The organism is Bacillus sp. J14TS2 (genome assembly GCF_018333015.1).
Lineage (GTDB): Bacteria > Bacillota > Bacilli > Bacillales > Bacillaceae_C > Lederbergia.
On record NZ_BORE01000011.1, the window covers coordinates 115344 to 165382 of the forward strand.

Annotated in this window: 49 protein-coding genes, 21 tRNA genes, 2 rRNA genes, 1 pseudogene and 1 riboswitch (1 of these 74 only partly in view); of the genes and pseudogenes, 19 read left to right on the top strand and 54 right to left on the bottom strand. The window is 40.5% G+C overall.

The features are described 5' to 3' along the window. Window positions 1-939 carry the 5' portion of an MDR family MFS transporter gene (locus tag KI375_RS17450; protein ID WP_212974739.1) on the bottom strand. Its footprint begins 243 nt before the window's first position, so only the first 939 of its 1182 coding nucleotides appear in the window; the start codon lies at window positions 937-939; its stop codon lies beyond the left edge, outside the window. 304 nt (window positions 940-1243) lie between these two features. Between KI375_RS17450 and KI375_RS17455 the strand changes: the two genes are divergently transcribed. Next, window positions 1244-2275, top strand: a complete 1032-nt coding sequence (locus tag KI375_RS17455) for a Gfo/Idh/MocA family protein (RefSeq protein ID WP_212974740.1) — start codon at window positions 1244-1246, stop codon at window positions 2273-2275. Window positions 2276-2747: 472 nt separating this feature from the next. Here KI375_RS17455 and KI375_RS17460 read toward each other — a convergent pair whose 3' ends face one another. From KI375_RS17460 to KI375_RS17475, 4 genes and pseudogenes are all read right to left on the bottom strand, one after another. Then, on the bottom strand, window positions 2748-3716 hold the full coding sequence (locus KI375_RS17460) for a ribose-phosphate diphosphokinase (protein ID WP_212974741.1): 969 nt from the start codon (window positions 3714-3716) through the stop codon (window positions 2748-2750). 559 nt (window positions 3717-4275) lie between these two features. Next, window positions 4276-4554, bottom strand: a pseudogene (locus KI375_RS28005) (type II toxin-antitoxin system RelE/ParE family toxin); the annotation flags it as partial. A 13-nt stretch (window positions 4555-4567) separates the two neighbouring features. Beyond that, the gene (locus tag KI375_RS17470) at window positions 4568-4774 is read right to left on the bottom strand and encodes a hypothetical protein (protein ID WP_244852796.1); all 207 of its coding nucleotides are present in this window, start codon (window positions 4772-4774) and stop codon (window positions 4568-4570) included. Window positions 4775-4871: 97 nt separating this feature from the next. Continuing rightward, window positions 4872-5162, bottom strand: a complete 291-nt coding sequence (locus tag KI375_RS17475) for a YtzC family protein (RefSeq protein WP_212974742.1) — start codon at window positions 5160-5162, stop codon at window positions 4872-4874. 125 nt (window positions 5163-5287) lie between these two features. Here KI375_RS17475 and mnmM point away from each other — a divergent pair, with 125 nt between their 5' ends. Beyond that, window positions 5288-5890 carry a tRNA 5-(aminomethyl)-2-thiouridylate-methyltransferase MnmM gene (gene mnmM, locus KI375_RS17480; RefSeq protein WP_212974743.1) on the top strand — a complete coding sequence of 201 codons (603 nt, stop codon included), beginning with the start codon at window positions 5288-5290 and terminating at the stop codon, window positions 5888-5890. A gap of 33 nt (window positions 5891-5923) precedes the next feature. Here mnmM and KI375_RS17485 read toward each other — a convergent pair whose 3' ends face one another. Together KI375_RS17485 and KI375_RS17490 are read right to left on the bottom strand one after the other, a co-directional pair. Next, window positions 5924-6988: a tetraprenyl-beta-curcumene synthase family protein gene (locus KI375_RS17485; RefSeq protein WP_212974744.1), complete on the bottom strand. Its 1065-nt coding sequence runs from the start codon at window positions 6986-6988 to the stop codon at window positions 5924-5926. Window positions 6989-7262: 274 nt separating this feature from the next. Beyond that, window positions 7263-8078 (bottom strand): alpha/beta hydrolase, encoded by an 816-nt coding sequence (locus KI375_RS17490; protein ID WP_212974745.1) that lies wholly within the window; start codon window positions 8076-8078, stop codon window positions 7263-7265. A 444-nt stretch (window positions 8079-8522) separates the two neighbouring features. On the opposite strand from KI375_RS17490, the gene KI375_RS17495 reads away from it, so the two are divergent. After that, the gene (locus KI375_RS17495) at window positions 8523-9047 is read left to right on the top strand and encodes a gamma carbonic anhydrase (RefSeq protein WP_212974746.1); all 525 of its coding nucleotides are present in this window, start codon (window positions 8523-8525) and stop codon (window positions 9045-9047) included. Between the two features lie 89 nt (window positions 9048-9136). Further along, window positions 9137-9970 (top strand): C39 family peptidase, encoded by an 834-nt coding sequence (locus KI375_RS17500; RefSeq protein WP_374706863.1) that lies wholly within the window; start codon window positions 9137-9139, stop codon window positions 9968-9970. A 93-nt stretch (window positions 9971-10063) separates the two neighbouring features. Here KI375_RS17500 and spoIIP read toward each other — a convergent pair whose 3' ends face one another. The 4 genes from spoIIP to KI375_RS17520 form a co-directional block, all read right to left on the bottom strand. After that, window positions 10064-10915 (bottom strand): stage II sporulation protein P, encoded by an 852-nt coding sequence (gene spoIIP / locus KI375_RS17505; RefSeq protein ID WP_212974748.1) that lies wholly within the window; start codon window positions 10913-10915, stop codon window positions 10064-10066. Next, window positions 10905-11444, bottom strand: coding sequence for an RNA polymerase sigma factor (locus KI375_RS17510; RefSeq protein ID WP_212974749.1), 540 nt, complete (start codon window positions 11442-11444; stop codon window positions 10905-10907). Before KI375_RS17510 ends, spoIIP begins: the two co-directional genes overlap by 11 nt. Before the next feature lie 196 nt (window positions 11445-11640). Continuing rightward, the gene (locus KI375_RS17515; RefSeq protein ID WP_212974750.1) at window positions 11641-13035 is read right to left on the bottom strand and encodes an ATP-binding protein; all 1395 of its coding nucleotides are present in this window, start codon (window positions 13033-13035) and stop codon (window positions 11641-11643) included. Then, window positions 13032-13757, bottom strand: coding sequence for a response regulator transcription factor (locus KI375_RS17520; RefSeq protein WP_280528656.1), 726 nt, complete (start codon window positions 13755-13757; stop codon window positions 13032-13034). The genes KI375_RS17515 and KI375_RS17520 overlap by 4 nt, the downstream gene beginning before the upstream one ends. A 246-nt stretch (window positions 13758-14003) precedes the next feature. On the opposite strand from KI375_RS17520, the gene KI375_RS17525 reads away from it, so the two are divergent. Genes KI375_RS17525 through KI375_RS17535 form a run of 3 tightly spaced genes read left to right on the top strand, consistent with a single transcriptional unit; the run spans window position 14004 to window position 16417 of the window. Further along, window positions 14004-14915 carry an ABC transporter ATP-binding protein gene (locus KI375_RS17525; RefSeq protein WP_212974751.1) on the top strand — a complete coding sequence of 304 codons (912 nt, stop codon included), beginning with the start codon at window positions 14004-14006 and terminating at the stop codon, window positions 14913-14915. After that, window positions 14912-15670 (top strand): ABC transporter permease, encoded by a 759-nt coding sequence (locus KI375_RS17530; RefSeq protein WP_212974752.1) that lies wholly within the window; start codon window positions 14912-14914, stop codon window positions 15668-15670. Before KI375_RS17525 ends, KI375_RS17530 begins: the two co-directional genes overlap by 4 nt. Before the next feature lie 12 nt (window positions 15671-15682). Beyond that, window positions 15683-16417, top strand: coding sequence for an ABC transporter permease (locus KI375_RS17535; protein ID WP_212974753.1), 735 nt, complete (start codon window positions 15683-15685; stop codon window positions 16415-16417). A 122-nt stretch (window positions 16418-16539) separates the two neighbouring features. Here the strand turns inward: KI375_RS17535 and KI375_RS17540 are convergent, their stop codons facing one another. From KI375_RS17540 to KI375_RS17580, 9 genes are all read right to left on the bottom strand, one after another. After that, complete coding sequence (locus KI375_RS17540; RefSeq protein WP_212974754.1) at window positions 16540-16893, bottom strand: VOC family protein; 354 nt, start codon at window positions 16891-16893, stop codon at window positions 16540-16542. Window positions 16894-16980: 87 nt separating this feature from the next. Beyond that, on the bottom strand, window positions 16981-17805 hold the full coding sequence (locus KI375_RS17545) for a GNAT family N-acetyltransferase (protein ID WP_212974755.1): 825 nt from the start codon (window positions 17803-17805) through the stop codon (window positions 16981-16983). Between the two features lie 48 nt (window positions 17806-17853). Continuing rightward, entirely contained in the window at window positions 17854-18357 is a 504-nt protein-coding gene (locus KI375_RS17550) for a DUF402 domain-containing protein (protein ID WP_212974756.1), read from the bottom strand. 164 nt (window positions 18358-18521) lie between these two features. Beyond that, window positions 18522-18665, bottom strand: a complete 144-nt coding sequence (locus KI375_RS17555; protein ID WP_212974757.1) for a hypothetical protein — start codon at window positions 18663-18665, stop codon at window positions 18522-18524. Between the two features lie 199 nt (window positions 18666-18864). After that, window positions 18865-19437, bottom strand: coding sequence for a GNAT family N-acetyltransferase (locus KI375_RS17560; RefSeq protein ID WP_212974758.1), 573 nt, complete (start codon window positions 19435-19437; stop codon window positions 18865-18867). Window positions 19438-19497: 60 nt separating this feature from the next. Continuing rightward, complete coding sequence (gene asnB, locus KI375_RS17565) at window positions 19498-21384, bottom strand: asparagine synthase (glutamine-hydrolyzing) (protein ID WP_212974759.1); 1887 nt, start codon at window positions 21382-21384, stop codon at window positions 19498-19500. A 288-nt stretch (window positions 21385-21672) separates the two neighbouring features. Further along, entirely contained in the window at window positions 21673-22869 is a 1197-nt protein-coding gene (metK, locus tag KI375_RS17570; protein ID WP_212974760.1) for a methionine adenosyltransferase, read from the bottom strand. Between the two features lie 176 nt (window positions 22870-23045). Then, a riboswitch (SAM riboswitch) is annotated at window positions 23046-23167 on the bottom strand. A gap of 124 nt (window positions 23168-23291) precedes the next feature. Continuing rightward, window positions 23292-23534 (bottom strand): DUF2584 domain-containing protein, encoded by a 243-nt coding sequence (locus KI375_RS17575; protein ID WP_212974761.1) that lies wholly within the window; start codon window positions 23532-23534, stop codon window positions 23292-23294. Window positions 23535-23569: 35 nt separating this feature from the next. After that, a complete protein-coding gene (locus KI375_RS17580; protein WP_212974762.1) occupies window positions 23570-24373 on the bottom strand; it encodes an alpha/beta hydrolase family protein in 804 nt (267 codons plus the stop codon). A 516-nt stretch (window positions 24374-24889) separates the two neighbouring features. Here KI375_RS17580 and KI375_RS17585 point away from each other — a divergent pair. The 3 genes from KI375_RS17585 to KI375_RS17595 all read left to right on the top strand — a co-directional run bounded on the left by KI375_RS17585 (window position 24890) and on the right by KI375_RS17595 (window position 27606). Beyond that, a complete protein-coding gene (locus KI375_RS17585) occupies window positions 24890-25852 on the top strand; it encodes an ABC transporter substrate-binding protein (protein WP_374706866.1) in 963 nt (320 codons plus the stop codon). A gap of 193 nt (window positions 25853-26045) precedes the next feature. Continuing rightward, window positions 26046-26813 (top strand): ABC transporter ATP-binding protein, encoded by a 768-nt coding sequence (locus KI375_RS17590; RefSeq protein ID WP_212974764.1) that lies wholly within the window; start codon window positions 26046-26048, stop codon window positions 26811-26813. Beyond that, window positions 26803-27606, top strand: a complete 804-nt coding sequence (locus KI375_RS17595; protein ID WP_212974765.1) for an ABC transporter permease — start codon at window positions 26803-26805, stop codon at window positions 27604-27606. The genes KI375_RS17590 and KI375_RS17595 overlap by 11 nt, the downstream gene beginning before the upstream one ends. A gap of 45 nt (window positions 27607-27651) precedes the next feature. On the opposite strand, the gene ytkD is transcribed toward KI375_RS17595, so the two are convergent. Both ytkD and KI375_RS17605 read right to left on the bottom strand, forming a co-directional pair. Continuing rightward, entirely contained in the window at window positions 27652-28128 is a 477-nt protein-coding gene (ytkD, locus tag KI375_RS17600) for an RNA deprotection pyrophosphohydrolase (RefSeq protein ID WP_212974766.1), read from the bottom strand. A gap of 108 nt (window positions 28129-28236) precedes the next feature. Further along, on the bottom strand, window positions 28237-28587 hold the full coding sequence (locus KI375_RS17605) for a hydrolase (RefSeq protein ID WP_374706864.1): 351 nt from the start codon (window positions 28585-28587) through the stop codon (window positions 28237-28239). Window positions 28588-28786: 199 nt separating this feature from the next. Here KI375_RS17605 and KI375_RS17610 point away from each other — a divergent pair, with 199 nt between their 5' ends. Then, a complete protein-coding gene (locus KI375_RS17610; RefSeq protein WP_212974768.1) occupies window positions 28787-29038 on the top strand; it encodes a DUF6154 family protein in 252 nt (83 codons plus the stop codon). A 259-nt stretch (window positions 29039-29297) separates the two neighbouring features. Here the strand turns inward: KI375_RS17610 and KI375_RS17615 are convergent, their stop codons facing one another. Continuing rightward, window positions 29298-29741: a Dps family protein gene (locus KI375_RS17615; protein WP_242698082.1), complete on the bottom strand. Its 444-nt coding sequence runs from the start codon at window positions 29739-29741 to the stop codon at window positions 29298-29300. A gap of 188 nt (window positions 29742-29929) precedes the next feature. Here KI375_RS17615 and KI375_RS17620 point away from each other — a divergent pair, with 188 nt between their 5' ends. The 4 genes from KI375_RS17620 to KI375_RS17635 are packed head-to-tail and all read left to right on the top strand — an operon-like array spanning window position 29930 to window position 34410. After that, window positions 29930-30514 (top strand): TetR/AcrR family transcriptional regulator, encoded by a 585-nt coding sequence (locus KI375_RS17620; protein ID WP_212974769.1) that lies wholly within the window; start codon window positions 29930-29932, stop codon window positions 30512-30514. Continuing rightward, window positions 30507-31775, top strand: coding sequence for a cytosine permease (locus KI375_RS17625; RefSeq protein WP_212974770.1), 1269 nt, complete (start codon window positions 30507-30509; stop codon window positions 31773-31775). Before KI375_RS17620 ends, KI375_RS17625 begins: the two co-directional genes overlap by 8 nt. Next, window positions 31775-32869, top strand: a complete 1095-nt coding sequence (locus KI375_RS17630) for an S-methyl thiohydantoin desulfurase family protein (protein ID WP_212974771.1) — start codon at window positions 31775-31777, stop codon at window positions 32867-32869. Before KI375_RS17625 ends, KI375_RS17630 begins: the two co-directional genes overlap by 1 nt. Next, on the top strand, window positions 32866-34410 hold the full coding sequence (locus KI375_RS17635; RefSeq protein WP_212974772.1) for a hydantoinase/oxoprolinase N-terminal domain-containing protein: 1545 nt from the start codon (window positions 32866-32868) through the stop codon (window positions 34408-34410). Before KI375_RS17630 ends, KI375_RS17635 begins: the two co-directional genes overlap by 4 nt. Before the next feature lie 129 nt (window positions 34411-34539). Here the strand turns inward: KI375_RS17635 and KI375_RS17640 are convergent, their stop codons facing one another. Beyond that, window positions 34540-35019 carry a hypothetical protein gene (locus tag KI375_RS17640; RefSeq protein ID WP_244852800.1) on the bottom strand — a complete coding sequence of 160 codons (480 nt, stop codon included), beginning with the start codon at window positions 35017-35019 and terminating at the stop codon, window positions 34540-34542. Next, window positions 35016-36320 (bottom strand): ABC transporter substrate-binding protein, encoded by a 1305-nt coding sequence (locus KI375_RS17645; RefSeq protein ID WP_212974773.1) that lies wholly within the window; start codon window positions 36318-36320, stop codon window positions 35016-35018. Before KI375_RS17645 ends, KI375_RS17640 begins: the two co-directional genes overlap by 4 nt. Before the next feature lie 215 nt (window positions 36321-36535). Between KI375_RS17645 and yidD the strand changes: the two genes are divergently transcribed. Next, window positions 36536-36784 carry a membrane protein insertion efficiency factor YidD gene (gene yidD / locus KI375_RS17650; RefSeq protein WP_212974774.1) on the top strand — a complete coding sequence of 83 codons (249 nt, stop codon included), beginning with the start codon at window positions 36536-36538 and terminating at the stop codon, window positions 36782-36784. Window positions 36785-36977: 193 nt separating this feature from the next. Then, window positions 36978-37130: a DUF1540 domain-containing protein gene (locus KI375_RS17655; RefSeq protein ID WP_212974775.1), complete on the top strand. Its 153-nt coding sequence runs from the start codon at window positions 36978-36980 to the stop codon at window positions 37128-37130. A 42-nt stretch (window positions 37131-37172) separates the two neighbouring features. On the opposite strand, the gene menC is transcribed toward KI375_RS17655, so the two are convergent. From menC to KI375_RS17685, 6 genes are all read right to left on the bottom strand, one after another. After that, window positions 37173-38279 carry an o-succinylbenzoate synthase gene (gene menC / locus KI375_RS17660; RefSeq protein WP_212974776.1) on the bottom strand — a complete coding sequence of 369 codons (1107 nt, stop codon included), beginning with the start codon at window positions 38277-38279 and terminating at the stop codon, window positions 37173-37175. Then, window positions 38276-39763, bottom strand: coding sequence for an o-succinylbenzoate--CoA ligase (locus KI375_RS17665; protein ID WP_212974777.1), 1488 nt, complete (start codon window positions 39761-39763; stop codon window positions 38276-38278). The genes menC and KI375_RS17665 overlap by 4 nt, the downstream gene beginning before the upstream one ends. 270 nt (window positions 39764-40033) lie before the next feature. Next, on the bottom strand, window positions 40034-40852 hold the full coding sequence (menB, locus tag KI375_RS17670; RefSeq protein WP_212974778.1) for a 1,4-dihydroxy-2-naphthoyl-CoA synthase: 819 nt from the start codon (window positions 40850-40852) through the stop codon (window positions 40034-40036). A gap of 13 nt (window positions 40853-40865) precedes the next feature. Then, the gene (gene menH, locus KI375_RS17675) at window positions 40866-41675 is read right to left on the bottom strand and encodes a 2-succinyl-6-hydroxy-2,4-cyclohexadiene-1-carboxylate synthase (RefSeq protein ID WP_212974779.1); all 810 of its coding nucleotides are present in this window, start codon (window positions 41673-41675) and stop codon (window positions 40866-40868) included. Beyond that, complete coding sequence (gene menD / locus KI375_RS17680; RefSeq protein ID WP_212974780.1) at window positions 41672-43411, bottom strand: 2-succinyl-5-enolpyruvyl-6-hydroxy-3-cyclohexene-1-carboxylic-acid synthase; 1740 nt, start codon at window positions 43409-43411, stop codon at window positions 41672-41674. Before menD ends, menH begins: the two co-directional genes overlap by 4 nt. After that, window positions 43408-44772, bottom strand: coding sequence for an isochorismate synthase (locus KI375_RS17685; RefSeq protein WP_212974781.1), 1365 nt, complete (start codon window positions 44770-44772; stop codon window positions 43408-43410). The genes menD and KI375_RS17685 overlap by 4 nt, the downstream gene beginning before the upstream one ends. Before the next feature lie 325 nt (window positions 44773-45097). On the opposite strand from KI375_RS17685, the gene KI375_RS17690 reads away from it, so the two are divergent. Together KI375_RS17690 and KI375_RS17695 are read left to right on the top strand one after the other, a co-directional pair. Next, entirely contained in the window at window positions 45098-46021 is a 924-nt protein-coding gene (locus KI375_RS17690; protein WP_212974782.1) for a 1,4-dihydroxy-2-naphthoate polyprenyltransferase, read from the top strand. 371 nt (window positions 46022-46392) lie between these two features. Then, complete coding sequence (locus tag KI375_RS17695; RefSeq protein WP_212974783.1) at window positions 46393-47139, top strand: TraR/DksA C4-type zinc finger protein; 747 nt, start codon at window positions 46393-46395, stop codon at window positions 47137-47139. A 111-nt stretch (window positions 47140-47250) separates the two neighbouring features. On the opposite strand, the gene KI375_RS17700 is transcribed toward KI375_RS17695, so the two are convergent. The 23 genes from KI375_RS17700 to KI375_RS17810 form a co-directional block, all read right to left on the bottom strand. Beyond that, window positions 47251-47322, bottom strand: a tRNA-Glu gene (locus KI375_RS17700). Between the two features lie 14 nt (window positions 47323-47336). Continuing rightward, window positions 47337-47427, bottom strand: a tRNA-Ser gene (locus KI375_RS17705). A 31-nt stretch (window positions 47428-47458) separates the two neighbouring features. Continuing rightward, window positions 47459-47530, bottom strand: a tRNA-Asn gene (locus KI375_RS17710). Window positions 47531-47534: 4 nt separating this feature from the next. Continuing rightward, window positions 47535-47608 (bottom strand) — tRNA-Ile (locus tag KI375_RS17715). 11 nt (window positions 47609-47619) lie between these two features. Beyond that, window positions 47620-47693: transfer RNA gene (locus KI375_RS17720), tRNA-Gly, on the bottom strand. Window positions 47694-47706: 13 nt separating this feature from the next. Then, window positions 47707-47782 (bottom strand) — tRNA-His (locus KI375_RS17725). Window positions 47783-47801: 19 nt separating this feature from the next. After that, window positions 47802-47877 (bottom strand) — tRNA-Phe (locus KI375_RS17730). 156 nt (window positions 47878-48033) lie between these two features. Next, window positions 48034-48110 (bottom strand) — tRNA-Asp (locus KI375_RS17735). Window positions 48111-48113: 3 nt separating this feature from the next. Continuing rightward, window positions 48114-48187: transfer RNA gene (locus tag KI375_RS17740), tRNA-Met, on the bottom strand. Window positions 48188-48204: 17 nt separating this feature from the next. Continuing rightward, window positions 48205-48297, bottom strand: a tRNA-Ser gene (locus KI375_RS17745). Between the two features lie 13 nt (window positions 48298-48310). Continuing rightward, window positions 48311-48387, bottom strand: a tRNA-Ile gene (locus KI375_RS17750). 8 nt (window positions 48388-48395) lie between these two features. Then, window positions 48396-48469 (bottom strand) — tRNA-Met (locus tag KI375_RS17755). A 22-nt stretch (window positions 48470-48491) separates the two neighbouring features. After that, window positions 48492-48567, bottom strand: a tRNA-Ala gene (locus KI375_RS17760). 12 nt (window positions 48568-48579) lie between these two features. After that, a tRNA-Pro gene (locus KI375_RS17765) sits at window positions 48580-48653 on the bottom strand. 75 nt (window positions 48654-48728) lie between these two features. Continuing rightward, window positions 48729-48805, bottom strand: a tRNA-Arg gene (locus KI375_RS17770). Between the two features lie 6 nt (window positions 48806-48811). Then, a tRNA-Leu gene (locus KI375_RS17775) sits at window positions 48812-48897 on the bottom strand. 12 nt (window positions 48898-48909) lie between these two features. Further along, window positions 48910-48984: transfer RNA gene (locus KI375_RS17780), tRNA-Gly, on the bottom strand. Between the two features lie 29 nt (window positions 48985-49013). Beyond that, a tRNA-Leu gene (locus KI375_RS17785) sits at window positions 49014-49095 on the bottom strand. A 25-nt stretch (window positions 49096-49120) separates the two neighbouring features. After that, window positions 49121-49196, bottom strand: a tRNA-Lys gene (locus KI375_RS17790). A gap of 5 nt (window positions 49197-49201) precedes the next feature. Next, window positions 49202-49277 (bottom strand) — tRNA-Thr (locus KI375_RS17795). Window positions 49278-49284: 7 nt separating this feature from the next. Beyond that, a tRNA-Val gene (locus KI375_RS17800) sits at window positions 49285-49360 on the bottom strand. Window positions 49361-49492: 132 nt separating this feature from the next. Continuing rightward, window positions 49493-49608 (bottom strand): 5S ribosomal RNA (gene rrf, locus KI375_RS17805). A gap of 302 nt (window positions 49609-49910) precedes the next feature. Beyond that, window positions 49911-50039, bottom strand: a 23S ribosomal RNA gene (locus KI375_RS17810); the annotation flags it as partial.

The window sequence follows — 50039 nt, forward strand, 5'->3', positions numbered from 1 at the left end:
CCAAACTAACATTTCCCCTACACTCAGAATGATCATTGCCGATAAAAATCCTTTAAATCCGTCGGCCATACCAGCCACACCATAGGAAACCATAAAAATGGCAAATCCAACAAGCATTTGCCCCTTCAAGTTTTGACTGCCAGCCTTTCTTAATATTTTTTGCAAAACAGGCTGGCCTAACACAATAATCGCCCCATTTATCGTCCACAGAAAGCTATATTGGTTTAAGGACATATTGACTTCCTGGGTGTAGGAAGAGATTGTCGCTTGCCATTGTACATAGCAGACCCAGCCTAAAAAGTAGGCAACACATATAATCCCTAATGCATAAAATTTACTTTTATCCCGAATTGCCCTTCTTTCTTGCAATACATTGGATTGACCAAGCTGACCTTCTGCCATATTTTTATAGCTGAATAGGGCGATGAAAAGAAAGAGTACATACATCGATAAATTCGCAAGGAAAATATAGTCGAAAGAAAAATTGGCGACAACTCCCCCTAGTGCAGAACCAATCGCAACTCCGGCATTCTGTGCCACATAGACAGCATTAAACGCCCGTCTTCCTCCCTCTTTCCAAACCGAACCCGCCATCGCAAACATGGAAGGAAAAATAATGCCTCCTCCAAGTCCTAAAATGGTGAGGAAAATTACATAATGAGGCCATTCATGCCAAAACGTCATTCCCAGTAGTGATAAGATGGAAATGATGATTCCTAATAGAATCGATTTATATCCGCCAATTTTATCAAAAAAAATCCCTCCTACTAGATTTCCTATCACACTAGCAGCAGAGTTTAACATCAATACTAAACCGGCAATAAATAAAGATTTTCCTAAATAATCATGTATATAAATGGCATTCAGCGGCCATAGAAAAGAATTCCCTGTCACACTGACTAGCATGCCAATAACTAATAACCACACTGCCTTAGGCATTTCCTCTTGCATCTCCTTCATCCTGTTTATTACCTGACACAGTGCTCAGAACCTAGCTTAAAAGAGCCGTTTCTGAAGCTCTTCTCCTTTGTGCCTAAGCCATTCTATTCCATTCAATCTGAAGAAGCAAGTAGGATGAAAATATCCAGAACAATCTTGATTTTGCCAAAGTTCTCTTAGTCGACAAAAAGTTAGAAAATCTTACAGTTAACATTGGATTTTCTACATTTTTATAGGTATATTGTTGATAAGGGATAGGATAATATTCCCAGTACTCCATCAGACAAGGAAGGGGAACCAGAAAATGTCTAAATTCAAAGTTGGAATTATTGGTTGTGGGCGAATTTTCCCAATGCATGCGTATCCAGTCAATGCTCGCGAGGATACGGAAATTGTCGCAGTTTGTGATAATAAGGAGGATCGCGCAAAGGAAAAGGCAGAAATTTTTCAGTGTACCTATTATACGGACTATGAGAAGATGTTGAATACTGAAGAATTAGATGTCATTCATATTTGCCTTCCACATCACTTACATGCGCCTGTCGCGATTGCAGCAGCAAAACGAAATATTCATATTTTGACGGAAAAGCCGATGTCGATTGCTTATGAAGATGCGGTAGACATGGTGGAAACAGCCAAAAAGAATGAGGTAACTTTAGGGGTTATTTTCCAAAACCGCTATAATCCTGGTGCCAAGCTGGTTAAGGACATGCTTGAAAATGGTGAATTAGGCGCCATTCAAGCTGGAAAGTTGTCCGTCACCTGGGATCGTTCTGATGACTATTATAAGCAGAGTGATTGGAAAGGAACATGGGATAAAGAAGGCGGTGGCGTCATTATTGATCAAGCGATCCATACAATGGATTTAATGAGATGGTTTGTAGATGATGACATTCAATACGTAGATGCGGCGATTAGTAACCGTGCCCATGAATTTATTGATGTAGAAGATTCAGCCGAGGGTGTCATTAAATATAAGAATGGTGTGGTCACCGCGTTTCATGCGATTAACTATTACACGTATGATGCACCTGTTGAAATTGAGCTCCACTGTGAAAACGGTACCGCCAAAATGGTCGGTGACCGGGCAACTGTTACTTTGAATGATGGTAGGGAATTTATCGCCGATAATAATCCAAATGAGACATTTGATTACAATAGTGGTGCGAAAAGCTATTGGGGCGTAAGTCATATTAAACAAGTCAATAATTACTATGAAGCCCTCAAGGAAGGTGCACAACCAGACATTACAGGCGAAGAAGCATTGAAAACTCAAAAAATGATCGTAGCCATTTATGATTCTGGGAAAAAGAAGGAACGAATAACATTTGAATAATCGATAAAAGGACAGGTTCAGGCCTGTCCTTTTATCTTTGAAAAAGCGCTAGGAATTCCTTTTTTTATCCCGCAGTAACGGGCAGTAATCCCCCGCCTCAAAGCTTTAGAGAATACGGAGAAGCATAGGTAAGGGATACACTGCCCTAATCTAGCTTCAGCGACTAGCAAATTTACGATTTCTGTTTGCGTAAGTCAACATCGATTCGCCCTTTGGACTCATCGTGTTTCCTTTATCTCGTCAGAACCCTTTAAATATGTACGTCGTCGGACAGGCACTTTCGCCTTGTTGAGTAAAAGCCCAATTGGTTCAAGGCCAACAAGATGTTGGTCACAAAGGCGTAGCGACGTACAGGACGTACTAGTGACAGGATGTCGTGCTTTGAACCTGCCAACAGGATGTCGCGATTTTAGCCTTTAATCCTCTGAAACCAGTGGGGAATGAAAGCCCCCCGACTGATTGAAGGTTCACTTTATAGATTTAAAAATTTATGTTGGTCATTATCAAACAAGGAGCTAATGGATTCGTGGTTATGAATTCTTACAACTGCTTCTGCAAATAAGGGCGCCACCGAAACCCTTTTTATTTTCTGCGAATGGATTGCTGGATTTTCAACGGAATCTGTACTAATCACCAATTCAATTGGACTGTTTTCTATTTTTTCAATTGCTGCCTCACTAAGCATTAGATGGGATAATGCAGCATAGATCTTATTGGCTCCTCTTTCCTTCAGTCCTTTAGCTAAATCGACTAAGGTTCCGCCTGAGATACTGAAATCATCGACAATCAGTGTATTTTTGCCTTCTACATTACCAATAATTTCCAGCACCTTTGCATTCTCATCATGCGACTTTCTCATTTTATCACCAATCGCCACAGGAACTTGTAAGGTAGTGGCAAAGTTCCTTGCCTCTTTTGCAAATCCGACATCAGGTGAAACGACAACAAGATCTTCTATCCCCATGCTTTCAATCTCTTCACAAAGGATTGGAAGGGCAAATAAATGATCCACAGGCTTTTTGAAAAAACCTTGAATTTGCGGGCTATGTAGGTCCATTGTCAAAATTCGATCCGCCCCCGCCAATTCCATACACTCAGCACAAACCCTTGCTCTGATCGAAACCCGAGGCTCATCCTTTTTATCTCCTTTGGCATAACCGAAATAAGGGATAATCGCCGTGACAGAGTTCGCACTAGCTCTTTTAAAAGCATCCATCCAAAAGAGAATTTCGGTAAACTCATCATTTGGCTTTAGACCAATGGGTTGAACAAGATAAACATCCTGATCCCGAACCGTTTCATTAATTTTCACAAAAATATTGCCATCAGAAAATGTCAAGACCTCCGATTTCCCTAACTCACTCCCGATGTAGTCACACATTTTTTGCGCAAAAGATGTTCCCGTACTACCACCAAATATCTTAATGTCTGCATTTGTCAATTGACGTCGCCTACCTCTATAATTTAGTTATTTTCGTACATTTACAATCCTCTTTGGAAATCATTGCGATATAGTATGTCCTAACGGTCGTATGATTTGAAAACCTCCTCACTAATATTTTTTTGCTACAATCATATAGTTAGCAGGTATATATGGGTGTTCCTGATTAGGCTCTTCATACATCTTTTTTATTACAAAACCTTGTTGTGCAAACGACGTAATAATTTCGGAGAATGTCCATTTCCGTAAATAGGTTTTAGGAAATTGTTCACGATCTTGTTATCTATTTCTACATTTTCTGTAATAAACCTTTTGAAGATCGAAAAATAAAAGTATTAATTTTTACTTTTGTAAAAATACGTTATATTCACTTGCGCTCTATACATTTTTTATTATAGAAACTAGGTAAAAGATTGAGGGATTTGCTTCTTTTGGATAGATGAGGACGTTCTGGATGTTTTTTTATATAAGGGGTTAGTCGATTTACTGCTTTTCTTGCGTGTCTAACTTGTTAATCAAGATCAACTAACAATAACTGGGGGATTTAGTGAGGTTGTGATCATGTTGTTTTGTTCATATCAATGTTCAATTCTCGTGCTTGATGAAAAATCCTTACTATCTCAATGTGATCCGAACTCTTAATCCTGTAAATAATCCGATAACTTTGATACAATTTTTCCCTAATGCTTTTCTTTTTAAATTCAGGCACAATTCGTCCAGACAAAGGAAAAAGTGAAACAGACTCCGCGGTGGCGAAAATTCCTCTTACTACTACGGTGGCATTTTCCTTAGAGTCAAGGGAAATGTATTGGGATATATCTTCTAAATCTGTTACGGCATCAGGTGACCAACTATCCTAACCACTTTTTAAATTTCTCCTTTACTTCTTCATGGTCAATCCCTTTTCCTTCATCCAACTGTTGGATAGCAGATTCTATCTTTATTCTCTCATATAACTTTTCCATTATATTGTCTGTAGTGACGTTCTCTGGGAGATTTTTTATCATTTCAATAATCTCTTCTTTTGCAGACATTTTTATCACCTTTTCTATTTTCATTATAATGGATCTCCCTTGTTTCCACAACGCATACAAGAGCACGTCTTCACGATCCAAATATTTTAAAGCGCCTTGAGCCATGCCCAAGGCGCTATTCTTACATCATTGTCCCATATGGAGGACGTTCTTGGTTTTGGAGAATCATTTGGTTTTGCAACTGTTGGACTTTTAGTCGAGTACGATCTAATTGTTCACGTTGTTGTGCGTTGGAGCTGTCTTTAAGTTTTTCCAGCTCCATCACTGCTTGTTCCAAATCGGCCTGAGCTTCACTAAATTCCGCATCTTGATAAAATCCCTGTCTTAATGCTTCATCCAGCTGTTCATTGGCATAAAGAATAGCGTCTTCACAACGATTCATACAATCTTCGACAGACTGTCGCGTTGCCATACCCGATCCTCTCCTTCACCGAGTGTTCCCGCAAAAGGCGGGTATGTCTAGTTTGTTCTCAAAAGAGATTCTCTATGATAAAATTTTTTAGTGAAGTTGGTTATTTTTAGAGGAGTTGAATGTTTTTGGGAATTGAATCGATTCTTACCTATGTCCGTTCTTTATTGACAAGGACTGTACAGAAGGATGATATTGTGGTGGATGCTACCGTTGGAAATGGGCACGATACTGTTTTTTTAGCCAAACTTGTGGGTGAAGCTGGCAAGGTATACGGATTTGATATACAGGCACAGGCGATTGAACAAACAGCAAAGCGGTTAGGAGCGGAGAATGCAGAAGGGCCTGTTCAGCTTTTTCAAACTGGACATGAGTATGTCTCTTCCTGTTTGCCCACTGAACATCATGGACAGCTAGCTGCAGCGATGTTTAATTTAGGCTATTTACCAAGAGGAAATAAAACCATTGTCACCAAACCGGAAACAACCATTTCGGCGATTGAACAACTATTATCCCTTTTGAAAATCGGCGGCATCCTTGTACTCGTTGTCTACCACGGCCACGAAGGTGGCCCTAAAGAGCGCGACACCTTACTTGAATATGTTTCCGCACTCAATCAAGAAGCCTATCACGTCCTCCAATACACCTTCCTAAACCAGCGGAATCATCCCCCCTTTGTCCTAGCGATTGAAAAAAGAAGGGGCCAGTCCCCCGCCACAGTAACGCGTTAACAGCGCGGGGGACTGGCCCCGTTAATGGCCCCGTTAATTGGCCCCTTTCAAACGGCGATAGATTCTTCCGTTCCAATAGAAGAAGTAGCCTGTTGGGCCGCTTTGTTTCATTATTTTTCTGGCGAGGGGGCGAACGTTTTTTTGTTTGTTTACTTTTTGGTCGGAGAGGTAGATGGCTAAGAGGCCGCGGTTGATTAATTTATGAAATTTTGTATCGGGTAAGAATTTTGTATGTTCATCCGCTTTTTTGAGGAAATGAATGAGACGCAAAAATAGCTGTTCGTCGTTAGCATAGTAAAAGCAAAAATTAAGGTCGCCTTCTTCCCGATCTTCTTCTTGGTCAATAAAATAATCCAAAAGAATGTGCAGTCCTTGAATATAGGGAAAATAGCCATTACGAATCATTTCTGCATGCTCAGGTTGAAAATCCGCCCGGAGACCATAGGAGACTAAACAAAAGATCCCGAGTGTTGAGCCCGCACAGGCAGAAAATTCATACCAGCTCATATCTGGACACTCTGCTTGGTGCTGGGCAAACCATTTTTGTAACCTTTGTTCACGTTCTTCAACATCGACATGCTTATGTACTTGCAAATCACAATAATAATTACATAATTCTATGAGATAGGGCTTTATCTCTTCATAATAAGGGAGTTTTTCTAGCATCGATTGACAAGCCCGCACAAGCGCTATTAAATAGCCGCCATCATTCTGATCTTCTCGGTGCCGATAGTAATCACGAGGTTCCGCCCCAACCGTGAGTGCATCGATCATCGATTCATGCAAGGCGGCAAAGTCGTCAGGATCTAAAGACGTGCTACGATCACAAAGATTGTCTAAATAATCGCTAATCGTCTGATATGCGACGATAAACTGGATCGCCGTTTCCTTCTTGTCTAGTGCGGTTAATGCCATAATCGAGCCACCTTCACAATGGAAGGTTTTATGCTCGATACTCGCCAGAGCTTGATTCCTCAATTCTTCATTCGGGATCATCTTCGCTCTATTTTTCCATGCTTCCAACTCTTGATGAGTAATGGGGAATACTTGGCGAAACACTTGATTCAACAATGTAACAGGATTTACTGGTAATGTCATGCCATTTCACCTCATTATTTAAGAAAAGCGCAAGCGCCACCTATCGGCGACAAGCAAATGTTCTGAACCAAAGGAAGGCGCTCTTTGCCTTTCATTAGCTCAGGTTATTTCGTGGAACATCGGCTAAGGCCGCCACGTCCTGTGGCAACGCCGTTGGACTCGCCTCCCGCGAGCCTCGAGCCGCTGGCGCCTGGAGCTGGACCAAGCACTAATCAAAATTTATACTTTCCTATCCTATAAAGCTCAAGGCGTCTTGATCAGACCCAAAGCACTCTTAAAAAAAGTCTTCTTTCTTATAGTCCAAAAAACGCAGTCTCAACTCAATAAAGTTTTTTGCATAAAGGAAAACTTGCTCCTTTTCTGGTTCATTAAAAATTTCATGATAACAATCAGGCCATTCCTTATATGTTTTCTCCGTGATCTTCACATGATTAAACCACTCAAACACTTCTAGCTTATCCACAATTTTATCATCCCCGCCTTGCAGAACCAATAAAGGGATATCGGGGAATTTTGACATTTGGGCAAAAGCTAATTTCATTGCACTTACAAGCTCACGATACCAGCGTACGGAAACCTTCGTAATCGTTAAACCATCATTTAATGTTCTCTCTTTTACATCTTCATCCCTTGTTGTCAGGTTTACATTTAATCCAGGATTCACTTTTAGTCCCGGTGCAATCCAGTTTAACCCTACTGTAAGGGCATTTAAAGGAATCGATGGATAATTTTTTAACCCAAGACAGGGCGAGGAAAGTACCAATCCATCCACTGTAATATCTGTAGTTTGCAGCATACGGATCGCTGTTAATCCCCCCATGCTATGGCCGATAACGAAAATAGGCAGCTCATAGCTCTTAGCCGCTTGCACCCAATCTAATGCTTCATTTACATATTCATCAAAAGAATCAATATGCCCTCTGTGCATTCTTGTCGTTAAACCCTGCCCTGGTAAGTCTCCAGTGATAACGTGAAATCCTTCAGACCTCCACATCTCAATTAACCACCAATATCGGCCATGATGTTCCATGGCTCCATGAATAATCACGATTACCCCAACAGCAGATTGTTCTGTTTCAATTTTTTTCATATTCATTCCCCACATGTTTTCATATAAGAGGATGTTCAAAAAGTACGGTAAAAATGACACTGCGAGATAAAGGGGCTTCCGAAATCGCCCACGTCCTATGGGCACACGGAAGTCAGTACTTCCTGTACAAGCCGGCTCCTCGGAAAAGAATACCACTTTTGCTTTGTACTATATGGATTTAGGGAAGCTTTCCTTGTGCTCGAAACTGCGTTGCCTTGAACTTTCTACAAACAGGACGTACTAGTGTCGGCGTGCTGACTTTGTCCTTTTATCCTTCTTTTTGAACACTCACTATAAATTGTCCATCATTATTATAACTCGCTTTAAAAGGTTATGAACGATTTTAGCTTACCGTCACTTATTCAAGCTATTACATAAATTTTGCTCCACCTTCCCTGTCTCTATACATTCTTTGATAAACTAAGGAGAGTAGAAAAAGAAAGGATGATTTTTTTGTCTATTTATCCATTTAACGGAATAAAGCCCGAAATTGATGCATCTGTTTTTATCGCTGATTTTACCACAATTACAGGTGATGTAAAAATTGGCGCAGACTCAAGTGTTTGGTTTCATTCAGTAATTCGCGGAGATGTGGCACCAACCATCATTGGAGAACGGGTGAATATTCAAGATCAATGTCTTCTACACCAAAGCCCGGATCGCTCCTTAATCATTGAAGATGACGTAACAATTGGGCATCAAGTTATTTTACATAGCAGTATTATTCGTAAAAATGCCTTGATCGGCATGGGGTCCATTATTCTTGATGGTGCTGAGATTGGGGAAGGTGCTTTTATTGGTGCTGGAAGCCTCGTTTCTCAAGGTAAAAAAATTCCGCCCAATAGCTTAGCTTTTGGACGCCCTGCAAAAGTCATTCGCTCTTTAACAACAGAAGACATTCAAGATATGGAGCGAATTTCAAGGGAGTATGTGGAAAAAGCGAAGTATTATAAGGTGTTACAAAAGTAAAATTCTCCTTTGACAATCCAGTGAACATGCTGAAGTTTTTCTTACTCCTGCCGATAAAATAGTCAAAGGATTAGAAGCGAAGGAGCTGGATGTCAATGGTCTATTTATTGGTCTCCGCTATCATACTGATTGCGATCGTCATCGTTTTTCTTATCGTAAAATTTCAGCTAAAACAAATGAAAAATATATTTCTGACAAGTCTCTTCGTGTTGATCATTGTCATTTTATTGGATTCCAATTGGAGTGAGATGCATACTGTGGAGGGTCAGGAAACGCTAAAGGTACCACAATCCGAATATTCATTCATTAAAATAAAAGATCAGGTTAAAATTGATACTCCTGTTGTATCCCAACTTCCCGAATTACCAAGAGGCTGTGAAGTAACATCACTAGCAATGCTACTCCACAGTGCGGGCGTCCAAGCAGATAAAATGGAGCTGGCCGCAAAAGTGAAGAAAAATCCTGCCAAAATGGAAACAAAGAATGGAAATATTTATTATGGCGATCCTGAAAACGGCTTTGTTGGAGATATGTATACATTTGAGAAACCGGGGCTTGGTGTGTATCATGAACCCATTATGGAATTAGCAGAAGCGTATTTGCCAGGGCAAATCGTCAACTTAACCGGACAAACATTTGAAGAATTAAAAATTCCCCTTTCAGCCGGACGTCCTGTTTGGGTGATTATCAATACCGAGTATCGTAAATTAGAAGACTCCTATTTTCAAACATGGCATACAGAATCAGGAAAAATTCACATAACTAGAAAGGAACATTCCGTCCTTATAACCGGATATGATCAGCATTTTGTCTATTTTAACGACCCCTTAACAGGCAAGAAAAACAAAAAAGCAGCGATCAAAGACTTTGAACAATCTTGGCTGCAAATGGGAAGTCAGGCGCTTACGTATTCGGGGGAATGAATGAATTTTTAAAGGGAATACGACTTTTTATGATGATTGAGAAAGAGAGCCGATTGAGTAAGGATCAGTTCTCTTTTTTAGAACTCAACAATTTTAATTTTCCATTATTTCTTTAATGACTTCGGCAAATGCGGCTGTGGTTCTATATGATTCCTCCAATGTATTTTCCGTCCCCCCAATTTCTAATAAAACTAAGTGGTCTCTCAGGTCTTGATTATAGGTATTTTGAGTTTTTTCACTTTTAATTACAACACCTCTAGATAGTCCTGGATATAATTCTTCTAATTTTTCGTTTAGGTGTGTCGCAAATCTCTGGTTTTCTTCGTAGTGATCACTTGAATTTGAGACCATAAATACGATTTTTGCGTAGTCTTTTCCGTTGAGGGTAACAGTGGTATCTGCCCTTTTTGAAGAATCCCTGTGTATATCAAACACTATGTCCATATTTTTGTGATTATCTAATGTTTCTTTTAAAATTTCTCTTGAAACAGTATAAGAGTCAGCAATCGATAAGTTTCTTTTCTTTATAATCCCAGCGATATCGGTATCATCATGGATAGTTTTAATATTATTTTCATTTAATAATCTACTTAGTTCTTTCCCAACCAATGTGATATCTTTCCCATCCTCAAACTTTTCATGATTATGTGAATGATAAATAAACACGGATGCTTCATTGTTTTCAAAACCAGTAGACGAAAATACTTCTTTACCAAGGCTATTAAAAGTTATCTCTTTTTCATTGAATAAAAATAACCATGAAAAAGCAAAGAGAAATAGCAATGCACCACTTGATAGGATAGATATTCGATAGACTAACTTCTTTTTATTCATATTTCGCGCCTTTTGTCTAAGCTTATTTTCGGTTGTGACGATGAAGTCATCGCTTGGATTCTGTGGATAAGTCTCTTTCATCATCTTGAAGATCTCTTTTTCACTTCGCATTTATTAAAACCTCCTCTGCATCAACATTTAGTCTTCTTTTTAACTCTTTTAAAGCACGGTGATAGTCTACTTTCACTTTCGCTTCACTACACTGTAGAATGTCTGAAGTCTCTCTTATGGATAGCTCGTTAATGCCACGGAGAATCACAACCGCTCGATAATGCGGTTTCAATTTAGAAATTGCTTCATGCACAAACTTTTTCATTTCGGTTATTTCCAGCTCTTCATCAGGATTCTTAACATTTGATTCCATCCTTTTAAAAAAACCCTCTTTAAATACAGATACGAATCTCTTTTTTCTATAGTGATCAATAGCTACATGTTTTGCTATGGAAAAAATCCATGTTTTTAAGTAAGGGCCATCATTAAAATTACGTATACCTTTCAATACACGAATGAATACTTCTTGTGTCATATCCTCAGCATCATTCGAGTCTCCCGAAAAACAAACGAGGAATCTATACACATCCAAATAATGGTCAGTATAAATAGAAACGATATTGGATTCAAGGTCCTGTATATCAATCAATCCTTCTCCTCCTTTTTATGTATTTACTTATTACTCGATTGAGACAGGAAAAAGTTACAATTATTTTTAATAATACATAAAGACAAGAGAAAATATTTACGGTTATCATATTCAGATTGCTATTGGTAAGTATCTACACGAAAAAAGCCGATTTTTCCTGCATTTACGGAATTCTCGGCTTTTATCCGTATTTTTACTATCGTGGGAAAGTAATAAGGCATTGGGTTCCCTGTTGCGGTTTGCTATTTATGTCAATCGTTCCATCATGAGCAATAATGGTTTGTCTTGCAATGGCCATTCCTAGTCCGGTTCCGGAAGTATTAGCAGCGGCATTCGTCCCTCGGTAGTAACGGTCGAATAAGTGATCAATCGTTTGTTGATCCATCCCCACCCCATCGTCTTCAATTCCAATACGAATTTGTGATGGATCTTCCTGAAGGATGACTTTTATTCTCGTTTCAGGCGGGTTATGTTTAATACTATTGGCAAGTAAGTTTTCAAATGCTCGTTTTAAAAATTTCGTATCCATAGGAAGAAATATTTGTTTCTTATTGGTTTCAAATGAAACCATCTTGTTTGTTGATTCCGGCATCTTTCTTAACTGTTCCAATAAGTTTTTGAAGACATGTACAAGGTCTTTTTGTTCAAGTTGGATTGGAATTGCATCATTTTTCAATTGAAAGGTTAGGTTGAAGTCTTCGATTAATTGCTCCATATACTCCACTCGTTCCTCCATGATTTTTGAAAAATGACGTACTTTATCTTGTTCCCAATCATGTTCATGTGAAGATAGTAGTACTGTATAGCCCTTGATAACGGACAAAGGCGTCTTGAGATCATGCGAGACACCTGTCATCCATTCTTCCCTTGTTTTTTCTAATACCTTTCGTTCTTCTCTGTTTCTCTGCAGTGTTGATGTGAGCCTAGAAAGAGCCTGGGTCAGTTCTTTATACGTTTTCGTTTCGTTTTTATTTCGCCAACGTCGCTTTGAAGAATCAAAAGGTGCTTCATATTTGCCTTTAGATAGATTTTCGATCCAAGCAACGATATAGAGTAAAGGAGCACCTAATTGTCTTCCAAAAAATAAAGCCATGACGATTCCCATAATCATGATGGAAAACACCCATAGATTATTCAGCCAGTATTGAAAGGGATTATGGTCTGTCATCGGTTGCCCTAACACCCAAGTTAGTTCCTGATCATCGATCGTTTTATACCATGTAGATAACTGGTATCCCTTTTTAGCAGGATATAGATAATCAGACACTAGTTCTCCAGGTATATAATGACTTGGAATGCTTTTCGGCTTATTGAAGGAAAAGACTTCATCACCTTGCTCGTCCAACACCTGCAACCACATTTGATTGTTTTTCAAATCCTCCTCTATCTTGGAGCCAATTGAAAGCTCTTGATCAATAACATTCGTCTGTTCAACGATATGACTAATTGATAAAGGAGAAGTATCTTTTTTATTATCACCAAGAAACAAGCTGAACAAAATAACACTACCTACGATCAGTAAGCCCCAAATAAGCATTAGCCAAAAAAGTCGTGATACGAAGTAATAAGCGACTCGATTTTTTAATTTCACAATAAATCCTCATTTGCATCTGCTTCAAATATATATCCTAATCCTCGAACTGTTTTTATCCATTTTGGTCTACTTGGGTCCTGCTCTATTTTTTCGCGTAAACGTCTTACATGTACCATCACTGTACTATCCCCGCCATAAAATTCTCCCCACACATCTTTATAAATTTGATGTTTACTTAAAATTTTGTTAGGGTGTTCGCAAAAATAGAGTAACAGTTTCAGTTCCTGGGTAGGACACTCAAGTCTTACACCATTCACAATTAGTTTGCCAGTATTGGCATCTATATTAAAGGCACCATGATCATAAAATTGTTTCCGAGTATGGCGGGATGGAATTTGCATAGAGCGTTTTAAATGTGCTTTCACACGTGCTACCACTTCTAATGGATTAAACGGCTTTGTAATATAGTCATCTCCTCCAAAACTAAACCCCTGTAATTTATCTAGATCTGTGATTTTAGCCGTTAGAAACAGGATTGGCACATCTGTTTCCGAACGAATTTTTCCACAGAGCGTAAAACCGTCTATATCAGGCAGCATCACATCTAACAAGATAATGTGCGGATGATTTTGCGTTATCATGAAAAGTGCCTCTGTACCGGTAGTGGCCATGAAGAGCTGTTGAAAGCCTTCCTTTTCAAATACTGTCATTAACAAATCTACAATATGCTGATCATCATCAATAATAAGAATTTTATGTTCCTCGAGCTTTAAAGTCACACTTCCTCCTCCTTCCGATCATCATTATTATTTTACATGAAACAGCAATAAAAGAAGCCGATTGTGTAAAGAATTTAACGACTGTTCAGCTTTCTGAAAAGTATATTTATTCTACAACCTAAGCCAGTCTAAGTATGCAATTAAAATAAAGAAATATGCGGAATTTAATTGTTAAGCAAATGTTTAGGAAAAGTTTCATTCACGTTTCATTCCTTTCATTTACGATAGAAATGAGGTGAGGAACAGATGAATGATCAAATATTGTTAACCAATGATCTAACTAAAAAGTACAAAAAACACATATCTGTAAATGGAATTAATTTACGAATTGAGCGAGGTCAAATTTATGGATTTCTTGGTCCTAATGGAGCTGGGAAAACAACGACGATCCGAATGTTATTAGGCTTGATCAAACCAACAAAGGGAAGTATCGAAATTTTTGGACAGAACCTAAATAAAAATCGACTACAAATTTTACAAAGAATTGGATCGTTAGTAGAGTCCCCAACATACTATGGAAACTTAACCGGACGCGAAAATTTAGAGGTCGTTCGTCGGTTGCGGGATCTACCAGAAAAACGTGTAAACGAAGTGTTGGAAACTGTTAGATTAACCAAAGTGTCAAACCGACTAACAAAAGAATACTCGCTAGGAATGAAGCAACGTCTAGGGATTGCTACTGCGATGCTTAGCAAACCAGATTTATTGATATTAGACGAGCCAACAAATGGTTTAGATCCTTCTGGTATCCAAGAGATTAGAGAGTTGATTAAAGAATTGCCTGAGGCAGGAATGAGTGTCCTTGTATCGAGCCATTTATTAAGTGAAATAGATCAGATGGCTACACAAGTGGGGATCATCCATAATGGAAAAATGATTTTCCAAGATCCGATTGAGCGCTTAAGACAAAAACAGAAGCCCCTATTAAAAGTCGGAGTTAATGATCGCATGAAGGCAAATGCATTATTAAAAGAACGAGGGATAGAGGCTAATTTACAAGACGATTTCTTGTGGTTACCACAAACAGAGCCTGCATCTGTATCAGAAGTGAACGCTATTCTCGTTCAATCAGGTGTAGCTGTATATCGACTTGAAGAAGTGAAAAGAACACTTGAAGATATTTTCTTAGAATTAACGGGTACAGAGGGAAGCTTATGAAAAAAATATTATGGGCTGATCAAATAAAATTAAAACGTTCATCTTTATTAGTCATTGTGTTATTGGTTCCATTACTTATCTTGGCATATGAGTTAGTGAATTTTACTTATCGTGCTGAGTTTGTGGAAAAACAAGCGGAAATGTTCGGCGCTGATTCTATGTGGATGTATTTATTGTATGACAATAGCTTATTATTCGGGCTTGGTTTTCCATTAGCTGCTACCCTTGCTGCATCGGTGATAGCCAATATTGAACATCAAGCAAATGGCTGGAAACAAACACTTTCCATGCCCCTATCAAGAGGGAAAATTTATTTGAGTAAATTTATTTGGCTAACACTGAATCTATTCCTTTCCACTACTATTTTTCTACTTGGCCTGGTGTTACTAGGAAAAATACTAGCATTTGAGGGAAACATTCCTTGGGGACTATTGCTAGGCGATTGTTACGGTATGTTATTGACAGTATTACCTATTATGGCTTTTCAATTTTGGTTATCCATAACTGTTAAAAATCAGGCTTTTTCGATTCTGATTGGATCTATTTCAGCTATTATGGGGCTTTTTTTAGCAGCTGCTCAAACGACTAGGTGGTTCCCATTAGCTTATCCGGTCCAATCATCAACAGTGATATTACAGTATGAGGGGATCGGCTATAACTCAGATTTTTCCGCCTACCTCGTCATTAATTTGATCGTAGGGATAATCCTATTATTTATCGGTTCTAAGCATTTTTCTAAACGCAATGTCCAGTAAGGAGAGATTATTTTGCAAAATATCTTATATGTTGAACAGTTAAAGTTAAAACGCTCCAAGTTATGGCTGCTTTACTTGATAGGCCCCTTATTAGGTGTGTTCCTAGCTTATATTAATTTCTTTAAAAACTATGACCTGTTTATGCAGCCAGGAGATAATGCTTGGATTGAAGCATGGACACAAGTAGCCTTGTTTATGGGACCATTTGTATTACCAATCTTAGTTGGCATATATGCAGCCCTTGTTTGTAGGAGTGAACATGTTGGAGGTGGATGGAAACAACTATTAGCCTTACCGATCAAACATTCAGACATCTTTTTAGGAAAATTTCTAACAGTGGTAAAAATGATCGTTATCACAATGCTAATCCTATTGATCTTCTTTATAGGATTTGGTTATGTAAAAGGAGTAGAAGGCAATCTTCCAGTTATGACTATATTTGTGTTTATGATAAAAGGGATTATAGCGTGCTTACCATTGATTCTACTACAACTTATTATATCGATAAGGGCTAGAACCTTTGGTATACCATTAGCTGTTAGTATTATTTTTACCCTTCCAGCTATCATTGTTGCCAGCACACCTTTAGGGCAGTTTTATCCTTGGACACAACCAATGCTAGCCATGTCACCAGAAGATGAATCACCAATTCAATCTTATTTCTTATTTTATACGCTTGTAATTGGCTCAATCGTTGTTTTATTGATCTATGGTTTACGAAGTTTCGCTAAGCGGGATGCTAGCTAATGGTCTTTTATTGAAAATGATGGTCCAACAAAAGCTATGTAGCACGTATTCTATATGACCTTGAATACGTGCTACAGGCTATAACCATTTCCATACAGTTTTTACAAAACAAAATATCCACATTAACACTTGCAAACCATTAATATATTTCCATCCGGATCTTTAAAATTAAAATAGTGACCATGTTCAATATTGGTAATCAAGTTGACTCCCTTATTCTTCATAAATTGAAACGCTTCCTCAATATCTTCTGTGTTAAAATGAAACGCCGGGGTTTTAAATATTTTATCCTTTGCATAAATTTTGCTGTCTAACACAATCCCTGTTCCATTCATCGATATAACATAAAGATGACCAAACTGTATATCACCTTCCGCCTTTAATCCCAAAATATCGCAGTACCAATCTCTTGCTTTCTCGATGTTACTAACAGGAATGAATACCGTTCCGATCTCTTTTAAAATAGGGCTACACATAATATCTGCCTCCTTTTAAATATTTTGCTTTTTTATACTTTCGAAACATCTTCTAAAAGATACGCACTTTCTATTTCTTTGCAATGACTAGAACGGGAAGGCATATCCTTTATAGTTGTATGTATTTTTAAATCCGATACTTTCAGCAATTGTAATCGATGCTTTGTTTTCTTCCATACATTCCCAGTAAGGGAGGATATTCTTCTCCAAACAATCTTGAATAAATAATCGGGCTACCTTTTGAGCTAATTTCCGTCCTTGGTGGGCTACAAGTGTTTCAATATAAATACTGTGAATATTCTCAGCGACAAATCCCGAGAAACAGACACTGACAATTTCATTATCATATAAAATACAATACCCTATTCCTTTATTCAGGAAGTCACTGATCGACGACCAGGACTCTAAAATCTTGGAATTTAGGAATTCAATATTCTTCATGGAACTGCAATTTTCAAAAAAGCTCTGATTAATTCTTACCGTTTCATATCTCTTATCAATTACCGGCTCACGGATATTCAAATTACCATTTGCATGTAAAGTATATGCTTTTTGCATCCAGCTTTCTAGCTTACGACCTTTAAAAACATGCTCTATCGTCTTATTCCACCGTTCATGAATACCAATTCCCTCAAAACAGTCTAATCCCACTTTTTTTGCTTCAGGGATGATCACATCATCTATAAAATGGTTTAATACATTATTGAACTCTCTATTTTCCTCATTTCCAATTAAAAAGAATCCATCATTATTTCCTAACCAAATCATACCTGAAGTGGGAATCGTTAAATCATCGACAAATACGCGACCGGGATTGGTACCTTCAATTACAGCCAGTGCCTCTATTTGTCTCTTGTTATTTAATAAACCCTTACATCTGCCAAACACTGTTTTATCCAGTTCTTTAATCATAGACCCACCTCCTAGTATATCGTTGCGATTAAAAGAGAGCACAAGTTTTTATACCGTCGATAACAGCTTTATAACCCCAGAATTAAATGGAAATTCTTTGCTAGCCACCTTACGTTTAAGCTCTTCCAATTCATGTAAAGCTCGTTTCTTTAGTTCGGGTGTATAGTGATATTTCACACTGTTCTCTTCAAATTCATCTTCATCTACCACTTGCCAATCTTCCTGCCGCTTCTTTATCAAATCCAAATCTAAGTCAATAAAACGAATTTGGTTATTCTCAAACTCTGAAGGCAATGCGACATTGCAATAATAGGATGTGATCTGTTCACCCTCAATTTCCATTGCTGCCGTAAATCCCTCTTTTAAGGAGAAAACTTCAATGGATGTATTGTCCATAATAAATGTCTGATTTCTTGTATAATGTTTTAGTTTTCTCCCCTGTTTGCATAAAACTATGATATATTCAGATGTTTGCTTTACAAGCTCACCTTCCCATTCATAGTGAGGGATATCAGGATATTTTAGTGCTTGGATCTGAATGGTTTGCTTCAACTTCGTTCCTCCTCTAAAACGGGTACACGCACCTAGTAGGAGCACGCAACTATCCCTTCCATTTAAGGTTTAATTCATGTATAATAAGAATATAATAATAAAGGAGAAGTGGCGAACACTTCTCCCACAACCTCTACCGTCAGGGTGGTGGTTGTCAAAATGTTTTACTTCTGAGAATCACCCTTTTGCTTGCGACGGCGTAGGGTGGTTTTCTCTTTTTCTAGAACGGTCCTTTTAAAAATGTGTGCGCTTACTGCTCGCACAATCCCCTTCAGAGCCTCTCTTAGAAATTCAAGAAATGTTTCCATGGCGATCACCTCCTTTCCTAGAGATGGAAAGAAGAGTGACAACCAACCACCCTCACAATATTCGGTTGCTAGTTTTAGATTATCATATTTTTGCAAAAATTACCACAAAACAGGAACAAACATTCCCAAAGTCACTTTGATTCCTTATGCTAGTCGGGATTTTGATCGTTTGTTCATGTTTCATGATGTTGGTATTTCATCAATTTGTTGATGCCTCAAGGCTTCTGCTTGGTTTTCTTAGTTCCTTGTGAAAAATGACTAACTTGCAAGGAATCGCTAGCATCTGTGCTAACTTCGGAAACGAAGCAGCAAAACTTTCGGTACGAATCATCTGATAGCCAATACGTGTATACCATTTTGCTAGCTTTACTTTAGATGGGTGAGAGCCTTCTTCTGGAACTAACAATTCAAGCTGCATCTTATAATGCCCTTCTTCTCGGCATTTCTTTTCTGCAAAACGGATAAGTTCTCGTCCTATGCCAGTTCCTTGGTACTTATCATCAACTGCCAGCACTCCTAATTCTCCTATCTCTTGATCAATCCGCGTAACTCGGACACAACCAATAATTTGCTCCATGGATCGAGCGACAGCGATTTCACCATTACTTGTATATTCCGCTATCTCCTCCACTGTTATACGGGCTGCCTCATCCTTCCAAAGGCTCTCCTCTGCCCCACCATACACACGGTTAACGATATTTGTGATAAGCTCCATATCCGCGATATTGCTACTCGCATGACATGGTAGCATGTGAATCTCCATTGACTCCATAAAACATCATACCCCCCTTTATTAAAAAAAGAGCCAAGGCAAGGCACCTTAGCTCTTCTGTTACGAATGGGCCACAGCTAGTTCTTTCCCAAAATCGTATTGTTCCTCCATATAGACCGCATGCCAAACCATGAAGACAAGGACAGTCCAGATTTTACGGCTGTAATCCATTTTTCCTTGGCAATGATCCTCTAGTAAATTTAATACGTATTGCTTATCTAAAATATAATCAGTATCACTGTTGCGAATAATTTCTTTTGCCCAATCATACATTTCATCTTTTAACCAGTGACGAATTGGGACTGGGAAACCTAATTTTTTGCGATTCAAAACATGGTCAGGAATAACGCCCTCTGCGGCTTTGCGCAATACATATTTTGTTGTGCCTTCCGCTGTTTTTAAGCTAGTTGGAATTCTTGATGCAACATTGAATACTTCTTTGTCAAGAAATGGCACCCGCAATTCCAATGAATGAGCCATGGTCATTTTGTCTGCTTTTAATAAAATATCGCCGCGCATCCATGTATGAATATCGACAAATTGCATGCGATCGACCGGATCATAGCCGACCGTATCTTGATACAGCGGGCGCGTAATATCGCGATAATCCAACTGATCATTGTATTGTTTTAACAAACGGCGTTTTTCACTTTCATCAAACATTTTTGCGTTGCCAATATATCTTTCCTCCATTGGAGTCACGCCACGTTCAATGAAGCTTTTCCCTTTTACCCCTTCTGGAAGCACATTCGCTAATGCGCGTAAAATCGTTTTTCCAACTTTAGGAATTTTATTAAATACTTCTAAAGATTGAGGTTCTCGATAAATATTATAACCACCAAATAATTCATCTGAGCCTTCCCCTGAAAGCACAACTGTGACATGCTTTCGTGCTTCTCTTGCCACGAAATAAAGCGGCACACAAGCGGGGTCTGCCAATGGGTCGTCCATATACCACATGATCTTCGGTAATTCTTTCATATATTCTTCCGGTGTAATCACATAGCTGATGTTTTCAACACCTAATTTATCTGCTGTTTCTTTAGCTACATCAATTTCACTAAAGCCATTCCGCTCAAAACCAACGGAAAAAGTTTTGATTTTTGGGTTATATAATTTTGCAATCGAAACAATAAACGTTGAGTCAATACCACCTGAAAGAAAAGAACCAACGGGAACATCACTACGCATATGCACATTGACCGAATCAAAGAGCACATCCTTAATTTCCTGAATAAATTCCGTTTCAGCTTTTTGTACAGGTTGGAAATGAGCTTTCCAGTAGCGTTGAATGCTAATGGGCTGATTCACTTTTTTTATAAAATAATGACCGGGTTCTAATTTCTTAATCCCTTTTGTCATCGTTTCAGGTTCAGGTACAAATTGATAAGTTAAATATTGCTGCAAAGAATCATGATTCAATTCATTCTTCTCAAGCGCCAGTAAAATACTCTTTTTCTCTGAAGCAAAAAATGTTTTGGGACCATCTTCTTTATAAAAGAATGGCTTAATTCCAAATTGATCACGAGCTCCAAATAAAGATTGTTCTTTTTTATCCCAAATAAGGAATGCAAACATTCCTCGCAGCTTTTCTACTGCTTTTGCGCCTAATTGACTGAAAAGCGCAATTAACACCTCTGTATCAGAATCCGTTTCGAACGTAAATCCAGCTTGGACCAGTTCTTCCCGTAATTCCACATAATTATAGATTTCTCCATTAAAAATAATCCAATAGCGGTCATTTTCATAAGAAAGCGGCTGTTTTCCACTTTCAATATCAATGATGCTTAGTCTGCGAAAACCAAATTGAACATGTTCATCTTCAAAATAGCCTTCATCATCTGGTCCACGATGGGTAATGATCGTATTCATTTGATGAAAAAGCTCTTGATCAGGATTTTTAGCTGATGTTGGATGATCATGGACACAACCGATAAAACCGCACATGTTTCGACACTCCTCTATTTTCAACAACTAGTACTCGTACCCAATGCTTCTATTTTAGCATTTAATCCGAATTTTTGTCAGTATATCCGTAAAAATAACAGAGCAAATCTTGGCTCTGTTATTTTTACCTAAATCTTTGTAAACATGTATATTTATCTCGGATTAACGGGCAGTATTCCTCATATCACCCTTTAGAGAATACGGCGAAGCATAAATAGGTGATAAACTGCCCGGAAAGGACCGATAAATCAGTGGGAGATGGAAGCCCCCACTGAATGAAGTTTCACTTTATTGTACTGCTTTTAAAAGTTCTTCTGCTCGATCTGTTCTTTCCCAAGGTAGGTCAAGATCAACTCGTCCAAAATGGCCGTATGCGGCAGTTTGTTTATAAATAGGGCGTCTAAGATCTAACATCTTGATAATGCCAGCGGGACGCAAATCAAAATGAGCACGGATCGCGGCAACGAGAGTTTCTTCGGATACGGTGCCTGTTCCAAATGTATCAACAGAGATAGAAACAGGTTGAGCCACTCCAATCGCATATGCTAATTGCACTTCACATTTATCCGCTAATCCTGCAGCGACAATATTTTTGGCTACATAACGGGCCGCATAGGCTGCGGAACGATCCACTTTTGTTGGATCTTTCCCCGAGAAAGCTCCTCCTCCATGGCGTGCATAACCTCCGTATGTATCAACAATAATTTTTCTTCCTGTTAACCCAGCATCCCCTTGTGGCCCGCCAATCACAAATCGCCCTGTTGGATTAATGAAATACTTTGTTTCTTCATCCAATAAGTTTTCCGGAACAACAGGAGCAATCACACAGTTTTTCATATCTTCTTGAATTTGCGCAAGCTCAATATCTGGGTGATGTTGAGTCGAAATAACAATCGTATCAATGCGTACAGGATTCCCCGTTTCATCATATTCAACCGTTACTTGAGTTTTCCCATCTGGTCGCAAATAAGGAAGGACTTTTTCTTTTCTTACTTCTGCTAGTTTTCTTGAAATTCGATGAGCTAATGAGATGGGAAGAGGCATTAATTCTTCCGTTTCGTTGCAGGCAAAACCGAACATTAACCCTTGGTCTCCTGCACCAATCGCTTCGATTTCTGCTTCCGTCATGTTTCCTTCTCTAGCTTCTAATGCCGTGTTCACTCCTGAAGCAATATCAGCAGATTGTTCATCAATCGCCGTCATCACCGCACAAGTTTCTGCATCAAATCCATATTTCGCACGTGTGTAGCCAATTTCTTTTAATGTCTCTCTGACAATTTTTGGTATATCTACATACGTGGTTGTCGTAATTTCTCCTGCTACTAATACAAGGCCAGTCGTGACCGAAGTTTCACAGGCTACACGAGCATTGGGATCATCCGCTAACAGTTCATCTAAAATAGAATCGGAAATCTGATCACAAATTTTGTCTGGATGTCCCTCTGTGACCGATTCCGAAGTAAATAAGCGTCGGTTTTTTGACATCTATGTTCCTCCTCCAAAATAATCTCCTAAGAAAAGTGCCTAGCACATAGAACTAGATAACATCTACATTCCCCAGGTCCTAAGGAGATTTTTATACTGCTTCTCTCTCTAAAAAAACGAAAAACCTTTCCCGTATAAAAATAGAGGAAAGGTTAATTTCTTATCCGAGCCTTTCACTCTTATCGTCCAAGGCCATTGCCTTGCACCAGGTTAGCACCTTGCTGCGGAAAATCAATTGATTCGCAGTAGGTTGCTGGGTTTCACAGGGCCTGTTCCCTCCACCATCTCAGGATAAGAGTATCCGTTCAATGTAAAATCATAACGCAAAATTCGCTAAGGGTCAAGTGAAGATTTTTTTCATCCTTGAGGAATTTATTAAACAGAAAACGTCCACTGCTCATTCACAATGGACGTTTCAAATTTTAATTACTGGAATGTAAGGCAAGCAGCTGATAAGTAATAATCGTTTGATTCTCCTCCCACTCAACCTTTTTTATCTTGGCAGTGGCTCGGTAGTCACTTTCGATCGTATGCCTTACCTCAATGGGGATATCAATTGGATACAGGCGATATCCGGCTTTTTTTAAAATAAATTGATTATCCTGTTGTCTACTCTCTTTTCCTTTTGTGATGATCATTGTATTTAGTTCCAAGGGCATTCCCATGACAATCCCCCATTTCAAATATTAAATGATTATATTTATATTATATCGTGATTACTCTGTTGTTTCATCCAATAGCAAAGATCTTTTACAATTTTCCGATTGATCGCTGGTGGAAAATAATGAGTATAGTGCTCAAAATACCAGGTTTCCACTTTTTTTCCCAATGTCTGTAGTCTTTTTTCTAAGCGGTGTGCATGCTCGATCGTCACATTGTCATCAAGGTTGCCATGAATAATTAAAACAGGCGGTTTCATTGCTTCCATTTCATATAGCGGTGTGCGCCATTGATATTCTTCTTGAGAGGTCTTAGGTGAACCACCAATCACTCTTTTCATCATCCTTCTCATATCAATCCGCTCTACATAAGTTAAGGCCACATCAGATACTCCTCCCCATGTTACCACTGAAGCAGCATGATCATATTCCAATCCTGTTAGCAGTGCCATCACACCTCCTCGCGAAAAGCCAAAAATATGAATGCGTTTGGCCAAAACACGGGGATGCATCTGTAATAACATAAAGCCGGAAAAAGCGTCATGGCGATCTTTACCGGCAAAATCTTCATTCCCCTCGCCCCCACGGTTTCCTCGGTAAAAAGGGGCAAAGACTATAAAACCTTCTGAAGCAAATTGGGCAATTCTTGCTGGTCTCACCATCCCAACATTCTTGATCCCGCCCCGTAAATAAAGGAATCCTTCATACTCTCCCACTTGCTTTGGCTCCGCTAATAGACCTTTTATTCTTAGACCTTCTGACAAATAGGTAACCAAATATAATTTTACTTGCGGGTTTGGTGAAGGAAATATTTGTTTTTCCAGGATTTGTCCATCTTGTCGCATCGATCTTCGCTCCTTAAATTTTGCTTTCCTCTAGGCTATCACACAATTTCCTGATTCTCATATAATAATTCTAAATTGGATGCACACACAAGAAAAGCGCAAGGCGCCCGCCTATCGGCGACAAGCAAATGTTCTGAGACAAAGAAAGGCGTTCTTTGCCTTTCATTGGCTCAGGTTATTTGACCTCGAGCCGATGGCGCCTGGAGCTAGACACCAATTGTAAGATAAGCAACTTATCCACAAACGACAATTTTATAGTTTCCAAAGCAAGAACAACAGCATAAGCGCCCGTTTATTGGCGTACAAATTTATAGGTTTCTGACAAGATAAGGGAAACACAGTGAAAACGATCCGATGTTGACTTACTCAATCAGCAAACGTAAATTTGCTAGTCGCTGGACGCTGGAGCTGGATGATAACTCTTGAAGTTATCTTCAGGCAGCAATTCTGTAAAATCCTAAGCACCGAGGAGGAAACCCCATGAAGGCAATGGTGAAATTTGGCTTTGTGATTGTAATGGCTTTTCTAACAGCCTTCGTCTTAACCAGTTGTTCGCAAAAAGATTCGTTAGAAAAAGTAAAGCTCGCTGAAGTGACTCGCTCTATCTTTTATGCTCCCCAATATGTTGCCCTTGAAAAAGGTTTTTTTGAAGATGAGGGATTGGATGTTGAACTCACAACGACTTGGGGTGGAGATAAAACAATGACCACCCTGCTAGCAGATGGGGCGGATATTGCACTCGTTGGATCTGAGACATCGATTTATGTAGATGCTCAAGGTGCTTCAGATCCCGTAATTAATTTTGCGCAATTAACAAAAACCGATGGCACCTTCCTTGTTTCCCGTGAAGAGATCGATGATTTTGATTGGGAAATGCTCAAAGACTCCACTTTCCTGGGGCAAAGAAAAGGAGGAATGCCACAAATGGTCGGCGAGTTTGTGCTCAAAAAGCATGAAATTGACCCCCATGCTGATTTAGAGTTGATTCAGAATATTGATTTTGGCAATATCGCTAACGCTTTTGCCTCAGGCACAGGGGATTTCGTCCAACTTTTTGAACCAACGGCGTCTGTTTTTGAAGAAGAAGGAAAAGGCCATATCGTCGCTTCTTTTGGCGAAGAATCAGGGCAGGTTCCTTATACCACCTTTATGGCGAAACAAAGCTATATCAATGAAAATCCGGAGACTGTTGAAAAATTTGTCCGCGCCATGGATAAAGCGCAAGCCTGGGTAGAGAAAGCTACTCCAGAAGAAATTGCGAAGATCGTTACCCCTTATTTCGAAGATGCTGATGTCGACACCTTAGCCATTGTCGTGGAACGTTATCGGAGTCAAGGCTCCTTTGCAACTGATATGAAATTAACCAGAGAAGGTTGGGAAAATTTACAGGCGATCATGGAAGAAGCAGGAGAACTTCCTGAAAAAGTAGATTATGAAAAGCTTGTCAATACCTCAATTGTCGATGAAGTTTCAAAATAAATTCGGAGCTGTTGAGAAGTTACGCATTTTATAGGGAAACTTGCGCAAAACCAGTGCGAAGTCGCGCATTCCCAGGCTATTTAGGGCAAGTTCAGGGGATTGCTGCGCAGCTTGCGCATTTCCAATTCGAAGCGGCGCATTTTAAGTCCAAATAATGGCAGGAAATACCATACTTACAGAAGGAGGACCGCTCATGAGTTTTATTGAAGTGGAACAAGTCGGTCACCATTATTTTACTCCCTCCACTGCGACGACAGCTTTGGAGGATGTATCTTTTACTATTCAAAAAGGAGAGTTTGTTTCTTTTCTCGGACCAAGTGGATGTGGGAAAACGACGATGCTTTCGATTTTGGCTGGCTTAATCTCCCCTACATCAGGGCATATTCGCATCGATCAGCAAGCCCTTGCTCAAGATACAAATTTTATTGGCTATATGCTGCAGCAGGATTATTTATTTCCCTGGAAAACAATTGAGGAGAATATCCTACTTGGGTTAAAGATAAATGGCCGATTAAGTTCAGAAACCAAGCAAAGTGCACTAAGCTTTTTAAACCAAATTGGCTTAAAAGGCGTCAATCAGCAAAAACCACAGCAATTATCTGGAGGCATGCGCCAACGGGCAGCACTCGCTCGAACAATGGCCGTGAATCCAAAGCTTCTGTTATTAGATGAACCCTTTTCCGCATTAGATTATCAAACAAAATTAAAATTAGAAGATTTGGTTGCAGAAATTTTAAAAGCCTATGGGAAAACAGCGATTTTGGTTACCCATGATATTGGTGAGGCGATTTCCATGAGTGACCGTGTTTTTCTTTTTTCGGGAAGCCCTGGAAAAATCCATCGCATCTTTGATATCCCAAAGGAATTGCGAGTGTTAAAGCCTTTTGATGTAAGAAGTCAAGAGGTTTATAATCAGATCTTTCAAACGATATGGAAGGAGTTGGAAACTCTTGAAGGCTAATCATCCTGATCTCCTCCATGCCCACTATAAACAAACACTTTTGAAGGAGAAAAAATGGGTACTGTTCTATCAAATCTTGATTTTTCTTTTGTTTTTTTCTCTATGGGAGGCCGCAAGTCGACTACATTGGATCGATCCACTTATTTTCAGCTCTCCTACGAAAGTAGCTTCGTTATTAGTGGAAAAAATTGCCGATGCTTCCTTGTTTACCCATTTAGGTGTGACCGTTTTTGAAACAGTGGTGGGCTTTATTTTAGGAACAGTACTCGGCACTATACTCGCTGCGATTCTCTGGTGGTCGCCTTTCTTCTCAAAAATATCTGACCCTTATCTCGTGATTTTAAATGCGATGCCGAAAGTGGCACTTGGTCCGATTCTTATTGTCGGCCTTGGTCCAGGTTTTTCCTCGATCATTGCCATGGGGACACTTGTATCAGTGATTATTACCACGATTGTTATCTATGCCTCATTTCGCGAAGTGGATGATCATTATATCAAAGTATTAAAAACATTCGGGGCCTCGCGCAAGCAAATTTTTAAAGAAGCGATTTTGCCCGCTTCCTTCCCGACCATTATTTCGACGTTAAAAGTCAATGTGGGGTTATCCTGGGTTGGCGTCATCGTTGGAGAATACCTTGTTTCTGCAAAGGGTCTTGGCTATATGATCATTTATGGATTTCAAGTGTTTAATTTCACCCTTGTCATGCTCTCGCTTCTCTTGATCGCTATTTTTGCGACATTGATGTATAAAGGGGTCGAATGGCTCGAAAGAAGATTATTAAATGAAAAATAGCTTTATATCCAAAGACGTGGACCCAATAATTGATCCACGCCTTTTTTATTGAATCCCCCTATTTTTCAGCTGCTCAAGGGCCAGGGGGACGACCTTGTCCTTCATAATGAAGCTAAATCGATCAGTATGTATTGGGGTTAAAAGTTCATCGTCTAGCAGTACCGGACCTTTTGTTTCCAAATAATCATCTTTTTTCTCTAATTTGTGAATGTCCGCATACATAATCGCTTTGACAAAAGGAGTGGAAGAAGACTCTTGCACTTGATATTCCCCAACATAGGAAAGGGTTGTAATCACCCCACCTGTTTCCTCCCATACCTCTCTTTTCGCTGCTTCTTCAACCGTTTCCCCAACCTCTAGTTTCCCACCTGGAAATTCTAATCCCCGCTTAGTATGATCTGTCAGCAGCCAATTTCCTTGATAACGACAAATCACGAAGACATGCTGCGCCTTTAAAGGAAAAGCTTCCCGCTGAAAAACAAGTTTGACTTGAGATCCGTTTTGATCAATAAATTCATACATCCGCGCATCCCTCCCCCTCTACTATAACCGCTGAGAAGAAACAGAGGAAACAATACCCCTCCACATTACCGATTACAATTTGTTTTTCAGTAATCCTTTACCCCTTTATCACATCGGGGGACTGTCCCCATTATTGTCCCCATTATTTAAAATCCCGATGCTATCAATATGATTTTTTGTTTCTTGGTCCCCTAATTCGTAGATCATTTGATAAATTTGGGTTAAATTTGCGTCATATCTATCATTTGTGGGGTCATTGTGATATTCTACCCAAGGAATATGTGCACGGGCAAAGTCTGCTATGCTGTTGGTATAATTGGAATCGAAAATTTGCCGAAACTTGCTTATTTGCTGTTCTGTGGCATTTATTTTAAACTGCCATGGTGAGACATTGGGAGTTGAAAAGATTTCTCCTGCGCCAATGGATATATAATAGGTCTGGCGATCTTGTTGATCCACATTCATCTACCTCCAAGTCAATGTAATCCAAAAGTCATCACTTTTGATGATTATGCATATTTTGCTGCATTTCATCTTATTTTATTCTTAAAGGGTTCTAACACATAGGAATGTAGATTAAGGAAAATATACGAAGGTAGGATTGTTTTTTCAAAAGAAGGGTAAGAAAAAGTAAAAAGCTAAAAGGGAGGTGCTAAGAATGAAGCTTGTAGATGAATTATTTGCAATGTACCAAGACAAAATTACGGATGAAGAGGATTTAGACATGATCACTTTCGCTGTTCTCGAGCATTATAATAAAAAAGAACTTATGCAAATCGTCCATGACATGAATGAATTTGAACTGCAATATTTTATCCGAATGTATCTATTGGAATCCCTCAAAGGGAAAATGGAACAGTCCGAAGTTCATGACCAATATCCTTCTAAACATTCAAAATTCTATCACTAATACATATGAATGGGCTTCTCTCCCCGGAAATGGGCTTCTCTCTCCGGAATTGAGCTTCTCTCTCCGGAATTGGGAGCTTCTCTCTTCGGGAATGGGCTTCTCTCTTCGGGAATGGGCTTCTCTCTTCGGGAATGGGCTTCTCTCTTCGGGAATGGGCTTCTCTCTTCGGGAATGGGCTTCTCTCTTCGGGAATGGGCTTCTCTCTTCGGGAATGGGCTTCTCAATAAAAAAACTTGGTGCACTATGGCACCAAGTTTTTTTATTTTCCGAGAAAAGCTCGTAGCATCCAATTATGTTTTTCCAAACTTGTGTGGATAGCTAGGAACATATCAGATGTGGATTCATCTCCTGCTTTTTCGGCTATTTCCATTCCTTCGTTTAATTCATCAATTAATATTGTAAAATCATCGACGATTGATTGCACCATTCCATTTGCATCTAAGGTTTCTTCTACTTCTCCGATGCTTGCCATTTGTAGGACATCTTTTAGCGTGGCAACGGGAGAACCACCAATTGACAGTAATCTTTCCGCCAATTCATCAATATTCTCATCAGCTTCATTATAAAGTTCTTCAAATTTCACGTGCAGAGAAAAAAAATGTGGTCCTTTCACATACCAATGATGATTATGTAATTTCGTGTAAAGGACAGTCCAGTTCGCTACTTGTTTATTCAACACTTCAATAACTTGTGTGTTTGTCAATATTATCACTCCCTTTAATTATATATACCCGGCTTTCCCGATTTGAAACATGTTTAGATTCCCCTTTTTCAAAAAAATTATTCCACCCTGCCGTTACATATTTATTCCGAATCACGTATAAAAAACCACTTGAATTTCGACAAAACTTGCTATATTATTAACCTAACGATCATTAGGTGGTGCATATTTTGACGAAAGATAAAATTTTATCAGCGGCGATCAATCAGTATTCGATGTTTAATTATCATGGGGCTACCATGCAAAAGATCGCGAAAGAGGTAGGAATCAAGCCAGCATCTATCTATTTTTTTTATAAAAATAAAGAGGAGCTATTTATTGCTGCTTTCCAAAAATTATTGGAGTCACATTTTGAACAAATGAAAATAATATTAGCGGAAGTACAAGGCAAGGGAATTCTTGAAATTTTCCACTCTTTATTGTCTGGGACTGTTGCCTATCACAAAAGTCATATGCAAGAAACAAATGCTTATATTTCCCTTGTGGCTTCACCACCGGCTGAAATGAAGCAGTTTCTTCAAGAGCATATGAAAACATTTGATATATGGATGTTTGATTCCTTAGTGGAACTTGCAAAGCAAGATTTTCCCCATTTAACTGAAAAGAAAGCAACCATGCTGACAAAGCAATTTGCTTTACTTATGGACGGGATTTTCTGGGAAATCAATCTTTATGATGACGAGACCCTGCAAGAACAAATAAATCAAGCAAATACAATCATGGGAATACTATTGGAGGAACTACAACATGAATAATGATTATGAAAGACAGCCTGTCCCTATAAGTGAAAGAAAAAGATGGTATTCCATTAGTTTAGTTTGGATCGCAGTGGGGATTGACCTTTCTGCCATGCTATTTGGAGCTGAATTAGGAGCTGGGATGAATTTTCAAGATGCATTGCTTGCAGTTGTAATTGGCTCCGCGATTCTAGGCGTATTAGCCGCCTTTTGTGCCTATGTCGGGGCGGTCACTGGTTTATCCACTTCGATGATTTCCAAATTTACCTTTGGAGCAAATGGAGCGAAATTTGTTTCTCTGTTTTTAGCCGTCTCTCTACTTGGTTGGTTTGGTGTGCAAACTGGATTTTTTGCAGAAAATGCCTTTGCGGCTATCAAAGGCGTTGTAGGATGGGAGATTCCCCTTCCTCTATTGGCTGGAATTGGCGGGATCTTAATGATGACGACTGCTGTTCTTGGCTATCGCGCGATTGAGAAGCTAAGCTCATGGTCTGTGCCTTTACTTTTGATATTAGTCATTTTATCCGTGATTCTAGCGATAAAAAAATACGGTGCAAGTGAATTATCAGCACCTGTTGAAAATATATTCTCATTTGGTATGGCGATTTCCCTAGTCATTAGTGTTTTTGTTGTCGGAGCCGTGATTTCACCAGATGTATCTAGATGGGCTCGAACGAAAAAGGATGCGATTCTCGCTTCTTTCTTTGGTTTTTTCTTTGGTAATAGCTTTATGATTGTGATTGCGATGATTCTCTCCAGAATTATGGATGAGAGCGACCTCACAACGATTATGATTACAGTTGGCTTAGGGGTTCCAGGCATCTTAGTACTCATTCTTGCACAGTGGACAACCAATACCAATAATGCTTATTCATCTGGATTGAGTTTGTCTGTGATTTTTTCAAAGACAAATAAGGTTGTGCTTACGTTAATTGCCGGGATTATCGGAACTTTACTTGCTGTCTTAGGAATTTATGATTATTTCATCGATTTCTTAACAATTATGACGATGTTTATCGCCCCCATTGGCGGGGTATACACGGCTTCTTACTATATCGGCGGGCAATCGTTGTTCAAAAATAGGAACAATCAAGCCTATAAATTCCTACCCTTGCTTGCCTGGGTGCTGGGTACTCTCATTAGCTGGTTGACAATGGAAGGTCCGATTGGCTTAGAACTATTCACACTCACCACAATCTCATCGGTAGATAGTTTTCTAGTCGCCTTTCTTTTCCAAGCGATTTTCATTATTTTATTTAAACAAAGGAGAGCTGTCTAATGAGATGGTTACATGAAAAAGATATAGAAAATATTGCGATCGGTGCCACTGTCCTTGGCACTGGTGGGGGCGGAGATCCTTATATTGGAAAGATGATGGCCTTATCTGCCATTAAAAAATTTGGTCCAGTCCAAGTGATATCCATCGATGAATTGAATGAAGATGATTGGGTACTCCCAGCCTCTGGGATGGGCTCCCCAAGTGTGTTAGTTGAAAAAATCCCTTCCTTTGAACAATTATCAGCTCCATTACAAGCCTATGAAAAAGCTGCTGGCAAAAAAACGGATGTAGTGATGCCAATCGAAGTCGGTGGTGTCAATTCTTTAATTCCCGTCGCTGTTGCTGCGATGAATGGCATTCCGATATTAGATGGAGATGCAATGGGACGGGCTTTTCCTGAGGCGCAAATGGTTACCTTCCATTTGGACGGATTAAAGCCAAAGATCGTGACGATTGGCGATGAGCAAGGTAATACGGTCACCATCGAACCTGTGGATGGTTTTTGGAGTGAAAAATTAGCGCGAAATATTACGATTTCTATGGGAGGTTCTTCAATTGTTTGCGATTATGGAATTACTGGTGAACAAGCGCAGAAAAGTGTGATTCCTGGGACGCTCACGCTCGCGCAAGAAATCGGGGCTTTATTATCAGAGAACCGTACCGCTAAAATCCATCCGATTGAACAAATGCTGAAGTTACTGAAAGGATATCGTCTTTTTAAAGGAAAAGCGACTCACATAAAAAGGGGAATCCAAGGTGGATTCACGCGCGGAGAAGCTCAGTTTGATGGAACCGATGATTTTGATCAACAAGCCTGTACCTTGCATTTCCAAAACGAGCATTTATTAGCAGAAATAAATGGAAAGCCGATTGCGATGACTCCTGATTTAATCGCTGTTTTAGATGAAGAAACCGGAATGCCGATCACAACAGAAGGGTTAAAATATGGCGCACGAGTCGTCATAGTCGCGTTCCCGGCCCATGATAAATGGCGGAGTAAGATGGGGATTGACACAGCAGGTCCTCATTATTTTCAGTATCCGTATGATTATAGACCCTTGGAATCGTTAGTAAAGGAGCATGCAAACAAATGATTAGACTCGGAATTGATGTTGGTGGAACCAATACAGATGGTGTGCTTTTAAACGCGGATAATCAAGTGTTGGCAAGTGCAAAACATGCTACAACCGCGGATATTTTTACAGGTATGGAAAAAACGATTGAAGCCTTGGTCGAGGAAGCAAGAATAAATGTGCAAGAGATTCAAGTGGCGACATTAGGGACCACGCATTGTACGAATGCGATTGTGGAACGAAAAGGATTAAATAAAGTCGGCATTATCCGCTTGTGCCTACCTTCTGGGACAACCGTTCCTCCGTTAATTGGCTGGCCAGAGGATTTAGTGGAGAAGCTGCAAGTGACGACAGTGCTTGTTCATGGCGGCTATGAATATAATGGAGAACCGATTTCTGCACTGCACTATGATGAGCTCGAACAAGCTGTCCAACAATTCCGTGGAAACGTCGATTCAATTGCTATTTCTGGGGTCTTCTCCCCTGTTTTAAATGAACAGGAAAAAGAAGTAGCCGCGTTTTTAGAAAAAGAATTACCAGGTATTCCATTATCGCTTTCAAGTGAAATTGGTTCAATTGGATTAATCGAACGCGAAAATGCGACAATTTTGAATGCGGCTTTGATGAACACAATTAAACATGTTACAACAGGCTTTCAACAAGCATTAGAGGAGCAAGGGATCGAGGCGCGAATTTATTTAGGACAAAATGATGGTACCTTAATGACGCATGAATTTGCTCAAAAATATCCAATTTTCACGATTGCTTGTGGACCGACAAACTCAATTCGTGGGGCGGCTCACCTTTCACAAGAACCCAATGCGATTGTCGTCGATATTGGCGGGACAACAACGGATATTGGTGTGCTAAGTAATAGCTTTCCAAGGCAAACTTCGCTAGCCGTAGAAGTCGGAGGAGTACGCACCAATTACCGGATGCCGGATATTTATTCAATCGGCTTAGGTGGTGGTACCCGTGTTCATTTACAGGACGGAACTTGGAAAATCGGACCAGATAGTGTCGGTCATCAATTAACAGAAAAAGCGATTGTCTTTGGCGGCCAGGAATTAACGGCTACAGATGTAGCGATTGGTGCAGGTATGATGACGATTGTCGGGACAAACAGTGATCAGCTTGCCTCCTATCCGATTGACAATATTTATCCTGCCCTTGTCGAAATGGTCGAAAAGGCGATCGATCGAATGAAAACAAGTGCAGAAGCTTTGCCAGTGGTCCTAGTTGGCGGTGGTGCCTCCTTAATGCCCAAGGACTTACAAGGCGCTAGTCAAGTCATTCGCCCAGCCCATGCTGGTGTCGCCAATGCGATTGGGGCGGCTTTGGGAGATATCAGCGGCACCGTTGAACGGATTTATCCGTTAGACAATCAATCCCATCAAGAAGCAATTGAAGAAGCCAAGGCTGAAGCAATCCAAACCGCAATTGCAGCAGGAGCCAATCCAGATCAAGTCGATATCATCCAATTAGAAGACTTTCCCCTTGCCTATCTGCCTGGCAACGCGATCCTCGTGCGAGTGAAAGCGGCGGGACCTTTGAAGCTATAAAGAAATTGAGCTTAAGATCAATTGAGCCATGTTGATCTTAAGCTCTTATTTTGGTTTGCATGCGTGGCTTTCTTAGATATTGCGCTCCTTCTTCCTGCATTGCGCTTCTCTAGCCGATCTCAATAACTCTTATTTATGATGAACAATAAACTTCGGTTCATAATCACTAATCACTTCAAATACCCCATCATTATATAAAAATAAATGATGTTCAACATCCGGAAAGTCGTCACTCCCCATATATCTCAGTTGATCAAACCACTCAATGAAATCAGAGTTTTCCATCTTATAAAAGCAGGCCGCTGCCGGATCGATGTTATTTTCATCTTCAGCTTCGACTACAAGGTTGGTTAAATCTGTCCTGGGTATTTCGCCTGCATACCGAAATGACCAGACAAAATCATTCATATTCGACATTTGATCGTAAATAATATCAACCGCGTTCCCATGAATATCTATTAATTTTAAATAAAGACCATGATCTGTATAGTTAAAATGGGCATTGGTCATTTGTCCATTTGCTAAATGTTTAACTGGTTGCCAAGCTATTAATTTTCGCTGATCCATTTTGTCCCCTACTTTCATTGTAAATATGTCTAGCTTATTCAATTTTGTCCTTCTAGCTCCTTCAAAACAATTTCACCGCGTTCTTGTAACCATCTTACAAATTCAGGCGGGGTTAGGCCTGACTCGTAAAAATCATCAGAAACCCTTCCATGCCATGGTTCTCCAGCGGCCTCAAGAGAGTGCTCAACCTGAAAGCGATTAGCAGATCGCTTTTGAGGTGTACTATCAAACAAAGATTCAATATGAATATCTTGATAGGCAGGTGCCCCTTCACCAAAAACAGCATGAATCTCTTCGTTAACAAGAGGTGAGGCATTCCCCTCGATTGAAAATTTAGTTTGATATTCATCGGATAAAAGGAAATCAATGACACGGAATGCTTCCTCAATCCGTTCACTCGTATTGGTAATCCCAATAACTTCACCACTTGATGTCGGACCAATTCCAGGCATATTATCCCAGCTTGGATATGTCACAATATCCCATTCAAAAGGAGCGTCTGTATACGTCAACGTGCTATCATAAGTTGCATGCATGGCGAGAACCCCTTCCATAAATGCATCATTCAGATCACTAGGGCGTTCTGGATAATTCCCTTGAATATTAAATAATTTCTCCATAAGATCCAAGGTCTTACGGAAGGCTGGTTCCTTATCATACTGTGGATCCCCATTCTCATTCTGGTGATCCACACCATGTTGAGTATAAGCTGAATGAAAGTGAACATGCAAACCATGATATTGAATTCCATCCTTTTCCTGTGTAACTTTTGCTGCTAAATCCGCCACTTCATCCCAGGTCATATGATCCTTAGGATAGTCAACGCCAAATAAGTCAAAAATATCTTTGTTAAAATAAAGAGCACTAAGCCCTCGTTTTAATGGAAGAGCACCTAGGATATTCGAATCAGCGCCAAGAAACTCATTACTTCGGCTTCGCAGTTCATCAACAATATTTGGCTCAATGCGGGAAAGATCAAAACCAACTGTTTCAAACATCTCGCTTAAATCATAAGCCAAATCTTTTTGAAACATAGCGGTTGTGCTCCCTGGGCTTCCTGTCACCCAGAGATCAGGGATATGGTTAGAAGCAATCATTTCCTCTAACTGTTCCGTATTTCCTGAATGTGCCTCCACTTGAGTTATTTCAATATGGTCAAACTGTTTTTCAACAGGCGCTTTAAAGCGTTCAATAAAAGCTTCTTCTGTTCCTGACCATGCCATTGTTAGCTCTACCGTTTCTTTTTCTTCTGAGTGATTCGTATTTTCAGCACAACCGACACTAATCAGGAGAGAAAAAAGAACACAACACCCCAACATATACCTTTTTAAAAAATCCTCCATCCGATCAATCCTTCCTGAAATTAATTTAAAGTTAAGTATAAAAGGATGATCACAAGTGCTCTACACATTATTTGCCCAGATATCTAAATGTTCATATTTTTTGCGCTAGTTAAAAATACAGCCACACAAAATCTTGCGAAACAAAACAAACTCAAATTTTCCCTTTATGTGTTAAACTATTGTCAAACTAACTTTTTGGAAAGAAGAAATTGCCTATGTTAAAATCAATCTTTTTACATCTTATTCGGTTTTATCGCAAATTTATTTCTCCCTTAAAGCCGCCCACCTGCCGTTTTTATCCTACTTGCTCGCAATATGGATTAGAAGCGATCCAGCGGTTTGGTGCGCTTCGTGGTGGCTGGCTCACCATCAAACGAATTGTAAAATGTCATCCCTTTCACCCAGGCGGAATCGATCCTGTTCCTAAAAAAATTGAAAAGTTGAAGCACCAGCCTAATGATTAAAATAACAGGTTTGATGATGTCCTTTTTAAAAATTTTTATATTGCAAATAAGAACCATTCCTAATTTGAGGTATCTCTGATAAAACAAAATCTGGAAGCACTAGAAAAAGCTTTATATGGAAAACGGACATGGTTTACCTACTCCTCGTCAACACTAAAAAGGTATTCACGAAATCTAACGAGGAGTGGTACAAATGGCAGAAGACGTTCTATGTGAAGTGCAAAATTGTCATTATTGGAAAGCTGGAAATCAATGTGGGGCTGATCGTATCTATGTTGTCAGTCAGCATGGTAAAAATGCAACATCCGAAGAAGAAACTGATTGTCAGACGTTTAAGAAGAAATAAACCTCCGCAAACTCAAAACCCGAGCTTTGACTGCTCGGGTTTTTATTCGATGATTTCTGTATGTAGACGCGCTTCCTCCAGCCGCCGTTCGTTTAATGAAAAGCCAATTCCGGGAAGAGTGGGAACGGTAATTTTCCCTTTCTTCATCTCAATGGGCGGATCAATAAGATCTTCTTGCCAATAATGGGTAGATGGGGATAGATCCCCCGGCAGGGTGAAGCCTGGAAGTGAAGCGAGGGCTAAGTTATGGGCTTTCGAAATACCAAATTCGATCATGCCGCCACACCAGACTTGGAGCTGGTTTTCTTGGCAAAGATCATGCATTTGCTTAGCATTTGCCAGTCCCCCAACACGCCCTACTTTGATATTGATGATTTGGCAGCTTCCCAATTGAATTGCACTTCTGGCATCATGAACATCGGTGATGCTTTCATCTAAGCAAATCGGTGTTTTGATTTGTTTTTGCAAAATGGCATGTTCAACGAGATCTGTTGGTCCAAGAGGTTGCTCAATCATAAGCAAGCCAAATTCGTCCAATGCACGAAGACGGTCGACATCAGCCAGAGTATAGGCGGAATTGGCATCCGCCATCAAAGGTAGATCTGGGAATTCCCTTCTGATCGCCTTGATAAATTTGCTATCATTAGCAGGACTAATTTTTAATTTGATGCGTTCAAATCCTTGTTCCGAAAAGCGCTCAATCTGTTTCAAAGCTTCCGTTACATCTTGTGTTGCCACAACCGCTCCGGCCAGCACTTCGTTGCGTGTCCCGCCAAGTATCGCAGCAAGAGACTGACCTTGTCGTTTGGCATACAAATCCCATAACGCTGTTTCAACACCACCTTTGGCCATTGGATTCCCCCTTATACTGGAGAATTCACGCGTAAACTCAGAGGGGTGAGCGAATTTTTTTTGCAAAATCACAGGTAAAATAAAATCTTTTTGCATATGATATGCGGTCTTCACTGTTTCTTCTGTATACCACGGTGAGGAAAAAGCAACTGTTTCTCCGTATCCAACTTCGCCCGCGCGATCCCATAATTCAATTAGGATTGCTTCCCGCTCGCGCACGATCCCTAAATGAGTGGAAAATGGCTTTTTTAAAGGCATCGACACAATCGAGATCCGGGCCTTCACAATATCGATCATGAATGTTTCCCCTCTTCTAGATAGTCTAGTAGCTTGCGGCGCAATAATTTATTAGAGGCATTCCGTGGTAAAGTTTCAACTGGAATGATTTTTTTAGGTACTTTATATGCCGCCAGCTGAGTGCGACAAAATTGGATAATCTCCGTCTCTGACACAGACTTTCGCATAACGACAAAAGCAAAGGGTACTTGTCCCCATTTTTGATCTTCCGCACCTGTAACACCTGCTTCAACGATCGCCTCATGTCCCAGTAACACTTCCTCGATTTCTGCCGGATAAATATTTTCTCCCCCTGAAATAATTAAATCCGAACGACGATCCAACACATATAAAAATCCTTCTTCATCCAGATAGCCGATATCTCCTGTTTTAAACCAGCCCTGTTCAAAAGCCGTTTGATTGGCTTCAGGACGAGCTAGATATCCACTTGTAATATTCGGACCCTTTAATTGAATCTCTCCTAGTTGCTTTGGCACAGCTTCTTCGTTATGTTCATTCATAATTCGGATTTGGGCTGGGAAAAGCGCCTTTCCTGCTGAACCTAATTTTTCAAACGCATCTTCCGGGCTTAGTGTCGCAATTTGCGAGGATGTCTCCGTCATACCATATGTTTGAAAAACCGGGATCCCTTTATTAACACATTTTTCTAAAAGCGGTAAGGGCGCCGGTCCTCCACCAAGTAACATACAGCGAAAATGCGGATGATAATTTTTCGCTCCTAAACCATCAAGCATGCGATTCATCATGGCAGATACAACAGACATAATCGTCACTTGACCGGATTGGAGTAAAGTATTGACTTTTTCCTCATCAAATTGTTCCAGCAAATAAACTGGCATCCCATAAATGATACTTCTCATTAAAATTGAAAGACCACTAATATGAAAAAGAGGGACCACGCAAAGCCAGGAATCTTCTTCATGCAGCCCTAAATTAAGAGAAGAACCAATCGCACTCCACCAATGATTGCCATAAGTTTGCTGTACGCCTTTGGGCTTGCCTGTCGTACCTGAGGTATACATAATGGAGCAAGTTGCCGCCAGGTCGTATTCATCTCTTATTTCCAACGGCTGATCGGGGAATTTTTCGTATTGAGTCGTTGTATAAATTCGCAGTTGGAGGTTTTCACCACGGAGTTCATTCGCTATTTCTACAAATGTGTCATCACAAAAAAGAAGTTCTACTTGACTATCTTGCAATTGAAATCCTAATTCTCCAGAAGTTAAACGAGGGTTTAAAAAAACCGTTTCGATCCTAAGTTGTTGAAGGGCATGAATGAGCCACACCATTTTCGGATGATTTTTCATTAAAATTGCGGCCCGTTGGTCTTGTTTTTTTAGACATGAAGCTAGCTTCTTTTGCAAATTCTGGGCAATCTCTTTCATTTCTTGAAAAGTCCATACTTGGTCTTCATATACTAATGCAGGTTTATTCGGACTTATATGACTTCGCTGCAAAAGCCAATTGGGGATCCTCTCTCCCATTCATTTCACTCACTTTCTGTAAAATTTTCATGCTTCCTAAGAAAAGCGCAAGCACCTTGATGTAAGAAGAAAGGCTATATTCGTGCCGTCCTTCGCTTCGTCTGCACTAGGACATCCTATCCTGTATGTCGTAATGCCAATGGACTCTCTCCTGCGAGCCTCAAGCTGACGGCACCTGGAGCTGGACACAACTGCATAGCCTTAAAGCAATCTTAAGAAAAATTTTATAAAAAGACTTGGTGGCATGCCACCAAGTCACCCATAACGATATTAAGGAAAACGCGGGAATTGATCAAAGTCTGGTTTACGTTTTTCTTTGAAGGCATCACGGCCTTCTTTTGCTTCATCTGTTGTGTAATAAAGCAATGTAGCGTCTCCAGCCAGTTGTTGGAGCCCTGCTAGACCGTCGGTGTCAGCATTGAATGCTGCTTTTAGGAAGCGCAAGGCTGTTGGGCTTTTTTCGAGCATTTCTTCACACCATTTCACCGTTTCCGCCTCTAATTGGTCGAGTGGCACAACTGTGTTGACTAAGCCCATATCTAACGCTTCTTGTGCATTATATTGACGGCAGAGAAACCAAATTTCTTTCGCTTTCTTATGCCCGACAATCCGAGCTAAATAGCCTGATCCGTATCCGGCATCAAAGCTACCTACATTTGGTCCAGTTTGCCCAAACACAGCATTATCAGCGGCAATTGTTAGATCGCAGACAACATGAAGCACATGTCCGCCACCGATCGCATATCCGGCAACCATAGCAATGACTGGTTTTGGAATGACACGAATAAGTCTTTGTAGATCAAGGACGTTCAAGCGTGGGATATTGTCTCCACCGACATAACCACCATGGCCTCGTACCTTCTGATCTCCACCTGAACAAAAAGCTTTCTCTCCTGCCCCTGTTAAAATAATCACGCCAACTTCTTTGTCATCACGAGCATAGGCAAAAGCATCCATTAGCTCTGTTACAGTTTCCGGCCTGAATGCATTATGTACATGAGGTCGATTGATTGTAATTTTGGCAATGCCATTATATGTTTCATATAAAATATCTTCATACTCTTTTTTTCTAGTCCATTGAATCGACATAATCTGACTCCTTTCATAATTGGGATAAAAACTCCCTTACTATTGTATCAAATCTTTTCGGAACCTCCACATGAATTGCATGGCCCATATTTGGCACCTTTATTATTTTTGCATTGGACATAAATTTCGCCATATCCTTTGCAATCCGGCAAAATTTCTCATCCCGCTCTCCACAGATCAATTGCACTGGCATCCTTACAGCATTTAAATAAGGCCACCAGGAAGGCTGTTGTCCTGTGCCCATCCCTCGCAAGCTGCCAGCAAGTCCAACTGGATTTTGCTGAAGTCTTTGCTTGCGAATTTCTTCTTGACGGGTTGCAGGCAGATGTTTCTGTGTAGCGAACAAAGGAATATCCTGCCAATAATCGACAAATTCCTTCATCCCTTTTTCTTCAATCATCTGTGCCAACCGCTCATCTTGTTGGATTCTCGCTTCCCGCTCTTCTGCTGACTCTAAACCAGGCGATGCACTTTCGAGTATCAAGCTTTTCACTTTTTCAGGAAAGAGAATCGCAAAGCTTAAAGCTAATCTCCCTCCCATTGAATAGCCGAGCACATGGACTTTTTCAAGCTTTAATTTTTCTAAAATAGCTGCCAGATCATTCGCCAACTGCTTAATTTCATAACGAGGAGGATCAGCAGGTATGCTAGCTTTTCCATGCCCTAATAAATCAAGCGAAAAAAGCGTATAATCGTCTTGCATCGATTGCACAAAATCTGTCCATGTCGAATGATCGCCTGTAAATCCATGTAAAAGTAAAAGAGGAGGTCCACTTCCCTGGATCGTATAAAAATAATCTACACCATTCACATGAATCTTCATTTTTCTACACCATGTAAGTAAGTTGTTATTTCCCGGGAAACTTGATCCCACATATTCCGATGAGATGTTAGGTTTTTCGCCCTATCTGTCGGAATTTCAATCACATTTAAGCCTTTATAGCTTGCTGCTGATTGAATAGCATTTGAGAACTGTGCCCAATCTGTAATCTTTTCATATTTTCCGTTGTACAGTTGCATAGCATGCTTAAAATCCAATCCTGTCGGTGTTCCGAATACAGCTTCGAAATGCTGCTTCGAGTCTGCCTGTGGCAAATAGGAGAATATCCCTCCCCCATCATTATTTACCAAAATTATCGTCATATTTAATTCATATAATTTTGCCGCTAATAATCCGTTCATATCATGGAAAAAGGATAAATCGCCGATTAATAAAAATAAAGGTTGTTGATAGATAGAAGCCCCTAAAGCTGTGGAAACAACCCCGTCAATCCCATTCGCACCACGATTGGCCATGACGTTAATGCCTTGATTGTTTTTATGAAAAAATGTGTCTACATCGCGAATCGGCATACTATTGCCAACAAAAATCGTGCTTTCTTTTGGTAAAAGTGGAAAGAGCTCATAAAAGACTTTCCCTTCTTCTAAATCCTGTTCTTGAGACATATGGTTTTCGATTGCTTTTTTCGCTAATTGATCTAGCTGTTGCCATTGCCTTAACCATTCATCAGCTTTATTTTCTTTTACAAGATTCGTCAATTGCTGACAAAATGCGGTCTCATCCATTTGAATCATCTTGGTACCCAGATGATAAGGATCTCGCCAGCCTGCCTGGCCGTCGACAACATAATGCGGAATCCCACGCTGTTTTTTCATAAAGAGTGAAAGTGGTTTGGATACCGGCATCGCGCCAAATCGCAAAATAAAATCTGGTTGGAATTGCTGAAGCACACTTTCTGTTTTGAGAATGGCGTCATAACTGTCGATGACTAGCGCCTTGTCCACTCGAAGCTGAGACAAAGGATCTGCTAGAATCGGAAAAGCTAATTTTTCAGCCAATTGGATGATCGCATTTGCAAAATTGGGTTGATCCATCTGCCCACAAATAATCAAGCCATTTTGATAATGAGTAAGGTCTTCTGCCATTCGCTCAAGCATCGACTGTGGTAATGTGAATTCCCCTGCAATAATTTCACATTCCGTTTGCTCCTCTGTGAATGGATAGGGATCAAGAGCTGGAAGCAATGGCTCACGAAGCGGCACATTGACATGTACAGGACCTGAAACAGAGCTTATACATTCTTTTACAGCGCGATGAGCAACCATTTTGGCATAGGTTAGCTGTTCTGCACTATTTTCAGGTAATGCCATCTCCACGAACCATTTCACATGGTCGCCATATAAAGCAAGCTGATTAATCGCCTGCGGTGCCCCTACATCTCGTAACTCATGAGGCCGGTCTGCCGTTAATACAATCAAAGGCACTCGAGATAAGTTCGCTTCAGCGACTGCTGGAAAGTAATTGGCTGCCGCTGTCCCTGATGTACATAATAGAACGACAGGCGATTTCGAAGCTTTTGCAAGACCGAGCGCAAAGAATCCTGCAGACCGCTCATCAATATTGATATATGTGTTAATCTTTTGGTGCTCTACCATTAACAAAGCAAGCGGTGTTGAGCGAGAACCAGGACTTATGACTACATCTTTGACACCCGTTTGCACAAGTCCGGTGATAAAAGCGGCTAAATACTCGGTCAAAGCTTGTTGATGTAATTTCATAGGCTCTCCTTCCCAAAAGCACGCAACATTGGTTGGAATTTAATCCGCGTTTCAACGAGTTCTTTCTCAGCATTGGAATCAGCAACTATTCCACACCCCGCATATAAATAGGCGGAGCTCCCTTTTGCAAGCCCTGAACGGATCCCAACGATAAATTCCCCGTTTCCTTGGTAGTCTGTCCACCCGATCGGACTCGCATAAAAACCACGATCCATGTTTTCCTTGTCACGGATTATGTTCATCGCTGATCTTGTCGGCACCCCGCCCATGGCAGGGGTTGGATGAAGAGATTGCACCATTTCCAGAATAGAACAATCTCGTTTCGACCTACCTTTTACAGGGGTATATAAATGTTGGATATACGGCGTTTTTAATAAGATCGGTTCCTTAGGTACGAGCATTTCTTCACAAAATGGGCGTAAGGCATCTTCAATCATCGATACAACTAACTCATGTTCGAAAAGGTTTTTCGGATCCTGTAATAAGCTGTCTCCTAAACGTTTATCTACCTGTTTATTTTCTCCACGAGCCGTCGAGCCCGCTAAACAAGTTGATAGAACTTGCTGATCCATTTTTTCAATCAACCGTTCCGGCGAAGCACCAAGAAAACAGCTATCCCCAGCTTCCATCGAAAATACATAACTATTCGGTTGCTGGGATAATAGCTGGTCGATAATGGGCTCTGATCGCAAAGGCTCCGTAAAATCAAGCTGCAATTTTCTAGCCAATACAACCTTTTGCATATCAGTGGTTTGTAATGTATTGACGACCTCTTCCACACTTTTCAGCCATCCCTCTATATCATATTCCTTTTGGGCTAATCGTTCTGGAATACTAAGGGACTCACTCTTCATTTTCTTTACCCATTGTTTTACTCGTTCTCCACCCTCTAGATTCATTGAGTCGAATTGATTAATCGTTAGGAAATAGTGTTCCTGTGAACAAGTGATCATGATTTCAGGTAAATAAAAGAGGGCATGCCCAAAGTCTTCCCATTCACTAGCCGGCATTTGCTGGGAATCAAAGGAAAAGCCGCCAAATAATAAGGGGCCAGTTCCTGCTACATCATAGTTATTTTCAATCTGCGCTTCTTGTATCAGCTTGTCCCATTGCTGCTGAATCTCCGCAAATCTGCTCTCAGGGGATTTACTTGTAAGCGATAAAGCAACCCCTACTCCTACCATTTCACAGGTACCATCAGCGTTTTTCCAATAAAATCTTTGTCCTATTGAAGTAGGACGATGGGACTGATAAAAAACAAAAAGATCACATGGATCTATAGGTACTGTATAACTAAAAAGCTTGCCCCTCTTGATTGCAGTTGATTGTTCAAAGCGACTGGGGGATAATATTGTCTTCAAAGTCAATCTCTCCTAAAGCTACGTTCTAAAGTCTGTATACTTCTTTATTATATATGAAGTAGCACGTTAAATGTAGTGTTCACACTTAGGAAATCATTTCCCATGAATATTTACCCAGAAAGGATTGACACTTTGTGATACTTTTCATAAACTTTATAAGAGACTAAGAAGATATTGATCATAAAAGTGACGTCATGCGGGCATGGTGCACATGGCCATTAGGCCAACAGGACATTGGTCACAAAGGCATTGCAACAGGACGTCGCGGTTTTAGCCTTTGATCCTGATTATTTTATTATTTGTTCATTAGAGGAGAGACGTTTCTATGAAAGCTCAGACTAGTTCTGTTATACAAGCAGATAAGGGCTGGAGAATATGGTGGCAGCTTGCACGCCCTCATACCCTTACAGCAGCATTTGTCCCAGTATTGCTTGGAACTGCTATCGCAGGTAAAGATTATGCCATCCATATCCCTTTATTTTTAGCAATGATGATCGCAAGCCTGTTAATTCAAGCCGCGACCAATATGTTTAATGAATACTTTGATTATGTGCGAGGATTGGATCATGAGGAATCGGTTGGGATCGGTGGAGCGATTGTTCGAAATGGTGTGAAGCCCAAAACAGTTTTAAAATTAGCCTTTATGCTCTTTGGCATTGCCCTTCTACTCGGTGTCTATATTTCGCTAACCACCAGCTTATGGATTGCAGTGATCGGTTTTGTCTGTATGCTTGTCGGATATTTTTATACGGCTGGCCCTCATCCGATTGCCTACACACCCTTTGGAGAACTGATGTCAGGCTTTTTTATGGGATTTGTCATTATTCAAATCGCTTATTTCATCCAAACTGGGGCGATTTCTCAACAAAGTGTGCTCATTTCCATTCCGGTTTCCGTGCTTATTGGCAGTATTATGCTCTCCAATAATATTCGCGATTTAGATGGCGATAAAGAAAGTGGTCGTAAAACGATTGCGATTCTCATTGGAAGAAAAAATGCGATTAAATTATTAGCAACGATGTTTGCTTTTTCCTATGTATGGATTATTTTTATGACAATTTTTACGGATGCACCTTATTGGTTATTCGTTACCTTCATAAGTATTCCTAAAGCTGTACAAGCAGTAAAAGGCTTTATGGGAAAAACTGAACCATATGAAATGATGCCAGCAATGGTTGCTACAGCAAAAACAAACACGTTTTATGGACTCTTAATGTCCGTTGGTGTGATTCTTAGCTACTTTATCTAAACCTAGCTCTCCTTAAAGGAGGGCTTTTTTATCCCGAATTAACTGGCAGTAAGACCCCCATCAGGAATTCCAGGTGAAAACGAGAGTGATAAGTGGGGGACAACTGCCAGTAAATACCCGATTGGTTCAGGCCTGCAGGACGCAGGTCACAAAGGTGTTGGACGTACAGGACGTACTAGTGCGGGCGAAACGACAGGATGTCGTGCTTTGAGCCTGCCGCTTTGATCCTTAACATTCAGTGGGGGATGAAGTTTCACTTTATGTTTATCACCCTTTCTTTAGAGGAAAAGATAAGTAATCATAAAAGATCCTGATTAGCATTTTAAAAAGTGCTTATACTACTTTTGAAGACTTGAAAGGGATGTGCCATGATGATTACCAAAGAGCAGATGACGAATTTAAAAGCAGAGCTTTTACAACAGAAGCAACAACTTGAAATAACAGATGATGAAGATAGTTTTCGGAATCGCAGTGCTTACGAAAATATTGGCGAACTTTCTCTTTATGATAACCACCCAGCCGATGCGGGTACAGGTTTTTATGAAAGAGAAAAAGATATGGCTCTATCTGTACATGCTCAAGATGAGCTAGGAAAGGTTGAACATGCCCTACAAGCAATGGAGAAAGGGACATATGGGCAATGTGAAGTCTGCGGGAAAGAGATCCCTTATGAACGACTGGAGGCTCTTCCTTCCACAACCTATTGTATTGACCACTCGCCAGAACAAAAAGTGCCTGAGGATCGACCCGTTGAAGAAGAAATCTTAAAACCAGCCCATGACAATTCCTTTTCCAATCGATATAAAGGTCCAATAAAAGATTACGAAGACAGCTTCGAACAGGTCGCAAAATTCGGAACCTCAGAGACCCCATCAGATTTTGTCGGCGATTATGATGATTATAATAAGCTGTATGAAGACGAAAGCAAAGATGGAACCCAAGAGGAGTATGAGACCTTTAGCGTAACCGATATGAGTGGGAAGCATCGAAGTACCCTGCAAACAGAGGAAAAAGAAGAGTATGAAGAACAGCTGGACGACACCGGAATGGAGTCGCCATTGGGAGATATCCCTTATAAAGAAAAAGACAGCTATGTTGATGATGATCATTCGGATTAAGAGAACAATAAGTACTGGCTATTGGCGACAAGCAAACTAGCATCAGACAAGTCGTTTCTGAATCCATAAAAAAGATCACAACTCCTTTTGAAGTTGTGATCTTTTTTGAGATGACCCCTACGGGATTCGAACCCGTGTTACCGCCGTGAAAGGGCGGTGTCTTAACCGCTTGACCAAGGGGCCTTAAAAATATGTAATGGCGGAGAAGGAGGGATTTGAACCCTCGCGCCGCTTACGCGACCTATGCCCTTAGCAGGGGCACCTCTTCAGCCACTTGAGTACTTCCCCGTAAAAACATTTGTTAGAAAGCATTAGACAACTCCGCAGGTAGGATTCGAACCTACGACCGATCGGTTAACAGCCGATAGCTCTACCACTGAGCTACTGCGGAATAGTGGGCCTAAGTGGACTCGAACCACCGACCTCACGCTTATCAGGCGTGCGCTCTAACCAGCTGAGCTATAGGCCCTTCGTAAAAAATGGAGCGGGTGATGGGAATCGAACCCACGACAACAGCTTGGAAGGCTGTAGTTTTACCACTAAACTACACCCGCAGAAAATTTATAATGGGGCGACTAGTGGGAATCGAACCCACGAATGTCGGAGCCACAATCCGATGCGTTAACCACTTCGCCATAACCGCCATATCGCATCATTTAAAATGGTGGCTCAGGACGGAATCGAACCGCCGACACAAGGATTTTCAGTCCTTTGCTCTACCGACTGAGCTACTGAGCCTTAAGTTACGGTTTACGCTAAGCTTCGAAATTCTTTGTCAGCGTACTCTTTCACATCCACACGTACTAAGTACGTTTCGATGCTCTCTCGAACGCTTTCTCGATCTTCACGCTTATCCTAAACCTTTCATTTAACAATAAGTTTATGTAATACAAATGGCGGTCCGGACGGGACTCGAACCCGCGACCTCCTGCGTGACAGGCAGGCATTCTAACCAACTGAACTACCGGACCAAATTGCGGGGGCAGGATTTGAACCTGCGACCTTCGGGTTATGAGCCCGACGAGCTACCAGACTGCTCCACCCCGCGACGATTTTTAAAGTATATGGCGGAGGAAGAGGGATTCGAACCCCCGCGCGGTTTAACCCGCCTGTCGGTTTTCAAGACCGATCCCTTCAGCCAGACTTGGGTATTCCTCCAGGAATAAAAACATGGTGGACCTTGTAGGACTCGAACCTACGACCGGACGGTTATGAGCCGTCTGCTCTAACCAGCTGAGCTAAAGGTCCATTGTTGATAGCGGCGGAGGGGATCGAACCCCCGACCTCACGGGTATGAACCGTACGCTCTAGCCAGCTGAGCTACACCGCCACATTGATTAATTCACATTCATTGGTGGAGCCTAGCGGGATCGAACCGCTGACCTCCTGCGTGCAAGGCAGGCGCTCTCCCAGCTGAGCTAAGGCCCCATTAAAGAATAATCGGGAAGACAGGATTCGAACCTGCGACCCCTTGGTCCCAAACCAAGTGCTCTACCAAGCTGAGCTACTTCCCGTTTAATGTGAGAAATAGAATGTTGGACGTTATAAATTTGGTAAAACATTATTATTCCAAATTCTACTTTTAGAATTGGCGCGCCCGAGAGGAGTCGAACCCCTAACCTTTTGATCCGTAGTCAAACGCTCTATCCAATTGAGCTACGGGCGCTAAAAATGCCGAGGACCGGAATCGAACCGGTACGGTAGTCACCTACCGCAGGATTTTAAGTCCTGTGCGTCTGCCAGTTCCGCCACCCCGGCATAATCATAATCTGGAGCGGAAGACGGGATTCGAACCCGCGACCCCCACCTTGGCAAGGTGATGTTCTACCACTGAACTACTTCCGCAGATATGGGTGCTTACAAAATAATTTAAGTGCGGGTGAAGGGAGTCGAACCCCCACGCCTTGCGGCACTAGATCCTAAGTCTAGCGTGTCTGCCAATTCCACCACACCCGCTCGATGAATTGGAACAACTATCAAATGGTGAGCCATGCAGGATTCGAACCTGCGACCCTCTGATTAAAAGTCAGATGCTCTACCAACTGAGCTAATGGCTCGTCCATGGTGCCGGCCAGAGGACTTGAACCCCCAACCTACTGATTACAAGTCAGTTGCTCTACCAATTGAGCTAGGCCGGCAAAATAATGGTGGAGGATGACGGGTTCGAACCGCCGACCCTCTGCTTGTAAGGCAGATGCTCTCCCAGCTGAGCTAATCCTCCATTATAAAATTGTGATGAGCAGTGCATTACTATGTCAGCTTCATTCGTTCAGTCAGTCACGTACCGGAGTACGATCTTTTCTTCACTCAATTGCTTCCTTGTTCTGCTTGCTCCTCTCAATTTTATTTATTAGCCTGGCAACGTCCTGCTCTCACAGGGGGAAGCCCCCTATTACCATCGGCGCTGAAGAGCTTAACTACCGTGTTCGGGATGGGAACGGGTGTGACCTCTTCGCTATTGCCACCAGACTTCATTTGCATAAAATATGTTTTTACTTAGTAGAAGATTCGTTTAGAATCGACATTATTTATTATAACCATTTTTATGTAAAAAGCAAGAGAAATTTTTGTTATTCTCTCAAAACCAGATAAAGAAGAAGATAAACGAGAAACACCATTAATTAGATCCAGCTACAACGCCTATCGACTAGTAAACTTTTACGCTTCTTCCTACGATAAGTCAACATCGGCTCATTCTTCGCCGTGTTTCCTTTATCTCGTCAGAATCTAGAAAGTTTATACGTCGATGAACAGGCGTTTTCGCCTTTCATTTGATTAAGTCCTCGACCGATTAGTATCCGTCAGCTACATGTGTCACCACACTTCTACCTCGGACCTATCAACCTGATCATCTTTCAGGGGTCTTAAGGCTTACGCCTAGGGAAATCTCATCTTGAGGG

Coding starts and splice junctions, on each gene's coding strand:
- KI375_RS17455 (WP_212974740.1), top strand. CDS start 1,244: ATGTCTAAATTCAAAGTTGGAATTATTGGTTGTGGGCGAATTTTCCCA.
- KI375_RS17470 (WP_244852796.1), bottom strand. CDS start 4,774: ATGAAAATAGAAAAGGTGATAAAAATGTCTGCAAAAGAAGAGATTATT.
- KI375_RS17475 (WP_212974742.1), bottom strand. CDS start 5,162: ATGGCAACGCGACAGTCTGTCGAAGATTGTATGAATCGTTGTGAAGAC.
- KI375_RS17485 (WP_212974744.1), bottom strand. CDS start 6,988: ATGACATTACCAGTAAATCCTGTTACATTGTTGAATCAAGTGTTTCGC.
- KI375_RS17490 (WP_212974745.1), bottom strand. CDS start 8,078: ATGAAAAAAATTGAAACAGAACAATCTGCTGTTGGGGTAATCGTGATT.
- KI375_RS17495 (WP_212974746.1), top strand. CDS start 8,523: ATGATTTTTTTGTCTATTTATCCATTTAACGGAATAAAGCCCGAAATT.
- KI375_RS17500 (WP_374706863.1), top strand. CDS start 9,137: ATGTCAATGGTCTATTTATTGGTCTCCGCTATCATACTGATTGCGATC.
- spoIIP (WP_212974748.1), bottom strand. CDS start 10,915: ATGCGAAGTGAAAAAGAGATCTTCAAGATGATGAAAGAGACTTATCCA.
- KI375_RS17525 (WP_212974751.1), top strand. CDS start 14,004: ATGAATGATCAAATATTGTTAACCAATGATCTAACTAAAAAGTACAAA.
- KI375_RS17530 (WP_212974752.1), top strand. CDS start 14,912: ATGAAAAAAATATTATGGGCTGATCAAATAAAATTAAAACGTTCATCT.
- KI375_RS17540 (WP_212974754.1), bottom strand. CDS start 16,893: ATGTGTAGCCCTATTTTAAAAGAGATCGGAACGGTATTCATTCCTGTT.
- KI375_RS17545 (WP_212974755.1), bottom strand. CDS start 17,805: ATGATTAAAGAACTGGATAAAACAGTGTTTGGCAGATGTAAGGGTTTA.
- KI375_RS17555 (WP_212974757.1), bottom strand. CDS start 18,665: ATGGAAACATTTCTTGAATTTCTAAGAGAGGCTCTGAAGGGGATTGTG.
- KI375_RS17560 (WP_212974758.1), bottom strand. CDS start 19,437: ATGGAGTCAATGGAGATTCACATGCTACCATGTCATGCGAGTAGCAAT.
- asnB (WP_212974759.1), bottom strand. CDS start 21,384: ATGTGCGGTTTTATCGGTTGTGTCCATGATCATCCAACATCAGCTAAA.
- metK (WP_212974760.1), bottom strand. CDS start 22,869: ATGTCAAAAAACCGACGCTTATTTACTTCGGAATCGGTCACAGAGGGA.
- KI375_RS17575 (WP_212974761.1), bottom strand. CDS start 23,534: ATGGGAATGCCCTTGGAACTAAATACAATGATCATCACAAAAGGAAAA.
- KI375_RS17580 (WP_212974762.1), bottom strand. CDS start 24,373: ATGCGACAAGATGGACAAATCCTGGAAAAACAAATATTTCCTTCACCA.
- KI375_RS17585 (WP_374706866.1), top strand. CDS start 24,890: ATGGCTTTTCTAACAGCCTTCGTCTTAACCAGTTGTTCGCAAAAAGAT.
- KI375_RS17590 (WP_212974764.1), top strand. CDS start 26,046: ATGAGTTTTATTGAAGTGGAACAAGTCGGTCACCATTATTTTACTCCC.
- ytkD (WP_212974766.1), bottom strand. CDS start 28,128: ATGTATGAATTTATTGATCAAAACGGATCTCAAGTCAAACTTGTTTTT.
- KI375_RS17610 (WP_212974768.1), top strand. CDS start 28,787: ATGAAGCTTGTAGATGAATTATTTGCAATGTACCAAGACAAAATTACG.
- KI375_RS17625 (WP_212974770.1), top strand. CDS start 30,507: ATGAATAATGATTATGAAAGACAGCCTGTCCCTATAAGTGAAAGAAAA.
- KI375_RS17630 (WP_212974771.1), top strand. CDS start 31,775: ATGAGATGGTTACATGAAAAAGATATAGAAAATATTGCGATCGGTGCC.
- KI375_RS17635 (WP_212974772.1), top strand. CDS start 32,866: ATGATTAGACTCGGAATTGATGTTGGTGGAACCAATACAGATGGTGTG.
- KI375_RS17645 (WP_212974773.1), bottom strand. CDS start 36,320: ATGGAGGATTTTTTAAAAAGGTATATGTTGGGGTGTTGTGTTCTTTTT.
- yidD (WP_212974774.1), top strand. CDS start 36,536: ATGTTAAAATCAATCTTTTTACATCTTATTCGGTTTTATCGCAAATTT.
- KI375_RS17655 (WP_212974775.1), top strand. CDS start 36,978: ATGGCAGAAGACGTTCTATGTGAAGTGCAAAATTGTCATTATTGGAAA.
- menC (WP_212974776.1), bottom strand. CDS start 38,279: ATGATCGATATTGTGAAGGCCCGGATCTCGATTGTGTCGATGCCTTTA.
- KI375_RS17665 (WP_212974777.1), bottom strand. CDS start 39,763: ATGGGAGAGAGGATCCCCAATTGGCTTTTGCAGCGAAGTCATATAAGT.
- menB (WP_212974778.1), bottom strand. CDS start 40,852: ATGTCGATTCAATGGACTAGAAAAAAAGAGTATGAAGATATTTTATAT.
- menH (WP_212974779.1), bottom strand. CDS start 41,675: ATGAAGATTCATGTGAATGGTGTAGATTATTTTTATACGATCCAGGGA.
- menD (WP_212974780.1), bottom strand. CDS start 43,411: ATGAAATTACATCAACAAGCTTTGACCGAGTATTTAGCCGCTTTTATC.
- KI375_RS17690 (WP_212974782.1), top strand. CDS start 45,098: ATGAAAGCTCAGACTAGTTCTGTTATACAAGCAGATAAGGGCTGGAGA.
- KI375_RS17695 (WP_212974783.1), top strand. CDS start 46,393: ATGATTACCAAAGAGCAGATGACGAATTTAAAAGCAGAGCTTTTACAA.